The organism is Brevundimonas sp. FV1ye4L, from assembly GCF_058681255.1.
The window spans coordinates 1,463,198-1,517,582 of the sequence record NZ_CM178734.1; the positions used below are offsets into that span (position 1 = coordinate 1,463,198).

A 54,385-nucleotide genomic window follows, 5' to 3' on the forward strand; every position below is an offset into this window, starting at 1 on the left:
TCCAGCGCCCGGATCGGACGTCAGATCAAGGCCGACCTAGGCCTGATTCCTGCGCCGGGCTTTCCCGGCACCTGGCCAAGCCGCCTGCCCGCCGTCTTGGGCATCACCATCGACCAGGTCTACCGCTCGCCCGACCTGGCCCTGGTCAGCCGCCGCGTGGGCCGACAGACCGGCTCGGACCACTATCCGGTCGTGACCGAATTCACTCGAGCGAAGCCATAAGCGATTTCAGTCGGGCCTCGTGGCCGTCGATCGGGAAGTCGTCGGCGACCCAGGCGTCTTCGAACGCCTTCAGGATGCGCCCCGTCTCCGGTCCCGGCGTCCGGCCCAGCCGGGCCAGGTCCCGCCCGCCGACCGGCATTGAGGGCGGCGTCCAGACGGTCGCAAGGCGTCGTAGAGGGGCTCCGTCGCGACCGCTCCGCGCCTCCGCGCGCGTCAACCGATCTTCAAAGCCGGCGCGCCCCACCCGATAGATGGCCGCCCGCGCCGCCGCGTCAGTCATGCCGGGCGTCACCACCGGGCCGTCGGCGACGGCAGCCGCCATCCGATCCCGCACCGCGTTCGACAGCCGCAGTTCCTGCGCGATCCGCACGACGACGGCCGCATCTTCCGGCAGCAGGGCCGACAGACGCATCACCGGATCATCGGTCAGCCCGCACATAGCCTCGAACAGATCCAGCGGCTGAACGTCCGGCAAGACGACGGCGAGCACCCCGGTCTCCGCCATGGCGCGCACCGAAGGGCGGGGATCGACCGCCGCCAGCAGCTTCAGCAGTTCCTTGGACACCCGCTCGGCCGACAACCGGCCCATCCCGTCCTTCAGCGCGGCGCAGGCGGCCAGGCCGGTCGCATCGGGTTCGCCCCGCCCGTACCAGGCCTGAAAGCGGAAGAAGCGCAGGATGCGCAGATAGTCCTCGCGGATCCGCGTCTCGGCGTCGCCGACGAAGACGATCCGCCCCTCGGCCGCGTCCGCCAGGCCGCCGCCGGTCGGATCGAACACGCGCCCGGCCGCGTCGGCGTAGAGGGCGTTCAGGCGGAAGTCCCGGCGCGCCGCATCCTCGGCCCAGTCCTCGGTGAAGGCGACCACGGCGCGGCGCCCGTCGGTCTCCACATCCCGCCGCAGGGTGGTGATCTCATAGGGTTTGCGCTCGGACACCCCGGTGATCGTGCCGTGCTCGATCCCGGTCGGCACGGCCTTCAGCCCCGCCGCCTTCAGCGCCGCCATCGTCTCCTCCGGCCGCAGCCGGGTGGCGATGTCGATATCGTCCACGAACCGGCCCAGCAGACTGTTGCGGACGCAGCCGCCGACGAACCGGGCGCAGTCGGTGCCGCCCGCCGCTTCCAGAGCCGCCATAACGGCGCGGGTGGCCGGCGCCTCCAGCCACGGCTGACCGAGCATGGACACGCTCACGCCGCATCCTCTTCGGCTGCGATCTGGGGCGCGGGTTCGTCGCCGTAGAGCCGGGCGTGAAGCCCCTTCAGAATGCCCGCCGTGACGCCCCAGATATAGCGCTCGCCCCAGGGCATGGCCCAGAACCAGCGCCGCAGCCCCTCGTCCATGTCGTAGAAGTCCTGCCGGTGGTTGGCGGCGTCCATCAGGAAGTCCCACGGCGTCTCGAACACCTCGGCCACTTCGGCCGGCGCCGGGGTTGTGATGGGCGCCTCGTGCAGCCAGCCGATCACCGGCGTGACCAGAAAGCCGGTTCCCGTCTCATAGGCGTCGGACAGGCCCAGCACCTCGACCTTCGCCGGGTTCAGCGACACCTCCTCGTCCGCCTCGCGCAGCGCCGCCTGGACGGCGTTCTCTCCAGGGTCCAGCCGACCGCCTGGAAAGGCGATCTGACCCGTATGCCGCACCAGTGTGTCCGCCCGCCGCGTCAGCAGCACCGTCGCCCCCTCGGGCCGCGCCACCACCGGGATCAGCACCGCCGCCGGCCGCAACTCCCGCACCGGCCGCGTCGCCTTGGGATTCAGGTCGAAGTCGGACCGCGCCGCCAGCCCTTCCGGCCGCCAGGCCTCGACCGGGTCCAGCCGCTGAACCAGCCGGCTCCTCAAGGTCGCCAGCGTCACGCGACCGCCCCCAAGGAAAACGTTCGCCCGCCGGACCGCACGACCAGCCGCCCGTCGACCTCCTCGGCCGTCTCGACCAGTTCATAGAAGACCGAACGCGTGATCCGCGCCCACAGGTCGCGCCGCACATGGACGCGCGGCGCTGGCTCGCCCGTCTCCGGATCGGTCTCGACCACGATGGGATCGGCCTCGCCCGCCCGCACCTCGTCGCCGACGTCGGTGGTAAAGACCAGGTCGTCGCCGTCCCGCCGCACCGCCACGGCCCGGAACGGCAGGTCCTCGACCGCGATCTTCAACTTCTCGACCGGCGTCACCAGATGATAGCCGTCCGGATCCTTGCGCAGCACGGTCGAGAACAGCCGCACCAGTTCCTGGCGGCCGATGGGCGAACCCTCGTGCATCCAGACGCCGTCGCGCCGGACAACGATGTCGATCTCGCCGCAGTGCTCGGGATTCCACAGATGCACGGGCGGCAGGCCGCGGCCCGGCGCCTGTTTGGCCGCCTCGGCGACCGCGTTCAGTCCTGACTTGGGATCATCGGCGTTTGTCATGTCCGACATGACTTAGGCCCCGCACCCTGCATGGGAAAGGTCAGCCGATGCGAACGGGTCCAGAAACAGCCTCGACCCTGGTCGGCAGCCACAGGACGCGACGACGGTCCACCGGCCCCGGCAGGATGGCCTCGGGCGCGCCGACGAAGCCGAACCGTTCGAAATAGGCGCGGTCGCCGACCAGCAGCACACCGCCGACCGCCATCGACTGCGCCTGATCGAGACAGGCCTGCACCAGTTCTGCCCCCAGGCCGTCGCTGCGACTGGCCGCGTCCACGGCGATAGGACCAAGGAACAGACCGCTCGTCTCGCCGATCAGAACCGGCCACAGCCGCACCGACCCCACGATCCGTTCCCCCCGACGGGCGACGAAGCCCGCCGCAGGACGCGATCCTTCGCGCAGCCGCTCCGCCGTCTTGGCGAAACGGCCGGGACCGAAGGCGGCCATGATCAGGGCCTCGACGCCTGCGGCGTCGGTCGAGGTCTCGGCCTCGATCCGGCTGGGCGCCGCCGTCATGCCCAGATTCAGGGCCAGATTCAGAACAGGGGCGTGCGACATGGGCGCTCCGACGGCGAGGCGCGCGCACTAGGACCAAAGCCGCGCCAAATCAAGGCGCGGTCTTGTGACAGTCAGCCCAGTTTGGAAAAGTCCGGCGCCCGTTTCTGAGTGAAGGCCATGAAGGCCTCCATGGCCTCGGGGCTCTTCATCTGCGAACCAAAGGCCTCGCCCTCGCGCTGCATCAATGCCCACAGCCCCTCGGCGTCGCGCATCAGCCGCTTGGTCTTGCGGATGGAGTTGGGCGCCCGCGCCGCCACCTTGGCCGCCAGATCCGCCGCCGTAGCCTCGACCTGATCGGCGGGGACCGCGCGGTTGGCCAGGCCCCAGGCCAGGGCGGTCTTGCCGTCCAGCGGCTCGCCCAGGGCGAACATCTCGAACGCCCGCTGGTGACCAATTACCGCCGGCAGCAACAGGCTGGAGGCCGCCTCGGGGGCCAGGGCCAGGTTGACGAAGGGCACGGACAGCAGGGCGTCCTCGGCCACCACCACTAGGTCGCAGTGCAGCAGCATGGTCAGGCCGATGCCGACCGCCCGCCCTTTCACCGCCGCCACCAGCGGCTTGTCCAGGTCGGCCAGCGCCTTCAGGAAGCGGAACACCGACATGTCGAACGGCTGTTCCGTCTGGGCCCCGATGGCGATGAAGTCGCCGATGTCGTTGCCGGCCGAGAAGCTGTCGCCCTCGGCGCGAAGCAGCAGCACCCGCACCGTATCGTCGGTCCGCGCCTGTTCGACGGCCTCGGACAGGGCCGAGTACATGGCCTGGGTGATGGCGTTCTTCTTGTCGGCCCGGTCCAGCGTCAGGGTCAGGACGCCGTCGGCCAGTTCTTTGCGGATATGTTCGCTCACGTCGTTTCCTCGTCCCGTTTGACGGCTGTCCACCAGTCGACGCCGTTCTCGTCTCGCGTCCGCTGCGCGCGGCCGCGTCGTTCCAGATAGTTCAGGTGCGCTTGGGCCTCGCCCGTGGCCATGCCCAATACGCCATCTCCGACCGCCCGGCCGAACACGGCCGAGAAACCGTCGATCACTCTAGACGGTTGACGCAACGTCCGCTCAAGCCGTTTCAGCGCCGTCTCATGACCGCGCTTCAGGGCGTCGAGCCGCGCATGAACCCCGTAGAAGGGCTCGCCATGCGCCGGCAGGACAAACGCCCCCTCAGGCAGCAGGTCCCGCAGCTTGGCCAGGGAGTCCATCCAGTCGCCCAGCGGATCGGCTTCAGGCTCGGTGGGCCAGACCGAGACGTTCGACGAAATCCGGGGCAACACCTGATCACCAGCGATGAAGACATCATCCGACCGCCGCCAAAGGCAGACATGTTCGGGGCTGTGGCCCGAGCCGACCACCACGGTCCAGTCGTCGCCGTCAATCTGGACTACGTCTTCGTCGGACAGCCGCAGATAGCTGCGCGGCATCGGCGCCACCCCCTTGGCGAAGCCGCCGTAGTCCGCGCGCCAACGATCAATCTGCGCCTCGCTCCAGCCCGCAGCGCGAAAATAGCGTTCCCCGTCCTCCGGCGCGTCGCCGGTCCCCTCGGCCATCAGCATCCGGGCGGTGACATATTCCAGACGCGACATCAGAAGCGGCGCGCCGCTGCGGTCGCACAGCCAACCCGCCAGACCGATGTGGTCGGGGTGCATATGGGTGCAGATCAGACGCCTGATCGGCCGGCCTTCCAGCGCGCCGTCCAGCGCCGCCTCCCAGGCCGCAACACTGTCCGGCGTGCGCAGACCGGTGTCGATCACCGTCCATCCGTCGCCGTCACGAACGGCGTAGACGTTCACATGGTTCAGTTGGAACGGCAGGGCGAACCGAAACCACAAGACGCCCGGCGCGATCATGATCGCCTCGCCCGCCTCGGGTCCGTCCGGCAGGGGATAGGTCAGGCCGCGCGCATCGCTTCCCAGCTTCGCCGTTGTTGCATCGTCCGCCAAGTGCGTCTCCAATCGAAACGCTCAAACACTAGTCCGTTCTTCCCTCTGACGTCCACCGCCGCCTTGACCCCGCCCGATTAGATCGCCACGAAGCCTCCAGCCGTTCCGATAATTCGAGGTGTCCCCATGAAAGCCCGCTTCGCCGCCGCCTTCGCGGCGCTGCTGTTTAGCGCAATCTCAATCGTCCCCGCCGCCGCTCAGACCACGCGCGAAACGGACGACAACGGCCGCCCTGTGGCGACAGAAGGCTCCTCCCGCGCGGGCGCGGGCCGTTCACGCCGTGGCCGTCAACCAGCGGCGCCATCGCCAGAACAGGTGATGGCGGCGGCGCAGGAGCAGGCGACGCTCGGCAACACCAACTGCCAGGTCACCGAAGCCAAGCTGCTGGGCACGACAGCAGAACAGACCTCTGTCTACGAAATGGCTTGCGCGGCTGGCCCCGGCTACATCATCGAGTCCAAGACCCCTCCAGTGGTGACCGATTGCGTCATATTGGCGGACTCGGCTGTGAAGATGCGCGCCGCCGATCCCCAGGCAGACGTTGGTCCGCAATGCACGATCGAGGCGAACACCGACACGCAGAAATTCCTGCGTGAATACGCTCAACAAGCCGGTGTCGCCTGCACGGTCGACGAAGTTAAGGTTCTGGGTCGCGCATCTGACGGGGGCATTGCCTACGAAGTCGGTTGCTCCGACGCAGCGGGCTTCTGGATCAAGAAGCTCAATAACGCATGGACCAAGACCCCCTGTATTCAGGTCCTGGCGGAGAACGGGACCTGCGCCTTCACCACCTCGGCTGAGAACGCCGGCCTGGTGAAATCCTATTTTGCGGGTTCGGAGGCCGCCTCCTGCGATGTGACCGAAGCCCGTCTGATGGGCCGCAACGCCAACGGCGTCTTCTATGAAGCCAAGTGCGCGGCCGGCGACGGCCTCATCGCCCGCCTGAACACTGAAAACGTCGTCCAGCAGGTCTATCCCTGCGCCACCGCCCAGCAGATCGGCGGCGGGTGCAAGCTGACCACCGCGCCCGCCGCCGCTCCGGCGCCGGCCGGCGGTCGTCCGTAAGCGACCACCGCAGACCAGACGAAGGGCCGTCGGAGCGATCCGGCGGCCCTTTTGTTTTGCGCGGCCTCTTTTCCGAAACCGTGACGCGCCCTACCGTCGCCCTCATGCGCATCGCCACCTGGAACGTGAACTCGGTCAACGCCCGCCTGCCCACCGTGCTGGCCTGGCTGGAGCAAGCCGCCCCTGACGTCGCCTGCTTCCAGGAAATCAAATGCGTGGACGAAAAATTCCCGCGCGAGGCCTTCGAGAGCCTGGGCTATAACGTCGAGACCCACGGCCAGAAGAGCTACAACGGCGTGGCCATGCTGTCGAAATACCCGCTGTCGGACATCCGGCGCGGCCTGCCCGGCGACGAGACCGATGAACAGGCGCGCTACCTGGAAGCCGTAGTCGAGGCGCCCCGCCCGATCCGGGTGGCGTCCATCTATCTGCCCAACGGCAATCCGATCGGGACCGAGAAGTTCGACTACAAGCTGGCCTGGTTCGAACGGCTGAACCGCCACGCGCGCGGCCTGCTGGCCTTCGAGGAGCCGCTGGCCCTGTGCGGCGACTATAACGTCATCCCCGAGGCTGAGGACGCCAAGAACCCCGCCGCCTGGACCGACGACGCCCTGTTCCAGCCCCAGAGCCGACAGGCGTTCCGCGCGTTGAAGAATCTGGGCCTGGCCGACGCGCATGAGGTCGGGGGCGAACCGGCCGGGACCTATAGCTTCTGGGACTATCAGGCCGGCGCCTGGCAGAGGAACCACGGCATCCGCATCGACTTCGCCCTGCTGTCGCCCCAGGCGGCGGATCGGTTGCGCGGGATCGAGACCCATCGCGACGCGCGCGACATGGACAAGCCCAGCGACCATGTGCCGGTGGTGGTCGATATCGACCTGTCGGCCGGGACGGAGGTCTGAGCCATGGCCGAGGTCGTGCGGGTGATCCTGCTGATCGCCTTGGCGGCGGCCCTGCTGACGACCCTGGCCCTGGCCCTGTCCTGGTGGATGGAGCCGCCGCGCCGCATCCGCCGCGCCTTGCTGAAGGCCCTGGGCGCGCCGCCCGAGGTCGAGGCCGGTTCGCCCCGCGAGGGCCGGGCCTGCGCCCTAAACTTCGACATCGAACAGGTTGTCGTGCTTTGGGCCAACGGCGCCCACGGCCTGGCCTACGCCTTCGAGGAGGTCGAGGGCGGGGAAATCATCGTCGACGGCCATGTGGTCGCCCGCATCCGCCGCGGCGAGGCGCGCAAGTCGCTGGACGTGCTGGCGCCCGACGCCGAACAGGTGGTGCTGCGGCTGATGTTCGCAGACGCCCGCCATCCGGAGTTCGAACTGGCCCTGTGGGACGCCACATTCACAGGCGGGACCGGCTCGCCCGGCGAGGCCCTGCGGCTGGGTCGGCGCTGGCTGTCGCACCTGGAAGCCCTGTTGAAGAGCTGACCGCCCCCCTTCCGATTGGGCGGCGAGAGGTCTAGAACCCCCGCTCATTCCTATCGACACGCCTTTTTACGGGAGGCCGCCTTGGCCCGCCTATTCGACGCCTATGTCGTCGCCGACTGGACCGCCGCCGAAACCAAGAAACTCGGCGACACCTCGCTGTGGATCGGGGTGGCGAAGCGCGACGTGCGGTTCCGCCTCTATACCGAGACGCACAATGTCGCCACGCGGGCCGAGGGCGAGGCCCTGCTGGCCTCGATCCTGGCGGATCACAGGAAGCGCGGCGACCGGGTTCTGGTCGGTCTGGACTTCAACTTCGGCTATCCGGTCGGCACGGCCGCGCGGCTGAAGCTGGACGGAACCCCTTGGAATTCCATGTGGAAGTTCATCGCGTCTAACGTCGTGGACAAGGCCGATAATACGAACAACCGCTACCAGGTGGCGGCCAAGATGAACCGGCTGATGACCGACGAGGCCTGGCCGCTGTGGGGCGCCCCGGCGAAACAGGCGCAGCGCTGGCTGACCACGACCAAGCCGCCCGCAGGCGCGGGCGCCGACATTCCCGAGTTCCGGGCGACCGAGAATGCGGCGCGCAAGGGCCGGCTTCAGCCCAAGAGCGTGTGGCAGATGCACGGGGCGGGCGCCGTGGGCGGCCAGACCCTGGTGGGCATCCCGGCCGTGCGCAGGCTGTTGGAAAGCCTGGGATCTTCCGGCGCCGTCTGGCCGTTCGGCACCGGCTGGCGCGAACTGACGCCCGACGACGTCGAGCCCCTGTCGGCCCTGGTGGTCGAGGTCTGGCCCTCGATGTTCGACGCCAAGCCCAATGAAGGCGAGTTCAAGGATCAGGCCCAGGTCCGCTCCACCGCCGAGGCCCTGGCCCACATGGACGAGACCGGCGACCTGGCCAAGGCCTTCGGCCCGCCCAAGGACGCCACGCCCGAGCTGATCGCCCAGGTGGAGCAAGAAGAAGGCTGGATTCTGGGGGTCTGAACCTGGAGAAAACCTCGACAAATTCTGGAGAATTTGTCGAGGTTCTCGATATCAGGACAGGCGGTCGCGGAACTCGGAATAGTCGAATTCGCGGACCAGTTTCAGCGCATCGGTGTCGCTGTTCCACAGGGCGATGGCCGGCAGCGGCACCCCGTTGAAGGTGTTGGTCTTCACCATCGAATAGTGGGCCTGGTCCAGGAAGGCGATGCGGGTTCCGGCGGTCGGCGGCGTGGCGAAGCCATAGTCACCGATGATGTCGCCGGCCAGGCAGGAGGGGCCGCCCAAGCGATAGGTCACGCCGCCCTCGCCTTCGTTCAGCATGGCGGGGCGATAGGGCGCCTCGATCACATCCGGCATGTGGCAGGTCGCCGATATGTCGGTGATAGCGATGGCCAGGCCGTTGTGGAAGGTGTCCAGCACCTCGCCCACCAATATGCCGGCGTCCAGCGCAATGGCCTCGCCCGGCTCGATATAGACCTGAAGCCCGTAGCGCTGCCCCAGATCCTTCAGGAAGCCGACCAGGGCGTCGATCCGATAGTCGGCACGGGTGACGTGGTGCCCGCCGCCCAGGTTGATCCACTTCAGGTCCGGCAACAGGGGCGCCAGCTTGGGCTCCACCGCGGCCCAGATCCGCTCCAGCGGCTCGAACCCCTGTTCGCACAGGGCGTGGATGTGCAGGCCGTCGACGCCGTTCAAGTGTTCCGGCGTCAGTTGCGACACCGGGAAGCCCAGGCGCGAGCCCAGTTGGCAGGGGTCGTATTTGGCGACCTCGCCCTCCGAATGCTCGGGGTTCAGCCGCAGGCCGATATCGAACGTCTCACCCTCGGCGCGGGCGGCGGCGATCAGGTCGGCGAACCGGGCGACCTGGTCCGGGGCGTTGAAGATGACCGTATCCGACAGCCGCAGGATTTCGGGCAGGTCGGCGGGCTTGTAGGCGGGGGAATAGGTGGTCAGGTGGCCCTGATAGAACTCGCGCGCCAGCCGCGCCTCCCACAGGCCCGAGGCGCAGACGCCGTCGAGGTATTCCCCGACGACCTCGGCCAGCGACCACATCGAGAAGGCCTTCAGGGCCAGCAGCACCCGCGCATTGCCCCGCGCCCCGACGTCCTGAAGGACCGACAGGTTGCGACGCACCGCGACCTCGTCCACCACGAAGGCGGGCGACGGGACGCGGTTCAGATCGAACCGGGCGAAGGCGCCCGGTCCGCCGGCCTGGGTCTGCATGACCATGGGCGTATCCTCAGAAGTCCAGCGGAGCGGACAGTTCCTCGACCGTCCACGGCAGGCCGTGCTGGTTCAGCATGTCCATGAAGGGATCGGGATCCAGCTGCTCCATGTTGAACACCCCCTCGCCCTTCCACTGGCCGGTCAGCATCAGGGCCGCGCCGATCATGGCGGGGACGCCGGTAGTATAGCTGACGGCCTGGTTGCCGGTCTCGGCATAGGCGTCCTGGTGGTCGCAGATGTTCTTGACGTAGACCGTCTTGGCCGCGCCGTCCTTCTGACCGGTGGCGATGGTGCCGATATTGGTCTTGCCCTTGGTGATCGGGCCCAGCGACGAGGGTTCCGGCAGCAGGGCCTTCAGGAACTCGATCGGGATGATCTCGCGGCCCTGGAACATCATCGGCTCGATCGAGGTCATGCCGATGTTCTCCAGCACTTCCAGATGCTTCAGATAGGAGTCGCCGAAGGTCATCCAGAAGCGGATGCGCTTGATTTCCGGATAGAATTTGGCCAGCGATTCCAGTTCCTCATGATACATGAGGTACATGTTCTTCTGACCCACGCCCTCGAAATCGAAGGCCTGCTTGTGCGACAGGGCCGGACCCTCGACCCACTGGCCGTCGGCCCAGTGGCGCGACGGGGCGGTGACTTCGCGCAGATTGATCTCGGGATTGAAGTTGGTCGCGAACGGCAGGCCGGTGTCGCCGCCGTTGCAGTCCAGGATGTCGAGCGTCTCGATCGAATCCAGCAGGTGCTTCTTCGTATAGGTGGTGAAGACCGAGGTCACGCCGGGGTCGAAGCCCGAGCCCAGCAGGGCCATCAGCCCGGCGTCCTTGAAGCGGTCCTGATAGGCCCACTGCCACTTGTATTCGAACTTGGCCTCGTCGCGCGGCTCGTAGTTGGCGGTGTCGAGATAGTTGACCCCGGCGGCCAGACAGGCGTCCATGATGGCCAGGTCCTGGTACGGCAGGGCCAGGTTGACGACCAGGGCGGGCTTGACCGCCTGGATCAGGGCCGTGGTCGCCGCCACGTCGTCGGCGTCGATCGCCGCCGTGTCGATGGTCACGCCGAAGCGCGACTTGACGGATTCGGCGATGGCGTCGCACTTGGACTTGGTGCGGCTCGCCAGAGTGATGTGCGAGAAGATGTCCGCATTCATCGCCATCTTGTGGACCGCGACCGAACTGACGCCGCCGGCGCCAATGACCAGCACCCTGCTCATGTGTGCTTCTCCTGAAGACTGAAAGGCCTCGGCGACATCGCCGCCCGTATAAAGGGCGGGGCTCTTAGCACGATGATGACAGGACCGCTAATGCGGGGGTCGTTTGGGGAGAATTCGGGGGATTGTTGGCCGGTGACCGGCCGCCCTCCCCTTTCCCCCGTCATCCCAGGGCTCGTCCCTGGGATCCATACGCCCGGTGCCGCAGAGCGCCGCCTCCAGACACCGGGAGTATGGATCCTCACCACAAGGGCGAGGATGACGGGCGTGGGAGGGCGGGGACGACGCCCCTTTTCTTGCAGCCCCAGCCCTTGTATCGCTCAGGTTGCATGAAGGGGTCTCGGATGTGGTCTAAAACAGCGTGCGCCTGTACAATCGCCGCGACCGCCTTGGCGTCCGTCGCCCTCGCCCAGACGTCTGAGACGCAGCAGGAAGAGCCCGCGACGTCCCTTGAGGATATCGAGGTCGTGGGAACGCCGGAGGCGAAGACCGCCGCCGCCTATGTCCGCGCGATAGGGACCGGCCCTGTCGGTCGGCTGAGCCCGGTTTGGCGTCGCAGCCTGTGCGTGCGGATTATCGAGATGGACGTCGAGCACGCGCGCTTTCTGAAGTCGCGCATAGAGACGGTGGCCGCCGCCGTCGGCCTGTCGACCGAGACCTCGCCCATCTGCCGACCCGACATCTCCATCTACGCCTCGACTGATCCGGTCGCCCTGGCGACGACCCTGATCGAGGCGGCGCCGCGACGGTTTCAGCCAGCCCCGAACAATACGACCCTGGGGGATGCGGCGCTGGAGGCCTTCCGCACCTCTTCGGCGCCCATCCGATGGTGGCAGGTCAGCCTGCCGGTGATGGCTGACACGGGTCAGCCCGCCATGATCGAGGGGACCGGCGAGTCGCGGGACCCGATGGCGCGATCCGTCGTCGTTCGGAACGCATCGCGCCTGACCGGCAATGTCCGCGACGACCTGGCCGGGGTGACGATCATCCTGGACACGCGCCGGCTGGCGACCACGCCCTTCGGCGCCGTCAGCGACTATGTCGCCTTCGTCGCCCTGGCCCCCGTCGATCCGCGCACCCCGACCGCCGCCTTCGACACGGTGTTGAACCTGTTCGAGCGACCAGGCGTCACGGGGCTGACGATGACGGATCAGGACTATCTGTACGCCCTCTACGCCAGTTCCCCGGCGCCGGCTTCGGCCTCCCTCCAGGCGGCGGAGATCGCGAGCCGGATGGCGGCGGAGCGGCGGCGGCGGCGGCGGCGGCGGCGGCGGCGGCGGGGGCAGTGAGGAGAGGCTGGATCGACACCTTCAATGGCAGGCTGCACTTTTAGGTTTCGATATCTCGCCATGTGCAGCCGGTCATGGACCGCCCCTCAAACGAGGACCCCTTTATAGCCTTCGTTGATTTTTAAGCTCCGCTCCCCTATATATCCTCGCGTAGGACGACAGATCGGTTGAGGTGCCCGAAAGGTCACCAACAGCGTTCCCCCGCCCCACAAGGGGCCCACGCGTGATGCGAGATAGCCGCAAGGTGAAGTGGGTATCGAGTGAAGGACGGCTTCGGCCGTCCTTTTTCGTATCCGGTCAACGCCCGTGAAACTTGGTCGGCTTACCGTCCAAAACGGTGTCGCACAGCAGGTTGAACTTGACCTTTTGATAGGCCGTAACGGGGAGAGGGATGGCTCGCGCGGCGTCAGGCGAATAAGCACTTTCCACATACAGGCGAAGGCGCTTCTTCTGCTCCATCTTTCGGACATTGAAGAACACCCTATAGTCGCGGCCTGAGTTCGTCGTGATGATCGCAAAGTTGGACTCGCGCGTCTGATAGACCTTCGAGCCCGGCAGGCCCGAAAGTAGATTCCTGAGCTGCATCGACAGCTCATACCGTTCCTGATCGAAGCACCGCTCCACCCCACGATCGTCGAAGACCGGCACGTAAACCGGATGCCGTTCAGGGTCGTATTTGTCAGAGAAGCAATGCGTGCTGAACGTGACGAAGCACCAGACGCCCTGACGCTTGACCGTGTCGAACGCAAAGCTGAATTCGTGCAGATGAGTCAGATCAATGTCCGCCCCGTTGATCGACAGCGGTGGGAACCGACCAGCTACTGGAGGCGCTGCGGAATGCTCTGGCGACCTGGCCATGCAAGTCGGACAACTGCGACCTAAAGGCATTAGCTGTCGAGATCGCGGCCCCAACGCCATTTCAAAGGCGCGCGTCTGTCGCTTTTGGCCCAGGTCACCCAGATGAGGGCGGCGGAGATCGCGACCACATAGATCATAACCAACCAGGGACTTATCGCTGCGCGGTCTCCCGCCGCTAGACCAGCGGTCAAGGCGACAAGATAGGTCGCAAGCGCGACCACGCCCTGCCATGAGGAAGGGGTAAGCCCGTAGCCATAGCGCTTATTCGAGAACCAGGGCTTACCGTCAGACATAACCGTCCCTCCGCCGAACAAGACTACGCCAACGGTGATGCGACACAAGAGGGACAGGCGGGTGCGTCTGCGACCTCGCCCATCCAAGGCCCGACGCCCCCTACCCGATCAACGCCCGCGCCGCCGCCCGCGCCTCATCGGTGATCTCCGCCCCCGACAGCATCCGCGCGATCTCTTCCTGACGGCGCGCGTCGTCCAGGGCCACCACCGTAGTGGTGGTCGTGCCCTCGTGGTCGGCCTTCATCACCTTCCAGTGGGCGTGGCCGCGGGCGGCGACCTGGGGGCTGTGGGTGACGACCAGGACCTGGGCGCCGGTGGACAGGCGTTTCAGGCGCGAGCCCACGGCCTCGGCCACGGCGCCGCCGACGCCCTGGTCCACCTCGTCGAAGATCATGACCGGCTGGCGCATGTCCTCGCGGCTGGCCAGGGCGGCCTTCATGGCCAGGGCGAACCTGGCCAGTTCGCCGCCCGAGGCGATGGCGTCCAGCGGGCCGAAGTCGGTTCCGGCGTTGGTGGCGATCTGGAAGCGCACGGTCTCGACCCCGTCGGGGCCGCGCCGGCCCTCGATCGGCTCAAGCGCCACACGGAACCGGGCGCGCTCCAGCTTCAGCGGGCCCAGTTCGCCCATAACGGCGGTGGTCAGGCGGTCGGCCGCCGCCTCGCGCGCCGAGGTCAGGAAGGTGGCGGCGAGGTCATAGGATTCGGCGGCCTCGGCGGCTTCGCGGCCGGCGTTGGCCAGGGCCTCCTCCCCGTCCTCGATCAGGCGCAACTGCTCGCGCAGGCGGATGCGTAAGGACGGCAGGGCGTCGACCGTGGTGTTCAGTTTCCGCGCGGCGGCGCGCAGGGCGAACAGCCGTTCCTCGGCCTTGTCCAGGCGGCCGGGCTCATAGTCGAAGGCGTCGGCGGCGGCGTCCACGGCGGCGACGGCCTCGGCCGCCTCGACCATGGTGCGGTCGATGGCCTCGACGGCGGCGGACAGTTTGACGATGACCGGGTGGTCGCCCTCGGCCCCCGCCTGGCCGGCGCGCTGGCGGGCGTGTTCGACGGCGCGCAGGGCCGCGCCCAGCTTCTGGCTCAGCTTGTCGCCGCCCAGCTGGGTGCGGGCGTCGGCTAAGTCGGCGATGGCTTTTTCGGCGGCGCCCAGCAGGGCCCGCTCGCCGGCCAGTTCCGTCTCCTCGTCGGCGCGAGGGTCCAGGGCGTCCAGTTCGGACAGGTTCAGGCTGATCTCGTCCAGACGCGCGGCGGCGTCGGCGGCCTGGGCCTTCAGCTCGGCCAGTTTGGCCTCGGCGGCCTTCAGCTTGGTCGCGGCGGTGGCGACGGCCTGCAATTGAGGCTGAAGACCGCCATAGGCGTCCAGCAGGCCCCGGTGGGTGCGCCAGTCCAGCAGGCCGACGGTCTCATGCTGGCCGTGAACCTCGACCAGGGCGGCGCCGATCTCGCGCAGGGCCGTGACCCCGGCGGGCTGGTCGTTGACATAGGCCCGGCTACGGCCGTCGGCGTTCAGCACACGGCGCAGGATCAGGTCCTCGCCCGGCTGAACCTCGAACCCCTTGTCCGCGATCAGGGCCAGCAGGTCCGGGTCGTCGGGGGCGCTGAAGATGGCGGTGGCCACGGCCTGTTTGGCCCCGTGGCGCACCAGGCCGGCGTCGCCGCGCCCGCCCAGGGCCAGGCCCAGGGCGTCGAGGATGATCGACTTGCCCGCCCCCGTCTCGCCCGTCAGCACGGTCAGGCCGGTCTCGACGTCGAGATCCAGCACGTCGACCAGGACGACGTCGCGGATGGAAAGGGCGGTCAGCATGGGCGCACGCGATTCGGCATGGGGCGCAGTCTAGCGCGCGGCGGCGTGAAAGGAATCAGAGACCGGAGGCCCGGCGAAGCGCGGCGTTGATGCCCGACTGCCAGCCCGGCCCCTGGGCGCGCCAGTGTTCCAGCAGATCGGCGTCCAGCCGCAAGGTGACCTGCTGTTTAGGCGCCTCGGCCTTGGGGCGGCCGGGGGCGCGTTTGAACTGGTTGAGGATATAGTCGGGCAGGACCTCGCGTGCGGGGCGAAGTTTGGCGGCCCGCTCTGCAGTCAGCTCCGGCGTATCGTCGTCGTCGAGAAAGGGCTCAGTCGCCGCTTCCGACACCCCTTTGTTCTCGGACATATCTCCGCTCCCGGTCATTGGCCTTGCGCAGGCTGACGGCCCGCACCCTCGCGTCTCGAACCGTAAAGGCCAGAACGTGCAGCCGCCCGTCCAGTTCGCCATAGGCGATCCATCTCGGTTCAGCGTAATCGAAGCGGTCATCCACCTCGATCCAGGCTTCTTCCATCTGGATTTCGTCGGCTCGCAACAGCGAGACGCCGTGCTTGGCGATATTGGCCTCATCCTTCGCCGGGTCGAAGACGATCATTTATGTAACTACATAAATCTGACCGTCAAGAGGACGTTCAGCCCGGGATGATCCGCTGCAGCCAGGATTCGCGCTTGGCCTCGGGGGCTTTTTCCGGAGCCTGGCCGTTTTCGGTCAGCAGGGCGTAGGCCTCGGCGTACCAGGGGCTGCCGGGGAAGTTGTAGCCCAGGACGGCGCCGTTGCGGGTCGCCTCTTCCTTCAGGCCCAGCTGAAGATTGACCTCGACCAGGCGGTACAGGGCCTCGGGCGTGTGGGAGGTGCGCTGGAACTCGGGGTTGGCGATGACGGCCTTGTAGCGGTTCAGAGCCGCCAGCGGCTGGTTGGCGCGCTGGTAATAGCGGCCAATGTTCATTTCCTTGCCGGCCAGCTGGTCGTTGACCATGTCGATCTTGACGGCGGCGTCGGTGGCGTAGGGCGTGCCCGGGTAGCGACGGGCCACATCCTTAAGCCCGGCAAGGGCGGCGTTGGCGTAGCCCTGGTCGCGGCCGACGTCGGTGATCTGTTCGAAGTTGCACACCGCCTTCATGTAGAAGGCGTAGGCCGCCGACGGATTGCCCGGGAACAGGGAGATGAACCGGTCCGAGGCGGCGATGGCCTCGGCGTAGTTGTTGTTCTGGTAGTAGGCGTAGACCTGCATCAGGATCGAGCGACGGGCCCAGTCCGAATAGGGATGCTGGCGTTCCACCTCCTGGAAATAGTCGATGGCGTCAGCCCAGCGCTTCTGTTCCAGACGCTGATAACCGGTGTTGTACAGCGCCTCGACCGGCCGCTCCTCATAGGCGAGCTTGGGGCGCTGATTGCCGGCGCAGCCCGAAATTGTCAGAGCGGCGGCCGCCGCGGCCATCAGCACCAGGCCGGAACGAAACTTAGAAGCGGACAAGGACGACCCCATGACGAGCGGAGCCCTGCCTCAAGACAGGCCTCCGGAAACGAACGCGGCGATCTCTAGCACCCACGACCGGGACACGCCATGCCGACGAAAACTCTCCGCACACGACTTGCCCTGCCCGGCTCCGCTGGTAAAGAGCGCGCCAACCGACCGCCGTTCATGGGGGTCGGATGACGGCGAAAGGATGACCAGCTGATGAAGCTGCTCTCAGGCAACTCCAACCGGGCCCTTTCCCAGGCCATCGCGGACCACCTGGACGGTCCGCTGACCAAGGCCCAGGTCAAGCGTTTCGCCGACAACGAGGTCTTCGCCGTCATCGAGGAGAACGTCCGCGGCGAGGACGTCTTCATCCTTCAGTCGACCAGCTATCCCGCCAACGACAATCTGATGGAGCTGCTGATCATCACGGACGCGCTGGTGCGCGCCTCCGCCCGGCGGATCACGGCCGTGATGCCCTATTTCGGCTATGCCCGTCAGGACCGGAAGACCGGCGGCCGTACGCCGATCTCGGCCAAGCTGGTCGCCAATCTGATCACCCGCGCCGGCGCCGACCGGGTGCTGACCATGGATCTGCACGCCGGCCAGATTCAGGGCTTCTTCGACATCCCGACCGACAATCTGGTGGCCACTCCGGTCCTGGCCCAGGACATTCGTGAACATTATTCGCGCGGCGACGACCTGATGATCGTCTCGCCCGACGTCGGCGGCGTAGTGCGGGCCCGCTCGCTGGCCAGCCGCCTGAACGCCGACCTGGCCATCGTCGACAAACGCCGCCCCAAGGCGGGCGAGAGCGAGGTCATGAACATCATCGGCGACGTCGAGGGCCGTCGGTGCATCCTGTTCGACGACATCGTCGATTCCGGCGGCACCCTCGTGAACGCGGCCAAGGCCCTGATGGATCAGGGTGCGACCGAGGTCTCGGCCTATATCAGCCACGGCGTCCTGTCGGGCCCGGCTGTGCAGCGGATCACCGACGGACCGCTGAAGGAGCTGGTGATCACGGACTCGATCGAACAGCCGCACGAAGTCGCGAACTGCAAGAAAATCCGCACGGTTTCCGTGGCTCCGCTTATCGGTGAAGCTATCCGACGGATCGCCAACGAGGAATCCGTGTCGAAGTTGTTCGATTAATCTTCGGCAAACCCGTTTCGGCACGTTATAAGCGCCTTCCAGTAAGCGCCCCTGTCGGGGTGCACAGTTCTGTGGACGCGCCCTATGCCCAAGGCCTTCATGACCCGCGGCCTGTCGATCGCCGCCCTTGCAGCCGCCGTTTTGCTGGCGAGCTGCAGCACCAAGGAACCGGAGGTCGCGCCTCCGCCGCCGCCGCCTCCGCCGCCGCCCGTCACCTTGAACGAAGGCGTGGCCCAGGCGGCCTCGATCTATGTCGCCTTCCTGAGAGAAGCCGGCACTATTCAGCCCGGCGGCTTCCCGGACGCAGAGTCCATCCAGTCCGCCATCCGCAAGGGGGCGTCCTATGAGCCGGCCCAGCTGTCGCGCGGCCTGATCGCCTATGGTTCGATCATTGCGCTTCAATCACCGGAGTTTGTCGCGGGGGTGCGCCAATTCGCCGTTGATCCCGTCCAGCGTCAGCAGATGGTCGCCCAACTGATCGCCGATCCGGCCTATGCGGCCACCCTGCCCGGCGCCGATGCGGCTGCGGGCCTGATCGCGGCCACCATCGGCAAGGACGCGGTTGCGATGCGCGCCATCGCCGAAGCGGTGGAGGCCGACGCCTATACGGTTCAGGAACGGCGCGATCCGCGTCGCCGCTGGGCCGTCACCCCGATTACGAACCGCGAAATCCGGCTTGAGAGCGCCAAGACCCTGTCGGCGGTAACCATGCTTCCGTCGGCCGAGGAATCCAGCCGCCTGTTCACGGCGGCCAACAGCGGCCAGGGTCTCTCCGTCGAACCATCCCGCAAGGCCCCGCCCTATACGCCGGCCGTCACGCGCTCGCTGGCCATCGCCGCCCTGGCCGCCCTCGGCGCCGCCGGAGACGAGGCGCGCGCCAACACCGACGCCCTGGCGGTCGAGAGCAACAGCGAATTCTGCCTGAATATGTCGAAACTGATGCTGTTCCAGTGCTTGGCCGCCTCGCGCCCCAGCTATGAGGACATGTTCTGCCTGGGCCGCCACGTCGCCCGCGACCTGGCCACCTGCACCACCCAGGCGGTGGTCGCCCCGCAGGTTTCGGTCGGCGAACTGCTGGACGCCGGCGCGGAGCCTCCCGCTCACGCCACCCAGACGCCGGTTCAGGTCAGCCAGACGCCGAGCCAGACCCCGGCGCCGTCGCGCTGATCCTCACCGAAAAGGACAAGGCTCGCCCCGAGCAATCGGGGCGGGCCTTTCTCTTTGGGAGCACGCGAGACCTATTCGTAGCCGTGCGCGGCCTCGTTGATCACCTGGGACGGCATGGACGAGAAGTCCACGGCGATCGGATTGGCGACCTTGGCCTGATAGGTCCGCAGCACATGCGTCATGCGACGGCGCACCTCGCGTTCAGCCTCGGTGCCGGCGTCAAGCGCCAACGGCGCCAGGCAGAAGTCGATGATGGCTTCGGTTCGGGTCAGCGGTTCCATGGAGGTTCCTTTCCTTAAGCTGGGGGGCCTTAAGCCGCGTGGGTGAACTGGGCCGTCTCGGTCGAGTCTTTCAGCGCCGTCGTCGAGGAGGTGCCGTTGGAGATGACCGTGGCGACCTGGTCGAAATAGCCGGTGCCGACTTCGCGCTGGTGACGCGTCGCGGTGTAGCCGATGGCCTCATTGGCGAACTCGCGCTGCTGCAGCTCCGAATAGGCCGCCATGCCGCGATCGCGATAACCGTCCGCCAGCTCGAACATCGAGTTGTTCAGGGCGTGGAAGCCGGCCAGGGTCACGAACTGGAACTTGTAGCCCATGGCCCCCAGCTCGCGCTGGAACTTGGCGATGGTGGCGTCGTCCAGCTTGGCCTTCCAGTTGAAGGAGGGCGAGCAGTTGTAGGCCATCAGCTTGCCGGGGTGCTTCTTCTGCACGGCCTCGGCGAACTTCTTCGCGTCGTCCAGGTCCGGGTGCGACGTCTCCCACCACAGCAGGTCGGCGATGTTGGCGTAGGACAGGCCCCGCGCGATGCAATGGTCCAGACCCGTGCCTTCCTTCAGGCGGAAGAAGCCCTCCGGCGTGCGGTTGTCGCGGTCGATGAAGGGCTGGTCGCGCTCGTCGATGTCCGAGGTGATCAGTTGGGCGCTTTCGGCGTCGGTGCGGGCGACCGTGATGGTCGGCGTGCCCATGACGTCGGCGGCCAAACGCGCAGCCACCAGATTGCGCTCATGCGCCTGGGTCGGGATCAGAACCTTGCCGCCCAGGTGGCCGCACTTCTTCTCGGACGCCAGTTGGTCTTCGAAGTGGACGCCGGCGGCGCCCGCCTCGATGAAGGCCTTCATGATCTCGAAGCTGTTCAGCGGGCCGCCGAAACCGGCCTCGGCGTCGGCGACGATGGGCACAAACCAATCACGCTTGGCGCCGCCCTCGGCGTGCTCGATCTGGTCGGCGCGCTGCAGGGTGCGGTTGATGCGGCGGCACAGTTCCGGCGCGGCGTTGGCCGGGTATAGCGATTGGTCCGGATACATGGCGCCGGCCGTGTTGGCGTCGGCCGCGACCTGCCAGCCCGACAGATAGATGGCCTTCAGCCCCGCCCGGACCATCTGCATGGCCTGGTTGCCGGTGACAGCGCCCAGGGCATTGATGAAGGGCTCGTCGTGCAGCAGCTGCCACAGGCGGTTGGCGCCGCGCTCGGCGAGCGTATGGGTGACCGGCACCGAGCCGCGCAGGCGCAGGACGTCTTCCGGGGTGTAGGGGCGCTCGATGCCGTCGAAACGGCCGGCGGGCGAAGGAACCAGATCGGCGAAGGTGGTCATGGTCGAACTCGGTCTCTGAATGGCGCGGCCGCAGCCGCCGTCTCGGAGACAAGAACACGCCGAAGTCACGAATGACACAGCAGCACCTGACCTATTGATGTCACTTTGTCACATCATGACTTTGCATCGTCGGTCATGTTATGACATTCTGCAGCCATGGAAATCGCCGCAGATCGCAAGCTTTTCCTCGGCGCCCGGCTGAAGCGGCTGCGGCGCGACCTGGGTTTGACCCAGACGTCGATGGCCGCCGATCTGGGAGTTTCGCCCAGCTATCTCAATCACATAGAGCGCAACCAGCGCCCCGTTTCGGCCCAGCTGCTGCTGCGTCTGGCCGAAACCTATGACGTCGATCTGCGCAGCCTGAACCAGGGCGGCGCGGCCGATGAGGCGCGGCTGACCGAGATCCTGGCCGACCCGCTGTTCAAGGGTCTGTCCGCCCCGCGCCACGAACTGGTGCAACTGCTGGAGGAGGCGCCGGGCGTCGCCGACGCCATGCTGCGCCTGTACCAGGCCTTCGACGACGGCCGCACCCGGGCGCGCGCCGCCGCCGAGAACGGCGAAGGCCTGGTCGAGACCAGCCCGGCCGAATGGGTGCGCGAATACATCCAGTCGCGCGGCAACCACTTCCCTGAACTGGATCAGATGGGCGAGGCCCTGGCCGACGCCCTGGCGGCCGAGGCGCCCGCCCACGCCGACGGGTTCGAACCCGCCGCCCGCCAGCGGCTGGCGGCCAAACACGACTTGGGCGTCCGCACCCTGCCCGCCGAGGTCATGGTGGAATGGACCCGCCGCTATGACCTGCACCGCCGCCGCCTCTTGCTGTCCGAGACCCTGGGGCCGTCGTCGCGCGCCTTCGCCATCGCCTATCAGCTGGCCCTGGTCGAACACGGCCCGGCCCTGCACGACATGGTCCAGGCCTCAAGCGCGCCGGACGCCGCCACCCGATCCCTGCTGAAGGTGGCCCTGACCAACACCCTCGCGGCGGCGACCCTGATGCCCTACGCGGCCTTCCAGCGCACGGCGGAGGAGACCGGCTATGACCTGGCCCGGCTCCAGGCCCGGTTCGGGGTCAGCTACGAACAGGCGGCGCATCGGCTGACCACCCTGTCGCGGCCGACTGCGCGGGGGGTGCCCTTCTTCCTGATGCGGGTCGATCAGGCCGGCAATATCTCGAAACGCTATGCGGCCGGCGCCTTTCCCTTCTCGCGCTTCGGCGGCGCCTGTCCGCGCTGGCGGCTGCACTCCGCCTTCCGAACGCCAGGCCGGATCATCACCCAGATCATCGAGACCCCGGATGGCGGCCGCTGGTTCACCTTCGCCCGCACGGTGGAACGCCAGGGCCAGGACGGTTATGGCGACGCCCATGATCTGGCAGTCGGCCTGGGCTGCGAACTGCGCCACGCCCCCCGCCTGGCCTATGCCCACGGCCTGGATCTCGAGCAGCCCGACGTCACCCCCATCGGCCCCGCCTGCCGCCTGTGCCACCGCCACCCCTGCGCCGAGCGCGCTGCAGCGCCCGTGGACCGGCAACTGGCCGTGGACGACTGGTCCAAGTCGGTCAGTCCCTACCCGTTCGCAGCGATGTGAGTTCACAACCACTCATAGTTGTGGCATGATTCGGTTATGGCCGATTACGTCCTGACCCTTCCCCTGACTGACGAAGCGCTTGAGCGGCTCAAGGCCGCTGCGCGAGCGGCGGGCATGGAACCGGAGGCGTATGCCGTCGCAATCTTGGACAAGGCGCTCGCGAGCGGGCCTGCTTACGCCTCGAATGAATCCGAAGTTCGGGAGACGGAAGCGACCTTCATCATGGACGACGCCAATCCGACTTGGCCTCCGACCACGCCTTACGACACCGCCGAGGCCAAACGTCGGCTGGCCGAGTACGACCGCACCGGCAAGTTCATAGAATTCGAAGACTGGGCGGCGGGGTTCGAGACGGACCTCGAGACGATGCTGAAGGCCAAGGCTTGAAGCTTCGGCTGTCCCCCGACGCGATTCAGGATCGCCGTCGGGTCATCGTCTTTCTAAAGAACATCGACCCAAACGCCGCCCGGCGCGCGAGCCAGACCATCATCAAGGCTTTAAGGCAATTGGCGCAGACGCCCCTTATCGGGATCGACCTGGACGGGTTACGCCACCTCTATATCCCCTTCGGCGGCAGCGATTATGTCGTCCAATACCGCGTCGATGCGGACGTCGTCATGGTCGCCCGCATCTTCCACGCTCGCGAAGAGCGCTGAGGCCTCAGTGGCTCAGCAGCAGCCAGGACTGGCTGCGGTTCAGCAGGGCCTGGGTGACGCCGCCCAGAACCCATTCCCGCATCCGCGAATGGCCCCAGGCGCCGCAGACGATCAGATTGGCCCCCATCTGTTCGACCAGGGCCAGGATACGGTCGCCCGCCGGACGTTCATCCCGCACCTTGGCCTCGCTCTCGGCGACGACGCCGTGACGGCGCAGCCAGGCGGCGACATCGGCGACGCGGGCGGCTGCAGCGGCGGCGTCGGCCGAGGCGCAAATCTCCACCACCTTGACCTCGCGCGCCTGTTTCAGCAGCGGCAGGGCGGCGGCGACGGCGCGTTGGGCCTCGCGCCCTTCCTTCCACGCCACCAGGACGACGCCGTCGACCGGCGCGGCCGAGGCCCGGGGCGGCGCGACCAGGACCGGTCGGCCGATATTCATGATCAGGTCGCCGGCGTCCGGCGCGCGATAGGGCAGACGCCCGGCGTCACGCCCCACCAGGATCAGGTCGGCCGCGCGCGCGTGGTGCGAGACGCAGGAGGCGGGATAGCCGGTCTCAGACCGCCATTCGTGGTCGATGCCCGTATCCTTCATCGCCTCGAGGAACCGGGCCTTGGCGGCGGACAGTTCGCCGTCCGCCTGGTCCCGCCGCAGGGTCAGGATTTCGCCGGCCATGCCGCCGGCGACATAGGCGTCCACCAGGGGCGGCTCGGGCTCGCTGACGGATATGCCGATCAGGGTCGCGTCATGAATGGCGGCGAGATCGCGCGCAAAACCGATCCGCGCGACATTGTCGGCCTCGTCGTCCACATAGACCATCAGGCTCGCATAGGTCATGGCGATGCTCCTTGTTGCCACAGCCTGGATGCGCCTTTCGGGCCCGTCGCGCCTTGATCCGCGTCAAACCGTCAGGTCAGGATCACCCGGCCGTTTTCGAGGCGGAAGGCGACGCCAGTGCGCTGGAACAGGCGGGCGATGACAGCGGACGGGTCGGCGACGCCCTGGTCCAGCAGGGTCGATATGTCGTTTGCCAGGGTGGGGTCGCGCGACAGGCGGGTCAGTTCGCCCAGCCATTCGTCGCGGCTGAGGATTCCATCCTCATTGTCCCGCCGCTGGAACCCGGCCACGACGTCGAAGAAGTCGCCGCCGTCCGCCTGCTTCTGGGCGGCTTCGATGACCATGCCCCAGACGGCGCCGCAGGCGTAATAGGCCCGGTGCTCGCCCCTCTGGGCGGCCGAGGAAACCGGCTTGCCGGCGGCCAGCCGGGTGCAGTCATCCACCTCGCGCTGCAATTCGGCATGCGCATCATAGGCGGGATCCATGGCCTGAAGCGCGCGCACGGCCATCAGGTCAGCGCCGCCCTCGGTGATCCAGGCTTCGCGCGCGTACTGATATTTCAGCCCCTGCGAGCCCAGCCAGAAATGCGCCGCCTCATGGCCGATGAACCATCGGGCGCGGGCCAGGACGCGGGCGTCCGGGTCCACGACCCCCTCCCCTTCGAAACTCATCGAGATCAGGCCGGGCAGGACGCTGCCGCCCATGCTGGTGATCGAGTCCGTCGGGCCGGTCCAGCTGACCATCAGGGTCGGCGTGTCGCCCTTGGCCTGGCCCAGCCGGGAGGCGTAATAGGCCATGACGCGAGGCGTGAAACCGCCCAGTTCGTCGCCCAGCCAGCGCGGCAGACCCGGGTCGATCACGGTGGCGACCCCGTCGCCCAGACGGGTCGAGGCCTCGCCGAACAGGACATAGGTGTCGACGTCCAGGGCCGTGACCTCGGCCTCGCGCTCCCCCTTGAACAGGACGGGACCGGCCCGGTCGCGCCAGGTGATCCGGGCCGGACCGCCCGGCACATCGACGCCGTTCAGATCGCGCGGCAGGTCGCGAGCGGCGGCGGCGCTGGTCAGCGCAAAGAGGTCGAACTGGCCGGAATAGAGGGCCACCGTTCCGTCCGAGAACATCAGGGCCGGATCATACTGGGCCTCCAGATCCCCTTCCTGCGGCGTCATGGCGATGCGGACGCTGCGGGGGACCGGCCCGCCGTCCAAAGTGCGCAGCACGTCATAATCGCCGATCCGCTCCAGCACCACGCCGGGGGTCTCGACCCGCCACCAGGCCGGCCGCCAGGGCTGGCGCGTCTCGCGCAGCAGGGCCGAGCGGAAGAAGGCCCAGGCGGGGGCGTCGCGGTCCAACACATAGTCCGCCGTCCAGCGATCGCCGTCGCGCACCACCGAAACGGCCACCGGTCCCTGCTCGGCTGCGACCTGCGACGAGGCGACGGGGGCCGGAGCGACGACGGGCGTGGCGCAGGCGGCCAGACCGGACAGGCCGGCGAGGGCGCAGGATATGAGGGCCGACTTCAGACGCATGACGATCTCCGATAGGGGCGGAACCGCGATAGCGACGGCCGGCGTCGGCGTCACCTTAAGCCTTGTTCATCCGCGGGCCGCGTCCAGAGCGCGTCCGGCCGCCGCCAGTTCCCCGGCCATGACCGCCTTCAGCCGCTCGGGGGCCAGGATCACCGCCTGCTCGCCCCAGGTGAACAGGTGCCAGGCCAGTTCGCGCATGCCCGACGCCCGGAACCGCACGATCACGCCGCCGTCCGCCTGATCCTCGAACGACTGGGTCGGGTGCCAGCGCCAACTCTTGGCCTCGGCCGCGCCCTCGGGGGCGATGCGCAGCACCACCTCCTCGATCTCGTCCTGATAGATGCCGAACGACTGGCTGGCAAAGACGCCCAGGTCGAAGTCGGCGGGCGGGATCGCCACCCCGTCCTGCGGGGCGACGCTGCTCATCCGGTCCAGGCGGAAGGTCTGGATGCGGCCCGTCTCCCGGTCGGCGGCGACCAGATAGTTGGCGCGACCGAACATGACGCCGCAGGGGGCGACGCTGCGGCGACGCGGTTCGGCGCCCGGTCGGGAATAGGTGAAGCCCAGCGGCTGTTGCGCCAGCACCGCCCCGCGAATGGCGGTCAGCAGACCTTCGTCCGCCGAGGGGCGCGGCCCCGCCTGGACGGCGATGGTCTCGGCCCGCACCAGGGCCTCCAGATCCGGGGCCATCCGGTTCAGGGTGGTGGACCGCATCGCCGCCTTCAGCTTGCGCTCCAGTCCCTCCAGCGCCGCCGCCCGCGCCGGTTCGCCCGCCGCGCGCAGGGCCGTGGCCGCCTTGGACAGTTCCAGCATCTCGGTCGAGGTCGGCGCCTGTTCGAAGGCCGACAGGCCGCCGCGAATGCGCCAGCGTTTCGACGGCGGGTCCGACACCTCCTCCACCGTCGGGAACAGCATGAAGACGGCGTCGCGCATTCGCTCGGCGGTGCGGCGGCTGACGCGCATGTCGCGCGCCATCTCGTCCAGGGTCAGGCCTTCGGCGCTGGCGGCCAGCCGCCGCGCCAGGTCGATCACCATGGCCGCCTTGTCGTGTCTCACCGTCGCTCCTGAATGATACGTCCGTTTCTGACGCATCAGTGCGCCATAACACCATCATCGACAAGAGGCCGACCGCTTCAGGAGATCATCAAATGGCTCGTTTCCAACCCACCCACGCCGTCAACGCCAACCGTTATCTGATCGTGCCGTGCGAAGCCGACGGCTCGTCGGACCTGGCCGTCATCTGGGATCGGCTGGAGGAGCAGGTGGTGGACGTCATCTCCGCCGCCGCCATCGCCCGCTATTCGGACGAGGACGCGCTGTGGGACGAGGCCCGGTCGGACCCGGCGGAAACGCCCTGGCTGATGGCGGCCTGAACTCAGGCTGTTTTCGGTTTGGTCCAGCGATCGATCAGACGCTGGGCCGGGCGTTCGACCCGATTGTGCGCCACGACCGCGATCACGACGATGAAGCCGAACAGACCCAGCGCGAACAGGTCGTTCAGCCAGACCGAACCGAAATCGACGCGCCGCCCGCCGGGCAGCCAGTCCAGCTTGCGCGCGATGATCAGCATCACGGTCAGGATGAACATGTGGACCATGTAAATGGAGAAGGACCAGCGCCCCAGGGTCACCAGGGCCGGGTGGTCCAGCAGCCGCGACACCCGCCCTTCCTCGCCTGCGAACACCCAGACCAGGACCACGAAGACCAGGGTCACGGCCACCGTCACCGGCCCCTGGGCCCAGGCCACGAAGACGCAAGTTCCGACGACGGCCGCGATCTCCAGCCCCGTGGCCGCCAGGCCCTTCAGGCGCGGGATGTTCATCCATAGACCCTGCAACAGGCAGCCCAGGAAGAATCCATACACCGCGCGCGGCACGGCGAAGTCATAGGTGGTGTTCATCCAGCGCCGGGCGTAGCTGACCACCAGAACGCCGCCGACGATGGCCAGGACCAGGCCGATCCAGCGGAACCGCTTGGGCGCGACCAGCACCAGGCCGGCGAAGATAAGATAACAGGCCCATTCGGCGCTCAGCGTCCACGACGGCCCATTCCAGGTCAGATGCGGATGGACGTGCCAGGCCTGAATCAGCGCCAGATTGGTGAAGATGGCCCACACCGACCGATCCCCGGTAAACGGCGCCGCACTATCGAAATGGAAGGCCAGCCGCGCCAGCTCCAACCCGACATAGGCCGCCAGCATCAGCACGTGCATCGGCCAGATCCGCCCGAACCGCCGCACCATGAACCGCCCTGCGTCCGCCCCCGTCTTCAACCGCTCGGCATAGGCGTGGGCGATGACGAAGCCCGACAGGACGAAGAAATAATCGACGAACAGATAGGCGTGCTGGATGAAGTCCCACGTCCGCCAATGGCTGGCCACCGGCATATGGAACATGACCACCAGAACGGCGCACACCCCGCGCAGGGAATCGAGCGCCTCGAAACGGCGATGGGCGACGGGGGCGGGTTTGGACAGGACGTTCACGGCCGCGTGATAGCGCCGGTCAAGCGCGGGCGATAGGGGTTTCAGCGGTCGGCGAGACGATGGGCGGCCTTTCGGCTTGACGCCCAACTCACCCCTCTCCCACCCGTCATCCTAGGCCTTGTGCCTAGGATCCATACGCCCGGTGTAAATGCCGCGCCCCTTGCGGAGACGCCTGTGTTTATGGATCCTAGGCACAAGGCCTAGGATGACGAACGTGGGGCGTCACAGCCCCTTCACGATCCCCTCGACCATCTTCTTGGCGTCGGCGAACAGCATCATGGTGTTGTCGCGGAAGAACAGCTCATTCTCGACGCCCGCATAACCCGAGCCCATACCGCGCTTGATGAACAGCACCGTCCCGGCCTTTTCGACGTCCAGGATCGGCATGCCGTAGATGGCGCTGGTGGGGTCGGTCTTGGCGGCGGGGTTGGTGACGTCGTTGGCGCCGATGACGAAGGCGACGTCGGCGGTGGCGAACTCGGCGTTGATGTCCTCCAGCTCGAACACCTCGTCATAGGGGACGTTGGCCTCGGCCAGCAGGACGTTCATGTGGCCGGGCATGCGGCCGGCGACGGGGTGGATGGCGTATTTCACCTCGACCCCCTCCTCCTTCAGCTTGTCGGCCATTTCGCGCAGCGCATGCTGGGCCTGGGCCACGGCCATGCCGTAGCCGGGCACGATGATGACCTTGGAGGCGTTCTTCATGATGAAGGCGGCGTCCTCGGCCGAGCCCTGTTTGACCGGCCGGGTCTCCTTGGCGCCGGCCGGACCGGCCGCGGCGTCCGCGCCGCCGAAGCCGCCCAGGATGACGCTGATGAAGCTGCGGTTCATGCCCTTGCACATGATGTAGCTCAGGATGGCGCCCGACGACCCGACCAGGGCGCCGGTGATGATCAGGGCGATGTTCTCCAGCGTGAAGCCAAGCGCCGCCGCCGCCCAGCCGGAGTAGGAGTTCAGCATCGACACCACCACGGGCATGTCGGCGCCGCCGATGGGGATGATCAGGGTCGCGCCCAGCACCAGGGCGATCAGGAAGACGCCCCAGAAGGCCCAGGTCGCCGCGCCGCCGGTGCCGATCAGAATGCCGATCAGGAAGACCAGGCCCAGGGCCAGGCCGACATTGATCAGGTGCCGCGCCGGCAGGATGATCGGCGACCCGCTCATGTTGCCGTTCAGCTTGGCGAAGGCGATGACCGAGCCGGTGAAGGTGATGGCCCCGATGGCGACGCCGAGCGACAGCTCAATGATCGACAGGGTCTTGATGCCCGTCCTGTCCTCGGACAGGATTCCGAAGGCCTCGGGCGCATAGACGGCGCCGATGGCGACTAGGCAGGCGGCCATGCCGACCAGGCTGTGGAAGGCGGCGACCAGTTGCGGCATGTCGGTCATGGCCACGCGCCGCGCGATCAGGGCTCCGGCCCCGCCGCCGACGATGACCCCGCCCGCGATCAGGGCCAGGGTGACCTTGTCCAGCGCCCCGGTGGTTCCCAGGGTCAGCAGGGTCACGCCGATGGCCAGGGCCATGCCGATCATGCCGAAGGTGTTGCCCTGACGGCTGGTCTCGGGGCTGGACAGGCCGCGCAGCGACAGGATGAACAGGACGCCCGAAACCAGATAGGCCAGTGCGGCCAAGGATGCGTTCATCACGCCCCTCCCCTCAAGACGTGCGCGCCAGCCGCCACAGGGCGGCGGCGATGAACAAGGGGCCGATGAAGAACAGGGCCCATTCGAAGACGCCCAACGGCCGGTCCTGGGTCACGACCCGGACCAGAATGGCCGAAAAGACAAATGCGATGCCGCAGTCGTGCAGCCGCTGGCGCTTGATCGGAACCTTGGTCCCAAACCAACCGTACAGCCACAGGCCGAACCCCAGGCCGGTGGCGATCCAGGAGCCGGTTATGGCGATCTGCGCGGGATCGATCATGCGGCGCTCTTGGGAGCCGGCCGCTCTTTCTTCTTGTACATGGCCAGCATCCGCCGGGTGACCATGAAGCCGCCGAAGATGTTGACGCTGGCCAGGGTCACGGCCAGCACGCCCGCGCCCTTGGCGATCCAGGCGCTGGGTCCGGTGACGTCGCCCGACACGGCCGCCGCCGCGATCAGGCCGCCGACGATGATGACGCTGGACACCGCATTGGTCACGGCCATCAGCGGCGTGTGCAGGGCTGGGGTCACGCTCCAGACGACATAATAGCCGACGAAGATGGCCAGCACGAAAATGGCCAGGCGGAAGACGGTGGGATCGACGTGTTCCATTTTCAGCCTTCCACACGAGGGAGATTATCAGACGTCTGCTTGGGCTCTAGCCCTGCGGCCTTTGCCGCATAAACCGCGAGCCCGATAGCGACCGCGACGGCGAGCGGCGCCCATGTCGATCCGACCCAGATCAGCACTGCCGTCGCCGCGACGGCTAGACACAGACCCGCGACCAGAAACGGGAGCATCTTGGGCAAATGAGGCTTCGACAGCCGATTGAAAACGTCCTGGCCCGCAAGCACCAGCATCAACCCCAGCCCCAAGACAAGGCCGATTCCCAATCGCGCGCCTTCGTCCCCGGCAAACATCCATACGGACGCTTCAGGCTGCTCGCTTCTGAAGTCTGACCACCGCTCCCAGAAGCTTTGTGCGAATATGGCGACGGCCAAAATCCAAACGCCCGCGCCAATCCATCGAGAGAGTTTCATCCCCTTACCCCCTCATGCACCACGGCCCCGCCGTGCGTCACAACGGCCGCCTTCAGGATCTCATCCTCCAGATCCACGGCCAAAGCCCCGTCCTTGATCATCAGCCCCACGAAGGCCGTCAGATTGCGGGCGTAAAGGGCGCTGGCGTCGGCGGCGATGCGGCCGGGCAGGTTGGACCAGCCGACGATGGTCACGCCGTTCGCCGTGGTCACCACCTCGTTCAGCTTCGAGCCCTCGACGTTGCCGCCGGCCTCGACCGCCAGATCGACGATGACCGAGCCCGGCTTCATCGAGGCCACATGGGCCGCCGTCAGCAGCACCGGCGCGGCGCGGCCGGGGATCAGGGCGGTGGTTATGACGATGTCCTGCTTGACCACATGGCTGGCGGTCAGCTCGGCCTGTTTGGCCTGGTACTCGGGCGACATGGGCTTGGCGTAGCCGCCGGCGGTCTGGGCGTTCTTGAACTCCTCGTCCTCGACGGCCAGGAATTTGGCGCCCAGGCTTTCGACCTGTTCCTTGGTGGCGGGGCGGACGTCGGTGGCGGTGACGACGGCGCCCAGCCGCCGCGCCGTGGCGATGGCCTGAAGCCCGGCGACGCCGACGCCCATGACGAAACACTTGGCGGCGGCGACCGTGCCGGCCGCCGTCATCATCATCGGGAACCCCTTGCCATAGGCGTAGGCCGCCTCGATCACCGCCCGATAGCCGGCCAGATTGGCCTGGGACGACAGCACGTCCATGACCTGGGCGCGGGTGATGCGGGGCACGAACTCCATGGCGAAGGCGGTGGCGTTGGCGCCGCGCAGGGCCTCGACCGTCGCCTTGTCGCGCCAGGCGTCCAGCATGGAGATGACGATGGCGCCGGGCTTGAGCGCGCTGGTCTCCTGGGCCGTGGGGCCGCGCACCTTCAGCACGATGTCGGCGCCGTCCAGCACCGCACGGGTGTCGGGCTTCACCGCCGCGCCGGCCGCGACATAGTCCGCGTCGGGAATGGACGAACCCAGGCCGGTCCCGGCCTCGACCGACACGGTCGCGCCCAGGGCGATCAGCTTCTTGACCGTCTCGGGCGTGACGGCGCAGCGCGTCTCGCCTTCGCGACGTTCACGGGTGACGGCGATAGCGACAGCCAAGCGAATCCCCTTGTTCTTATTATGGGACGCGAGACTAGGCCGGTTCCGAGGACGCCGTCAAAGCGCGTCGTTATTTCGCCGCTTCAGTGACCGGCGTCGGCCTTGGGCTTCAGGGCGACAAAGCCCACGACGCCCAGCGCCACCGTGCCGACCAGGGCCGCCATCAGGTTGCCGCCCGGATGGAACCACAGGGTCAGGAACAGCAGCAGACAGGCCACGGCCAGCGAGCCCCACTTGGCCAGGTCCATGAACAGTTTGAAGGTCGCCGCCTGTTCATTGATCTGCATTCCGCCCCGGACATAGGCGGACGCATCGGCGTCGGCTTCGGCGGTGGCGGGGTTTTGGGCCTTGGCCATGAGAGCTCCCTCAGTCTTGTCGTTGGCGCGACTATAGCGCGGCTTCAGCCGGACGCCAGCCTCACCCCAGGGCTTCGAACTGATCCACCAGCCGTTCCAGCCGCTTGCAGCCCACGCTCCAGAAGGCCGGGTCGCGCGGGTTCAGGCCGAAGGGCTTCAGCGCCTCGACGTAGGTCTTGGCCCCGCCCCCGGCCAGCAGGTCGCGGTACAGGGGGGTGAAGCCGATCGGATCGGCCCGCCGCGCCTCCATCAACGCCGCCACCAGCAGGTCGCCGAAGGCATAGGCGTAGACGTAGAAGGGCGAGTGGACGAAGTGGCTGACATAGGCCCACCAGTGCTCGTAGCCGGGGTTCAGCGTCACCGCCGGTCCCAGCGAGGCCCCCATCTCGGTAAGCCACAGCTCGTTGATCCGCTGCTGCGACACTTCGCCCTTCTGCCGCTCGTCATGGAAACGGGTCTCGAACCGGTGGAAGGCGATCTGGCGCACCACGGTGTTCAGCCCGTCCTCGATCCGCCCGGCCAGCAGGCCGCGCTGCTCGCGCTTCGGCGCCGTCGCCAGCAGACGGTCGAAGGTCAGCCCCTCGGCGAAGATGGAGGCGGTCTCGGCCAGGGTCAGGGGGGTGTCGGCCAGAAGCGTGCCCTGGTCCGCCGCCAGGGTCTGGTGCACCCCGTGGCCCAGTTCGTGGGCCAGGGTCAGGACGTCGCGCCGCTCGCCCATCCAGTTCAGGAAGACATAGGGGTGGCGGTCGGCGGTGACCGGATGGGCATAGGCGCCCGACTGCTTGCCCGGCCGGGCGCGGCCGTCGATCCACGGCTTGTCGAAGAAGCCGGCGGCGCGTTCGGCGAAGTCGCCGCCCAGGTCCGAGAAACTGTCCAACACGATCTCGCGCCCCTGGGTCCAGGTGAAGGCGCGCGGGGCGGTGGTCTCGATGGGGGCGTTGCGGTCCCAGTGGTCCAGCCGCGCCTTGCCCATGGCCTTGGCCTTCAGCGCATAATAGCGGTGCGACAGCTGCGGATAGGCGGCGGCGACGGCTTCAGCCATGGCGTCCACCGCCTCGCCGTCGACCTCATTGCCCAGGTGGCGGCCGTCGGCGGGCCGTTTGAAACCGCGCCAGCGATCCTCCATCGCCTTGTCGGCGGCGACCGTGTTCAGCACCAGGGCCAGGGTCGGGGCGCGGGCGGCCAAGGCCTCCGACAGGCCCTCGGCGGCGGCCTTGCGGCGCGCGGGCTTGGCGTCCGACAGCCGGTTCAGGGCCTCGGCCAGGGTCAGGCTTTCGCTCCCGGCCTTGGCGCGCAGGGCCGCCAGCTGTTCGTCGAACAGACGCGGCCATTGGGCCGTGATCGGGCCGCGTTCGGCGATGAAGGTCTCAAGCTCGCTCGACAGCTCGTGCGGCTTCATCGCCCGCACCCGCCGCAGCCAGGGCCGCCAGCGCGATGCGCCGGCATGGGCGGTCAGGGCGGCCTCCAGGGCGGCGTCGTCGATCTGGTTGATCTCCAGCGTCAGCCAGACGGTCGGGGTGGCGATGGCGGTGATCTTCTCGCGCACATCCGCCTCGAACCCTTGAGCCCCCGCGTCGTCGCGCGCTGTCGAGGCGGCCAGGAAGGCGTAGGCGCCCAGGGCGCCCAGCACGTCCGACGCCTGTTCATACAGGCTGATCGCCCGATCCAGCGCGGCGCCCAAGGACGCCGGATCGCCCCCCTGCCCGGCCAGCCGGCCTTGCAGGCCGTTCATCTCGTCCACCAGGGCGCGGGCCCTGGCCAGGTCGGCGGCGATCCGGACGTCGTCGCGAGACCCATAGAGGTCGGTCAGGTCCCACAGCGGGGCTTCGATGTCAGGCGTCTTGAAGGGGGCGTTCATGCCGCCTTTGTGGGGGCGCGGCGAGGCCGATGCAACGGCCGGAAGCCGCCAGACGGCGCGCGCGGATCGTCGCAAGCAGAGGACCTCAACCCGGAGATCCCGCATGACCTACCGTATCGAAGCCCTGCCCCTGGCGCCCTTCACGCCCTATTTCGCCATGTCCGATAAAGACTTAGCCGCCGTCGGCGCACGCCGCTGGGTCGCCGACGCCCCCGGCCGCGCCCCCTGCCGGGTCAGTCTCCGCGACGCCGACGCCGGAGAGGCGCTGGTGCTGGTCAATCACGCCCATCTGACCGACCCGACCTCGCCCTATCGCGCCTCCGGCCCGATTTTCGTGCGCGAGTCGGCGGTGGAACAGGCGCCGATCACCGGCCCGGCGCCGGAGACCCTGACCAAGCGGCCGCTGTCGCTGCGCCTCTATGACCGTCGCAACATGATGCTGGAGGGGCTGGTGATCGACGGCGCCGATCTGGACGCGCGGCTGGCCGAGGCGTTCGACCATCCGGCCCTGGACCATGTCCACATCCATTTCGCCCCGCGCGGCTGTTATCTGGCGCGGGCCTGCCGGGTCGAGGCGGCGCTTCCCTGAACGCCCCCGCTGCGGTTAGATGGCGCGCCCAGGTCGGTCGCCCACTCGGGCCCCGAGCCGGGCGAAGGGGCGCGTCATGACCACCGAAGCGGCGAATATTCTCGGCACGGGCTGGGGCGGAACCACGCCGGACGGCGACCGTCGCCGGATCGCCATCGTGCGGCTGGCCGTCGGTCTGTTGCAGGGGATCGTCCTGTACCTGCTGCTACGCGCCACCGAGGGCGACAGCGCCAGCTGGTCCCAACGCCACCCTGACCTGTTCGCCCCGGCCCTGCTGACCGCCTTGTTCCTGCCCGCCGTCCTGCTGTCCGGCGTCGGCAAGCTGCGGCTGTGGGTCTATGTGATCTGGAGCCTGATCGCAGGCGCGGCGCTGGCCCTGCTGGCCTGGCACGACATCGCCCGCCAGGCCGACGGCGCCCGCGAGGCGACCTTCCCCCTGTTCGTCTTCGCCGCGGCGGCCCTGTTCATCGCCCATCATCTGGTCGTGCCGGCGGACCGTGAGCGTCGGCTGGTTGCGCCCTTCGCCGCCTATTTCGACGCCGCCTGGATGGCAGGGGTGCAGGGGGTGCTGTCCGTCGGCTTCGCCGGCGCCTTCTGGCTGCTGCTTCTGCTGGGAGCGGCCCTGTTCAACATCATCGGGCTCAGCTTCCTCAGCGACCTGCTGCAAGAGAGCTGGTTCTCCCTGCCCCTGACCGGCCTGGCCTTCGCCACAGCCGTGCATCTGACCGATGTGCGCGACGGCCTGATCCGGGGCGTACGGACCGTGGCCCTGATGCTGTTGTCCTGGCTTCTGCTGGTGATCACCGTGTTGGTCGGCGGCTTCCTCGCGGCCCTGCCTTTCACCGGTCTGGGCGGCCTGTGGCAGACGGGCAGCGCGACGGCCCTGGTCCTGTCGGCGGCGGCGGCCCTGATCGTGCTGATCAACACCGCCTATCAGGACGGCCGTCCCGACCATCGTCCCCCGGTGGTCCTGCGCTACGGCGTCCGGGTCGCCTCGGCCCTGATCGCGCCCCTGATCGGCCTGGCCTTCTGGGGACTGGCGCTGCGCATCGGCCAGCACGGGCTGACGCCGGACCGGATCATCGCCACGGCCTGTGCTGTGATCGGCGCGGTCCATGGCCTGGGCTATCTGTTCGCCGCCTTGCGCCCCGGCCCCTGGATGAAGCCGCTGGAGCCGACCAACATCCTCGCCGCCGTCCTGTCGGTCGCGGTCATCCTGGCCCTGTTCAGCCCCCTGGCCGACCCGGCGCGCCTGTCTGTCGCGGACCAGGTCGCCCGGCTGGAGCGCGGGGCGGTTAAGCCTCAGGATTTCGACTATGAATTCCTGCGGTTCGACAGCGGCAAGGCGGGGCTCGCGGCGCTGGATCGGCTGATGCGGTCGCCGGATGCGAAGACGGCCGAACTGGCGCGCTTGGCAAAGGCCAGTAAGACAAGGTCGCGCTATTCCGTTCAGGACAAGAAAGAACGGGTGGCGGAAATTCGGATCGAGCCGGTCGCAGGCCAGACGACGCCGCCCAGTTTCACCGCCCAGTTGGATCGTCAGGACGCCCTGATGTACGCCTGCGCCAGCGATAGACCCTGCCGTCTGCGCAGTCTCGATCTGGACGGCGACGGCCGCATGGAGGTCCTGCTGGCGACCTCCAGCGCAATCCTGACCTTCTCTCAGGACGCCCAGGGGCAATGGTCGCCAAGCGCGAGCTACGTCGTCACATGCGCGCCCCCATCGCCCGATGAACTGGCGCAGGCTTTCGCAGAAACCTTCGCCGTCGCCCCCGCCCGCCTGCCGGATCTGGTCGTGGGCGGTCAGAGACTGCAGGCCCAGCCCAAGATCAGCTGCCCGCCGCCGACGCCCCGTTAACCCCCCGCTCACCACGCCCTCTCACCCGATTTTCACCTCGTCCCCCTAGAAATCGTCCCGAAACGGGCCAGTCCGATCCACGGGCGGCTCCTCGGTGATGACAAGGGACGCCCCATGGCCAAGACCGTTCTGGTCGTCGACGACGATCCGACCCAGCGCCGCCTGTTGCAGGCTGTGCTCGAACGCGACGGTCACGCCGTGGTCCATGCGGCCGGCGGCGGCGAGGCCATCGACCGGATGACGCGCGGCGGCGGGGCCGACGTGATCCTGCTGGACATGGTCATGCCCGAGATGTCGGGTCTGGAGTGCCTGGCCGAGTTGCGCAGCGCGGGCTTGACCACCCCGGTCATCGTCCTGACGGCCAACGGCGGCATCGACACCGTGGTCAAGGCCATGCAGGCCGGCGCCCAGGACTTCTTCGTCAAGCCGGTCGGGCCGGAACGCCTGCTGGTCGGGGTGCGCAACGCCCTGAAGCTGGACCAACTGACCGCCGAGGTCGGCCGGCTGACCAAACGGGCCCAGGGCCGCGCCAGCTTCGACGACATCATCGGCGACAGCGCCCCCATGCGGATGGTCAAGGCCTTCGGCGCCCGCGCCGCCAAGTCCTCCATTCCCGTCCTGATCACCGGCGAGAGCGGCGTCGGCAAGGAGGTCATCGCCCGCGCCCTGCACGGCGCCAGCGACCGGGCCGGCAAGCCCTTCGTCGCCGTCAACTGCGGCGCCCTGCCCGCCAATCTGGCGGAATCCATCCTGTTCGGTCACGAGAAGGGCGCCTTCACCGGCGCCGTCGACAAGACCCTGGGCAAGTTCCGCGAGGCCGACGGCGGCACCCTGTTCCTGGACGAGATCGGCGAACTGCCGCTGGACCTCCAGGTCAAGCTGCTGCGCGCCCTGCAGGAGAGCGAGATCGACCCGGTCGGCGGAAAACGCCCGGTCAAGATCGACGTCCGTATCGTCTCGGCCACCAATCGCGACCCCGCGCAACAGGTCAAGGACGGCGCCTTCCGCGAGGACCTGTTCTACCGCCTCAACGTCTTCCCGATCGAGGCCCCGTCCCTGCGCGACCGCCGGGAAGACATCCCCGCCTTGGTCGATCATTTCATCGCCCGGTTCAACGCCGAGGAAGGCAAGCGGATCATGGGCTGCGCGCCCGAGACCCTGGCCATGCTCCAGGCCTTCGACTGGCCCGGCAATGTGCGCCAGCTCGAAAACGCCGTGTTCCGCGCCATCGTCCTGGCCGACTCGCCCTTCCTGCAGCCCTATGATTTCCCGTCCATCTCGGGCGTCGTGGCGCCGATGCCGGCCACGGCCGCCGCAGCCCCGGCCAACGCCGCCCCGTCCTACACGGACCTGCCGCCCCTGCCGGAACAGCCGATCCGCATCCTGGACGACCGCGGCCACCTGCGGACCCTGGAAGACATCGAACGCGACCTGATCCAGCACGCCATCGAGGTCTACGCCGGCCACATGAGCGAAATCGCCCGCCGCCTCGGCATCGGCCGCTCCACCCTGTACCGCAAGGTCCGCGAACAGGGGCTGGAAGGTCAGCTGAAAGAGGCGGGCTAAGATCCAGCCGGCGGAGGACCGTAGCGGTTCACCGTCTTCTTACCGTCCAGCACAAGCAGGATGACGAGACCGATCAGGCTGGCCATGTAGAGGACGTTGTTGAGAACCAGCAGCATGAACAGGCCTATGTCCGGCGCATCCTCCTGCATGACGCTGGTCATCACAGCGGGAAACGCCGTCAGGCCGATCGTCAGGAACACCACAGGCGGCAGACCCCAATAGCCCGCCCGGCCGGTGTCATGCAGACGGCGCGTCACGGCGGCGGCCAAGAGGATCACAACCGCTGCCACGCCGATCCTCAGAACCAGGAAAAACGGGCCCATATCCGGCATGAAGGTCGGATCGTGGATTTCGACCGAGTAGTGCCCCGGGCCGCTGACAACGGTCGCTGCCTCGGGGTTTGTCGCTGCGGCCGCAGACGCCTGTTCAAACACGGCGGTCATCGTCGGGATCATACCCAACCAAAGCCCGACGAAGGACAGTCCGACAACGGTAAGGGCATACGGCCAGAACTGCGATCGCCTGTCCCGTCCTTTGAAATCCGCCAAGCGGCGAAAGCCGGCTAGGATAGCGTACATCAGTCTTCCCCCGTCGTGTTGCCGTCATCCTGAGGTCGATTCGAGCCAGACGTCTTGCTGCGTCCCCAACGCTTCGGCTCCTCGCCCTTCGCCTTGGCGGTGATCTCCTTCAGCTTGCGGCCTTGCATGGCCGACAGGGCCTGACCGGGCGCGCCCTTTTCGGGGTCGGCGAAGGCGCGGCCGTGGGTCTTGACCCGCTCGCCGACCGAATCGAGGAACTCACCCTCCCATTCGGACAGAGAAACGCCCGCCTTCTCTGCCGAGCGGCGGGCGCGTTTCAATGCGTTGAGTGCGGCGCGCTTGGCCGCTTCGCGCTGGATCTCAAACGGGCTCGGCGGAGCTTTCTTGGGTGCGCCATCGCCCTTCGGGCTGCTTGAGCGCGTGTTGAACCCGCTACCGCCCTTCAGCCCGCCTGAGCGCGAAAGGCCGCCGCCTGGCTTGAAGGGGGTGCGCTTCAAGCCGGGTCAGCCTCAAATCTCGCCCAGGGCCGACATATAGAGGTCCAGGATGGCGTCCTCTTCCTGGCGTTTGGCCTTGTCCTGCTTGCGGATGCGGATGACCTTGCGCAGGATCTTGACGTCATAGCCCTCGCCCTTGGCCTCGGCGAAGACCTCCTTCATGTCGGTCATGACGGCCTGCTTGTCTTCCTCGAGGCGCTCCAGGCGCTCGATGATGGTGCGCAGCCGGCCCTGGGCCGTCGCGGTGAGAACGTCGGGACCACCGTCGAACGAGGCGTCGTCAGCCATGGGGGAATACTCCAGAAATCAGGCGCGGACGCTAACCATGCCGCAAGGCGCGACTCAACCGCGAACACGAAAAAGGCCGCGGACAAAGCCCGCAGCCTGTGGATCGTCAGCAAAACCCTGCGTGCGCACGCCGCCGAAGCGGCGCGCAACGAACGCAGCTTAGCCTTGCTTCGCCTTGAAGCGCGGGTCGGTCTTGTTGATGACGAAGACGACGCCCTTGCGACGCACGACCTTGCAGTCGCGGTGACGGGTCTTCAGGGACTTGAGCGAGCTGCGGACCTTCATGGTCGGACGTCCTGAGAGAAGCCAATAAGAAAGCCGCTGATCCGGGCGGATCGCGGCGGAGGCGGTCGTATAGAGAGCGGTCCGGAGAAGGTCAACCCGCTACAGGCCGAAACCCTACAAAAGCCAATCCCCGCCTGACCAACAAGGGCGCTCCCCCGCCCCGTGCTCACGTAGCCCGAAGGGCGGCAGCACCCAAAACCATGTGCTCAAGCAGCGCGAAGCGCGGTAGCACCCAAAACCATGTGCTCAAGTAGCGCGAAGCGCGATAGCACCAAAAATATGGAGGCCTGACCTCCGAGTCGAACGGAGGGTTTCCGGGGTTGCACGCCCGTTGCGTCGCCACTCCGCCATCAGGCCGTCAGAGCACCCTGCGCCAATACGCCGCAGCGCGTTAGCGCGTCGATGAAATTGAGGGTTAACGACGTCAACGGGGGAGTTTGCGGCGCCGCTTTCGCCCCACAGGCGCTTTATGACCCGCAAGTCGCATTCGCGCGTATGTCATTTCCCCTAATGGCTCAGGGACTGTAGTCTGAATCTCATGCGCTTTTCCTATCGCCTGCTCCTGATCGTCTCGGTCGCCGCCTGTGCGCCGATGTTGCCGGAACCGCCCGTCAGCCTGCCGACGCCGCAGCCCGCCCCCGCCCCGCCGGTGGTCGTCCCGACTCCGACGCCCCAGGCGCCGCCGCTGAGCGCCTATGACCAGCAAGGATTCGAGGGCTGGAAACAGACCTTCCTGGCGCGCAAGGGCGGCGCCCGCCGCGCTGAATACGAACGCGAACTGGCGGGACTGACCCCCGACCCCTCGGTCGTGCGGCTGGACCGCAACCAGCCCGAATTCTCCAAGCCAGCCGGCGCCTATATCCAGAACGCCGTCACCGCCTCGCGAATCGCCCAGGCCAAACAGCGGATCGACCGCGTGCCGTGGCCGGTGGTTCAGAAATTCGGCGTGCCGTCCGAGATCCTGGTCGGCGTCTGGGCCCAGGAAAGCGCCTTCGGCCAGGTCCAGGGCGACTATGACGTTATCCGCTCGCTGGCGACCCTGGCCTATGACGGCCGCCGCCGCGACTGGGCCGAGGCCCAGTTGAAGGACGCGCTGGACATCGTCGTCGACGGCCGCCGCGAACGCGCGGGCCTGAAGGGCAGCTGGGCCGGCGCCATGGGCCAGACCCAGTTCATGCCCGACAACTATCTGCGCCTGGGCGTCGATCAGGACGGCGACGGCAAGGTCGATATCTGGGCCGACGACGCCGACGCCCTGGCGTCGGCCGCCAATCTGCTGGCCCAGGCTGGCTGGAAACGCGGCCAGGGCTGGGGCTACGAAGTCATCCTGCCCGCCAACTTCAACTATGCCGAGGCCGAAGGGCCCAAGCACAACTGGACCTATTGGGCGGCCAAGGGCGTGCGCCTGGCCCAGGGCGGCACGCCAACCGGCGCCGAGGCGGTCGAGGACGCGACCATCCTCCTGCCCCAGGGCGCGAACGGCCCGGCCTTCCTGGCCCTGCCGAACCATTATGTGATCCGCCGCTACAACAACTCGGTCTCCTACGCCCTGGCCATCGGCCTGACGGCGGACGGGATCATGGGCAAGCCGGGCCTGACCAAGGCCTGGCCGAACGACGCCTCCATGTCGCGCGAACAGCGGATCGGCGCCCAGGCGGCCCTGACGCGTCTGGGCTATGATACCCAGGGCATTGACGGGGTGATCGGCTCCAACACCCGCGCCGCCCTGCGCCGCTGGCAACAGGCCAACGGCCGCATCGCCGACGGCTATCTGACCGCCGCCCTGGCCGACGAACTGATCCGCAAGACGAACTGAGGCTTCGGCTCACCTCCCCGCGCGCGAAGGCGCGCGGGGAGGACAGGCGATCGCGTCAGCGAGCGCCAGGAGGGGGCGACTCGGTGTCAGAAGTCGGCACGGTCATCACCCCTGTCGGAGTCGCCCCCTCCTGGTCGCTGCGCGACCGGTCCTCCCCGTCGGCCTTCGCCAACAGGGAGGTGAAGTTCGCTCAGGCCGCCTTATCCCAGTTCAGCACCACCTTGCCCGACTGCCCCGACTTCATCGCCTCGAAGCCTTCGCGGTAGTCGGCATAGTCCAGCCGGTGGGTGATCAGCGGCTGCAGGTCCAGACCGGCCTTCAGCAGGCCCAGCATCTTGCGCCAGGTGGTGAACATCTCGCGGCCATAGACGCCCTTGATCGTCAGGGCCTTCAGGATAATCGCGCCCCAATCGGTCTCCATCGGCTTGCCGGGGATGCCCAGCATGGCCATGCCGCCGCCCATGATCAGGGTGTCGACGCACTGTTTGAAGGCGATGGGCGAACCCGACATCTCCAGCGCCACGTCGAAACCGACCTTCAGGCCCAGCTCCTTCATGACGTCGTGGATGTCTTCCTTGGTCGTGTTCACGGTGCGCACGCCCGGCGCCACCTTCTGCGCCAGCTCCAGCCGGAAGTCGTTGATGTCGGTCAGGACCACGGTGCGCGCGCCGGCGTGGCGGGCCACGGCGGCGGCCATCATGCCGATGGGGCCGGCGCCGGTGACCAGGACGTCCTCGCCCAGCAGGTCGAACTGCTGCGCCGTGTGCACCGCATTGCCGAACGGATCCAGGATCGAGCCGATCTCATAGGGCACGTCGTCCGGCAGTTCGATGACGTTGAAGGCCGGGGCCACCACAAACTCGGCGAAGGCGCCCTGGCGGTTGACGCCGATGCCACGCGTCTTGGGGTCCAGGTGGAAATGGCCGGCGCGGGCGGCTTCGGAGTTCAGGTCGATGACATGCCCCTCGGCCGAGACGCGCTGGCCGATCTTCAGCGGGCGATCCACATCCTTGCCGACGGCGACGATCTCGCCGGCGAACTCGTGGCCGGTGATCATCGGGGTCGGGACGTTCTTCTGGGACCACTCGTCCCAGTTCCAGATGTGGATGTCGGTGCCGCAGACAGCGGTGCGGTGCACCCGGATCAGCACATCTTCCGGCCCCGCCTCGGGGATCGGCGCGTCGATCAGTTCCAGACCGATGCCCGGTGCGGTCTTGGCCAGGGCTTTCATCGTGTCGGTCATAGTCTCAACTCCCTGAAATCATGGCCTCGGCTTTGTTCCGAAGCCCGCGGCTGAGGCCCCACGCCTCCTCACCGCTTGTTCTTCGTCGATGGCGCGCGAAGAGGGCTAAATGACGCCCAATTCCCGGCCGGCCTGCGTAAACGCCGCCACCGTCCGGTCGATCTGCTCGAACGAATGCGCCGCCGACATCTGGGTGCGGATACGGGCCTGACCGCGGGGCACGACCGGGAAGCTAAACCCGATCACATAGACGCCCAGCTCCAGCGCGCGGGCTGCGAAGTCCTGGGCCAGTTTGGCGTCGCCCAGCATGACCGGGATAATCGGGTGTTCCCCGTCCAGCAGGGTGAAGCCGGCGTCGGCCATGGCGTTGCGATAGCGGTGGGCGTTGGCCGACAGACGGGTGCGAAGCGCGTCGCCCTCGGCCCCCTGGGCGATGCGGATCGCTTCCAGCGAAGACCCGCACACCGCCGGCGCCAGGGCGTTGGAGAACAGATAGGGCCGCGCCCGCTGCTTCAGCAGTTCGACCACCGACTTCTTCGCGCAGATAAAGCCGCCCATGGCGCCGCCCAGGGCCTTGCCGAAGGTGCCAGTGACGAAATCCACCTCGACCCCGTGGTGGGCGAAGGAGCCCTTGCCTTGCGGACCCAGGAAGCCTGTGGCGTGGCAGTCATCGACCATGATCAGGGCGTCGTACCTGTCGGCCAGCACCCGGATCTCGTCCAGTTTGGCGATATAGCCGTCCATCGAGAAGGCGCCGTCGGTGGCGATGATGATGTCGCGGGCGCCGGCGGCCCGAGCCTCCTTCAGACGGCTTTCCAACTCATCCATGTCCGAGTTGGCGAACCGGTAGCGTTTGGCCTTGCACAGCCGCACCCCGTCGATGATCGAGGCGTGGTTCAGGCTGTCCGACAGGATGGCGTCGTTCTCGCCCAGCAGGGGTTCGAACAGGCCGCCGTTGGCGTCGAAGGCGGCGGCGAACAGGATGGCGTCCTCGAAACCCAGATAGCCGGCTATGGCGGCTTCCAGTTCCTTGTGGATCTCCAGGGTGCCGCAGATGAAGCGAACCGAGGCCGTGCCCGCGCCCCACTTCTGCTGCGCCGCGATCCCCGCTTGGGTCACCCGCTCATCGCCGGCCAGGCCCAGATAGTTGTTGGCGCAAAAGTTCAGCACGTCGCGGCCGGCGACCTGGATCACAGGCCCCTGGCGCGAGGCGATGATGCGTTCGGGCTTGGTCAGGCCCTGGGCGTCGATCTCGGTCAGTTCGCTGGCGACGCGGTCGTAGAAGCTCTCGGTCATGGGCCGCGACCTACGCCGATTTCGAGCGGGTTTCCACCCGTCTTAGGTCGCCATCTGAGGATCGGCCTCGGCCCGGATCGGACTGACACGAACCTTGCCGCTGCAGGGCTGAAAGGCGAAGTCCAGGCTGACTGTCGCCGTATCGTTCGGCGCCGTGACGCGCAGGGTCGCCGCGCTCGGACAGGCCTTCTGCGTCGTCTCGTCCGGCACGACGCTCCACGCCACCTCGAAATAGGCCTTGGACCGGGGCGCCAGTTCGACCGGCGTCGGCGCCTGACCCTGGCGGAAATAGCTGCCGGGGCTCTGGTCGGCCCGGATCGAGGTCAGGGGCCGTCCCTGCCCGTCCAGCAGGGTCACGCCCGGATAGCCGGTCAGGCTGCACGCTTGGGCGCCGATGTTCTGGAAGCTGAAGTTGCGCACCCGGTTGCCCGCGCCGGCGTCGCCGCCCTCGGCCGCCAGCTTCAGCTGCGGCCCCTTGCACGGCGTGGACGCAGGCAGGACGCCGCCCGGCGCCGGCGTGATTGTCTCTTCCGGCAAGGTTTGCGGAACTGGTGCGACGGCGGTCGCCATCGGCCGCGCGCATTGCTCCAGCACCGCCACCCCGACCTCTTCGTTGGGGCCGAGCCGGCTCAGGGTCGCCTTCTCCTGGCCGTCGCGGGGCGCGGTCCACCATTCGACGCCCGAGCCGACATAGCGGGCGCCGCTCGCGGCCTGGACCGAGCGCAGATCATAGGTCTGCCCCTTGTAGGCCAGCTGCGCCGTCGCCGTGTCGGGATACCGCGCCTCGACCATCGCCCCGCTCTCGCAGGCGTAGCCGACAGCTGGAGCGGTGGACGCAGGCGCCGGCTGGGGCTCGACCGGAGCGGTCGGCTGCTCCGGCTCGGCCTGCTGACAGGCGGAGACCCCCGTCAGGGCGGCGATGGCGACGAAAGCGGTCAGGCGGCGCATCATGGTCAGGTCTTTCCCGTTCGCAAAACTTAACGGCGAAGCTGGCGAAAAGCTCCAGCGATCAGTGCTCGCCCTTCGGCGTCTCCATCAGTTCGATCAGCACCCCGCCCATGTCGCGCGGATGCAGGAAGACGACCGGCGTCCCGTGCGCCCCGATGCGCGGCTCGCCCGTGCCCAGGATCGTCACCCCCTTGGCCCGCATCTCGGCGATGGCGGCGTGGATGTCGGCGACCTCGAAACAGACGTGGTGCTGGCCGCCCTTGGGGTTCTTGGCCAGGAAGCCGACGATGGGGCTGGTCTCGTCATAGGGTTCGATCAGCTCGATCTGGGCCGTCGGGGTGTCGATGAAACAGACCTTCACCCCCTGCGCCGGCAGGTCGAACGGCTCGCCGATCTTTGTCGCGCCCAGCACGTCCCGATACAGTTTGATCGAGTCCGCGATGGACGGGGTCGCGACCCCGACATGGTTCAGGGCGCCGATCATGCGGTCTCCTTAGGCGCGGGCTGGGCGTAACCCAGCCGCTGGTTCAGCTTCTCGATCAGGTCCACCGCCGTGTCGGCGATGGCCGAACCGGGCAGATAGACGGCGGCCGCCCCCATATCGAGCAGGGGCTGGACGTCCGACGGCGGGATAACCCCCCCGACCACGATCATGATGTCCGGCCGCCCCAGCCGCGCCAGCTCGGCCTTCAGCTCCGGCACCAGGGTCAAATGCCCCGCCGCCAGGGACGAAGCCCCCACCGCATGGACCCCCTTGTCGACCGCGTCCTTCGCCGCCTCGGCCGGGGTCTGGAACAGGGCGCCGGCGGTGACGTCGAAGCCCAGGTCGCCGTATCCGGTGGCGACCACCTTCTGACCCCGGTCGTGCCCGTCCTGCCCAAGCTTGGCGATCAAGATGCGCGGCGGCCCGCCGTCATTCTCGACGAAGGTGGCCACCATCTCGCGGGCGCGGGCGAAGCGGGCGTCAGACCCCGCCTCCTTCGCATAGACGCCCGACACGGTCTGGACCGTCGCCACATGGCGCCCGAAGGCGGCCTCCAGCGCGTCGGAGATTTCACCCACCGTCGCCTTGGCCCGCGCCGCCTGCACCGCCAGCTCCAGCAGATTGGCGGTCCCCCGCGCACCGTTCGTCAGCGCTTCCAGCGCCGCATCGGTCGCCGCCTGATCCCGCTCGGCCCGCAGCCGTTTCAGCTTGTCGATCTGGGCGGCCAGCACCGCCGCATTATCGACCTTCAGCATCGGAATATCGTCGACGACGGGGTTCAGATATTTGTTCACCCCCACCACCGTCTGCTGGCCGGTGTCGATCCGGGCCTGGGTCTTGGCGGCGGACTCCTCGATCCTCAGCTTGGGAATCCCGGCCTCGATGGCCTTGGCCATGCCGCCCAGGGCCTCGACCTCGGCCATATGGGCCCGCGCCCGCTCCGCCAGTTCGTGGGTCAGTCGCTCGACATAGAAGCTGCCGCCCCAGGGATCGATGACCCGCGTCAGCCCCGTCTCCGACTGCAACAGGATCTGGGTGTTGCGCGCGATCCGGGCCGAGAAGTCGGTCGGCAGGGCCAGGGCCTCGTCCAGGGCATTGGTGTGCAGGCTCTGCGTCTGCCCGCCCGCCGCCGCCATGGCCTCGACCATGGTGCGCGGCACATTGTTGAACACGTCCTGCGCCGCCAGGCTCCAACCGGAGGTCTGGCAGTGGGCGCGCAAGGACAGCGATTTCGGATCGACCCCGCCCTCCTTGCGCACCGCCTCGGCCCACAGCAGGCGGCCCGCCCGCATCTTGGCCACCTCCATGAAATAGTTCATGCCGATGGCCCAGAAGAAGCTCAGCCGCGGCGCGAACCGGTCGATCGGCATCCCCGCCGCGACGCCCGCCCGCAGATATTCGATCCCGTCCGCCAGCGTATAGGCCAGCTCGATATCGGCCGAGGCCCCCGCCTCCTGCATGTGATAGCCGCTGATCGAGATCGAGTTGAACTTCGGCGTCTCCTGCGCCGTCCAGGCGAAGATGTCGGCGATGATCCGCATCGAGGGCTCGGGCGGATAGATGTAGGTGTTGCGAACCATGAACTCCTTCAGAATATCGTTCTGAATAGTCCCGGTCAGGGCCGCATGCGGCACGCCCTGTTCTTCCGCCGCGACGACATAGAGGGCCAGGATCGGCAGCACCGCCCCGTTCATCGTCATCGACACCGACATCTGGTCCAGCGGGATCCCGTCGAACAGGGTCCGCATGTCATAGATGCTGTCGATGGCCACGCCGGCCATGCCGACATCGCCCTTCACCCGCGGGTGATCGCTGTCATAGCCCCGGTGCGTCGCCAGATCGAAGGCGATGCTCAGCCCCTTCTGCCCCGCCGCCAGATTGCGACGATAGAAGGCGTTCGACTCCTCGGCGGTCGAGAAGCCGGCGTACTGGCGGATGGTCCAGGGATTGCCCGCATACATGGTCGGATAGGGCCCGCGCACAAAGGGCGCGAAGCCCGGCAGCCCGTCCTGGTGATCCAGCCCCTCCAGCGCCTCGGGGCCGTATGCGGTCTCGACCGTCAGCCCCTCGGGCGTCAGCCACGGATCACGCGTCGGCCCCTGCCCGGTCGGCGCCAGGTCCAGGGCGATCTTGCTGAAATCGGGGAAACTCATTGCGCCGCCTCCTCGAAGGCCGCGGCGAAGCGGATCGGGCTCAGGGGTTCGCACACCCGCTCCACCGCCGCAGCCGCCTCATCGCCCGCTTCGACCGGCGCTGGCCGCACGTCCGCATCCACATATTTCGTCACCCCGATGATCTGGGCCACGCCCTTCGCCAATGCCGCCTCCCTCAGAGCCCGGGCGCGGGCGATGCGGGGCTGGATCACCGAACCCTTCAGGGCATCGACCAGACCGCCCTCGGCCTCGATCATCTGAAACTCGGCCCAGCCGGCCTCGGCCAGATCCCGCGTGCGCGCGTCCAAGTACCAGCTCCCCGCCGCCGGATCGTCGACCCGGCCCAGATTGGCCTCCTCCATAAGCACCAGCTGTGTGTTCCTCGCCTGCCGCCGAGCGAAGGCGTCGGACCGGCCCGAGGCGCGGGTGAAGCCGTCCAGCACCACCACATCCGCCCCACCCACGGCGCCCGCAAACCCCGCCGCCGTCAGCCGCAGCAGATTGGGCCAAGGGTCGCGCGCCGACAGCATCCGCCGCGACGACCGCGCCTCGATCACGGCAGGCGTCTCAACGCCAAACCCTCGCGTCACCCCAGCCCAGATCAGCCGCATGGCCCTGAGTTTGGCCAGGCTGTCGAAATATTCCGCATCGACCGACAGGCCGACCACCGTGCCGCGCAAGGCCGCCTCGAACGACATCCCCGCGTCCGCCGCCGCCTTCGCATGGGCCACGACGCTGGCGGCCGCAAAGGCCAGCTCCTGCGCCGCCGATCCGCCCGCCTCGTGCGCCACGCGCCCGCTGGCCATGAAGAAGCTCGCGTCGGGATAGGCCCCCGCATGCCGCGCCGCCGTATTGGCCGCCAGGCTCAGATGCTCTTCCACCGAACGCGGCGCCCCGCCGGCCTCGGCGAAGGCCGAGACCGGGTCCATGTGGAACCTCAGCTTGGCGCGCGGCGAGCCCTTGGCCACGACGGCCAGGGCGTTGGCCGCATCCGGCCCGTCGATCCCCGCATCCAGCGCGACCGGCGCCAGCTCCAGCGCCACGCCTTCCAGCGCCCGCCCCAACGGCGCAGAATCTTCCAGCACCCGCCCCTTCAGCACCACCGAGGCGGCGCCGTTCTCCAGATCGGTCAGCACGGCGTCATTCACCGCCTCAGCGTCGTCCCCCTCCACCAGGGTCCGCAGGTCCCAGGCCCGGCCTTCAGAGTCCGACGGACGCGGCGCAAAGATCGCCTGCACCCCGCTCGCCCCCGCATACAGCGGCCGCGTCACCAGCTGGTCCGCGTCGAGCGACATCAGCGACTCGATCGGCCGCTCCTTCAACGCCTTCTGCGCAGCCTCGCGCCATTCGAGGGGGGTGGGTGTGGGAAAGCTCATGCGAGCCCCTCCCCGCCCGTGCGGCGTAAAGAGCCCCTCCACCGCTTCGCGGTCCCCCTCCCCGCTTCGCAGGGAGGAGACGCATCGCCCCCCTGTCTCCTCCCCACGCAGTGGGGAGGTGGATCGACGCGCAGCGGCGAGACGGAGGGGCTCTGCCGCATCACCCGAACTCCACCAGCACGTCATCCGCCGCCACCGGATCCCCGTCCTTGGCCCCCACGGCCTTCACCACCCCGTCGCGCTCGGCCTTCAGGATGTTCTGCATCTTCATGGCCTCGATGATCGCCACCGTCTCGCCGGTCTTGACCTCCTGCCCCACTACGACGGGGATCGACACCACCAGCCCCGGCATCGGCGACAGCACCAGCTTCGACGTATCCGCCACCGCCTTCTCCGGCAGGCGCGCATACAGTTCGGCGACGTGCGGCCTCAACACCCGCACCCGCGCCCGCACCGCCCGGTGGCGGATATCGAAGCCGTCGGCCACGCGCTTGACCTCGGCGGTGAAGGCCTCGCCGTCCAGCTCGGCCTTGAACTGGGCCAGGCCGGGCCGCCAGTCGATGTCCGACAGGCGGATGTCGCCCCCGCCCGTCAGGGTCAGGATCATCTCCTCGTCCTCGTCATAGGACAGGCCCACCCCGTGCGGGGTCTTGTCGATCATCACGATCCAGTCGGTGCGGTCCGACGGGTCGCCGTCCTGTTCGGCGATGACCTCGTGCATGGCCAGGGCCGAGGCGATCAGGATCCGCTCCTGCTCCACCGTCGGGCGCAGGCCGTGGAAGCCGTCCGGGAATTCGTCCTTGATATAGCTGGTCGACAGGTTCCCCGACTTGAACCGCTCCTGGTCCATCACCGCCGCCAGGAAGGGCACATTATGCCCCAGGCCCGACAGGTGGGTGTCCTCCAGCGCCCGAGCCATGCCCGTCACCGCGTCCTTGCGCGTCTCGCCCCAGGCGCACAGTTTGGCGATCATCGGGTCGTAGAACATGCTGATCTCGTCGCCCTCGCGGACGCCGGAATCGTTCCTGACAGTATAATCCCCCTGATCGCCCTCTTCCGGCTGTTCATAGCGGACGAGGCGCCCGATGGAGGGCAGGAAGCCGCGATACGGGTCCTCGGCATAGATGCGGCTCTCGATGGCCCAGCCGTTGATCGACAGGTCCTTCTGCTCGAAGGCCAGGGCCTCGCCCCAGGCCGAACGGATCATCTGTTCGACCAGATCGACCCCGGTGATCAGCTCCGTCACCGGATGCTCGACCTGCAGCCGGGTGTTCATCTCCAGGAAGAAGAAGCTCTTGTCCTGACCGGCCACGAACTCGACCGTGCCGGCGCTGTCATAGTTGACCGCCTGGGCCAGGGCGACGGCCTGCGCCCCCATGGCGGCGCGGGTGGCCTCGTCCAGCAGGGGCGACGGCGCCTCCTCGATGACCTTCTGATTGCGGCGCTGGATCGAACATTCGCGCTCGAACAGGTGGACCACATGGCCGTGCTTGTCGCCCAGCACCTGGATCTCGATGTGGCGCGGGTCGATGATGAACTTCTCCAGGAAGACCCGGTCGTCGCCGAAGGCGTTCAGCGCCTCGGCCTTCACCGCCGCAAACCCCTCGGCCATGTCGGCGTCCGAATGGGCCACGCGGATGCCCTTGCCGCCGCCGCCGGCGCTGGCCTTGATCATGATCGGATAGCCGATCTCGTTGGCGATCTTGACCGCCTCCTCCGGCGTCTCGATCAGCCCCATATGCCCCGGCACGGTCGAGACCCCCGCCTCGGCCGCCAGCTTCTTGGAGCTGATCTTGTCGCCCATGGCCTCGATGGCCTCGGGGTTCGGCCCGATGAAGGCGATCCCCTCGTCCCTCAGCCGCCGCGCGAACCCGGCGTTCTCGCTCAGGAAGCCAAAGCCCGGATGCACGGCCTGCGCCCCCGTCTGGCGCACCGCCTCGACGATCTTGTCCGCCAGCAGATACGACTGCGCCGCCGGCGCCGGCCCGATCAGCACCGCCTCGTCGGCCATCTCGACCGCCAACGACCCGGCGTCGGCCTCCGAATAGACCTGCACGGTTTTGATGCCCATGCGGCGGCAGGTCTTGATGATCCGAACCGCGATCTCGCCCCGGTTGGCGATGAGGATTTTGGAGAACATTCAGGCGGTCCTTGAGGGCAGCGAGGGCGTCGGACGGAAACGGGAGGCGACAAGACCGGCATTACGCCAGTAAGTTTGGCGGGCTGTAGTTTGGCGGCGGGTCGGGTCAGCGAAATGGCGTCTTTTATTTGTGCGACGTGCGGGAAGGTCCACGACGGTCTTGCCGCTCTCACTTTCCATGCGCCCGCGCCTTATGACTGGGCGACACCCGAGGAACGCGCGGGAGACTGGGTTCTTCAGAGTGACTTCTGTCGGTTTAAAGACGTGGATTTCTACGTTCGCTGCGTTCTTGCTCTGCCCATAATCGGCAGCGATCAAACTTTGGAGTTTGGCGCCTGGTCCACGCTCAGCAAAACCAATGTCGACCGCTATTGGGACACGTTCGAGGATGCCGACCAGTCGAAGCTTGGAGTCATGTTCGGCTATTTCGCGAACGCAATACCGGGCTACCCCCAGACGACTGCGCTGATGTGCGATGTCGTTCCGCAAGACGATGGGCATCGTCCACTCATTAAACTGCACGAGGCCGACCATCCGCTGGTTCATCACCAACGAAACGGCATCAGCTTCGATGAAGCGATGGCCTACTATCACGCACATATGGCTCAGCACTGAAACGGCTCCGGGTTTCATCACCTAAAGCGGAATATTATCGTGCTTCTTCCAGGGGTTCTCCTGGACCTTGTTCTTCAGCGTCCGCAGCGCCTTCACCAGCCGCCGCCGCGTCCCGTGCGGCATGATAACGTCGTCGATATAGCCCAGCCCCGCCGCCACGAAGGGATTGGCGAACCGGTCCTTGTACTCCGCCTCGCGCGCCGCCAGGGCCGCCGGGTCGCCAGCCTCCTTGCGGAAGATGATCTCGACCGCCCCCTTGGCGCCCATGACCGCGATCTCGGCGGTGGGCCAGGCGTAGTTGACGTCGCCGCGCAGGTGTTTCGAACTCATCACATCATAGGCGCCGCCATAGGCCTTGCGCGTGATCAGGGTCAGTTTCGGCACGGTCGCCTCGGCATAGGCGAACAGCAGTTTGGCCCCGTGTTTGATCAGGGCGCCATACTCCTGCTTGGTCCCCGGCATGAAGCCCGGCACGTCCACCAGGGTCACCAGGGCAATGTCGAAGGCGTCGCAGAAGCGCACGAACCGCGCGGCCTTGCGGCTTGAATCGATGTCCAGCACGCCCGCCAGCACCTGGGGCTGGTTGGCGACGATCCCGACCGTCTGGCCGTCCAGCCGCCCGAAGCCGCAGATGATGTTCTTGGCGAAGTCGGCCCCGATCTCGAAGAAGTCGGCCTCGTCGACCACCTTCAGGATCAGCTCCTTCATGTCATAGGGCTGGTTCGGATTGGCCGGGATCAGGGTGTCCAGCGACGGCTCGTCCCGCTCGGGCTCGTCATAGCTCTCGCGCACCGGCGGCTTTTCGCGGTTCGACAGGGGCAGGAAGCCGATCAGGCGGCGCACCTCCGACAGGGCCTCCAGGTCGTTCTCGAACGCCCCGTCCGCCACGCCCGACTTGCCCGCATGCACCCGCGCCCCGCCCAGGTCTTCGTGGCTGACGACCTCGTTGGTGACGGTCTTCACCACGTCGGGGCCGGTCACGTACATATAGCTCGTGTCCTTCACCATGAAGATGAAGTCGGTGATGGCGGGCGAATAGACGTCGCCCCCCGCGCACGGCCCCATGATCACGCTGATCTGGGGAATGACGCCGCTGGCGAGCGTGTTCTGCAGGAAGATATCGGCGTAACCGGCCAGGCTCTCCACCCCCTCCTGGATCCGCGCCCCGCCGGCGTCGAACAGGCCGATGATCGGCGCGCCGGTCGTCAGGGCCATCTTCTGCAGCTTGACGATCTTGGCCGCATGGGCGCCCGACAGGCTCCCGCCGAACACCGTGAAATCCTTGGAGAAGACATAGACCAGCCGCCCGCCGATGGTCCCCCGCCCCGTCACCACCCCGTCGCCGGGGATGCGTTGCGTCTCCATCCCGAAGTCGTGGCTGCGGTGTTCCACGAACATGTCGGTCTCCTCGAAGGAGCCCTCGTCCAGCAGAACGTCGATGCGTTCGCGCGCCGTCAGCTTGCCCTTGGCGTGCTGGGCGGCGATACGCTTTTCTCCACCGCCCAGTTTGGCGGCGGCGCGACGACGCTCCAGTTCTTCAAGGATGGCTTGAGTCATGATCGGTTTAGGCCTCGTGTTCCCTGCGAAAGGCGTGGCGCCTTCATCGCAAATTGGCAAACGCAACTTTGCAAAAGGTGCGGAACTGCGCGGACTTGCAAAGGCGGCGACGATGAACAGCAAACTTGCGAATGGCTGAGAAGCTTTTTCTGGGCGCCAAGCTGCGCAAGCTGCGCGAGGCGCGCGGCTGGACGCTGGAGGCCTGCGCCGAGCGGCTGGGCCTGTCGCCCTCCTATCTGTCGCAGATCGAGACCAATCAGCGCCCGGCCACCGCCCGCGTCCTGATCGCCCTGACCCGCGCCTTCCACATCGACGCCAGCCTGTTCGATCTGGAGGGCGACGCCCGCCTGATCGCCGACCTGCGCGAGGCCACCACCGACATCGCCGGCCCGGTCAGCGGCGGGGCCGAGCCCCCGACGGCGGCCGAGCTGAAACAGGCCGTCGCCAACACCCCGCGTCTGGCCCATCAGTTCCTGGCCCTGCACCAGGCCTTCCGCCAGCTGGACGAGCGGGTGAAGGCGCTGGACGACACCCTGGGCCGCGACGAACTGGGCGCCCGCGTCGCCCTGCTGCCCTATGAGGAGGTCCGCGACTTCTTCCACTACCGCGACAACTACGTCGACAGTCTGGACACGGCGGCCGAGGCCCTGGCGGCCGAGATCCCTCAGGACGGCCCGATCGAACGGGCGCTGGAGACCCTGCTGGCCGACCGGCACAGGGTCCGCACCGTCTATGTCGCGGGGCAAGAGGCCCTGCGCCGCTACGATCCCGCCAGCCGGATCCTGAGCCTGGACGCCTGGCAGCCCGGCGCCACCCGGTCCTTCCAGCTGGCCCACCAACTGGCCCTGCTGTCTTTCCGCGACCTGATCGAGACCGAGCTGGACCAGGCCGCCTTCCGCACCCAAGCCGCGCGCGACGTGGCTCGCGTCGGCCTGGCCAACTACGCCGCCGGCGCCCTTCTGCTGCCCTACCGCGCCTTCCTCGAGGCGGCGCGGGCGGAGAAACACGACATCGACCGCTTGCGCACCCGGTTCCAGGTCAGTTTCGAACAGGTCTGCCACCGGCTCTCGACCCTGCAGCGGCCCGGCTGGCGCGGCGTCCCCTTCTATTTCGCCCGCGTCGACATGGCCGGCAACATCACCAAACGCCACAGCGCCACCCGCTTCCAGTTCGCCCGCTTCGGCGGCGCCTGCCCCCTGTGGAACGTCCACGAAGCCTTCGCCACGCCCGACCGGATCGGGGTGCAGCTGGCCGAGATGCCCGACGGCTCGCGCTACATCTCCATTGCACGCTCCGTGTCCAAGCCCAGCGGCTCCTACCTGGCCAACGACCGTCGCTACGCCCTGTCCCTGGGCTGCGAGGTCGAACACGCCGGATCCCTGG

Annotated in this window: 58 protein-coding genes and 1 tRNA gene (2 of these 59 cut by a window edge); 19 read left to right on the forward strand and 40 right to left on the reverse strand. The window is 67.6% G+C overall.

Going from position 1 to position 54,385, the window contains the following annotated elements; translation table 11 throughout:
• Window positions 1-222, forward strand: partial view of an endonuclease/exonuclease/phosphatase family protein gene (locus ACW17X_RS07100; protein ID WP_492100260.1) — the 3' end only. 732 nt of this gene lie to the left of the window's left edge; only the last 222 of its 954 coding nucleotides appear in the window; its start codon lies beyond the left edge, outside the window; its stop codon occupies window positions 220-222.
• Here the strand turns inward: ACW17X_RS07100 and ACW17X_RS07105 are convergent.
• From ACW17X_RS07105 to ACW17X_RS07130, 6 genes are all read right to left on the reverse strand, one after another.
• Window positions 203-1,411, reverse strand: a complete 1,209-nt coding sequence (locus ACW17X_RS07105; RefSeq protein ID WP_492100261.1) for a CCA tRNA nucleotidyltransferase — start codon at window positions 1,409-1,411, stop codon at window positions 203-205. The two genes, ACW17X_RS07100 and ACW17X_RS07105, sit on opposite strands and share 20 nt — an antisense overlap.
• The gene (locus tag ACW17X_RS07110; protein ID WP_492100262.1) at window positions 1,408-2,070 is read right to left on the reverse strand and encodes a CoA pyrophosphatase; all 663 of its coding nucleotides are present in this window, start codon (window positions 2,068-2,070) and stop codon (window positions 1,408-1,410) included. The genes ACW17X_RS07105 and ACW17X_RS07110 overlap by 4 nt, the downstream gene beginning before the upstream one ends.
• Complete coding sequence (locus ACW17X_RS07115) at window positions 2,067-2,621, reverse strand: DUF1285 domain-containing protein (RefSeq protein WP_492100445.1); 555 nt, start codon at window positions 2,619-2,621, stop codon at window positions 2,067-2,069. Before ACW17X_RS07115 ends, ACW17X_RS07110 begins: the two co-directional genes overlap by 4 nt.
• 40 nt (window positions 2,622-2,661) lie before the next feature.
• Complete coding sequence (locus tag ACW17X_RS07120) at window positions 2,662-3,180, reverse strand: GNAT family N-acetyltransferase (RefSeq protein ID WP_492100263.1); 519 nt, start codon at window positions 3,178-3,180, stop codon at window positions 2,662-2,664.
• Between the two features lie 71 nt (window positions 3,181-3,251).
• The gene (locus ACW17X_RS07125) at window positions 3,252-4,025 is read right to left on the reverse strand and encodes an enoyl-CoA hydratase (RefSeq protein WP_492100264.1); all 774 of its coding nucleotides are present in this window, start codon (window positions 4,023-4,025) and stop codon (window positions 3,252-3,254) included.
• Window positions 4,022-5,107, reverse strand: coding sequence for an MBL fold metallo-hydrolase (locus ACW17X_RS07130; RefSeq protein WP_492100265.1), 1,086 nt, complete (start codon window positions 5,105-5,107; stop codon window positions 4,022-4,024). Before ACW17X_RS07130 ends, ACW17X_RS07125 begins: the two co-directional genes overlap by 4 nt.
• A 126-nt stretch (window positions 5,108-5,233) precedes the next feature.
• Between ACW17X_RS07130 and ACW17X_RS07135 the strand changes: the two genes are divergently transcribed.
• From ACW17X_RS07135 to ACW17X_RS07150, 4 genes are all read left to right on the forward strand, one after another.
• Window positions 5,234-6,172, forward strand: coding sequence for a hypothetical protein (locus tag ACW17X_RS07135; protein WP_492100266.1), 939 nt, complete (start codon window positions 5,234-5,236; stop codon window positions 6,170-6,172).
• 104 nt (window positions 6,173-6,276) lie between these two features.
• Window positions 6,277-7,074, forward strand: coding sequence for an exodeoxyribonuclease III (gene xth, locus ACW17X_RS07140; protein WP_492100267.1), 798 nt, complete (start codon window positions 6,277-6,279; stop codon window positions 7,072-7,074).
• Between the two features lie 3 nt (window positions 7,075-7,077).
• A complete protein-coding gene (locus tag ACW17X_RS07145) occupies window positions 7,078-7,593 on the forward strand; it encodes a hypothetical protein (protein WP_492100268.1) in 516 nt (171 codons plus the stop codon).
• An 81-nt stretch (window positions 7,594-7,674) separates the two neighbouring features.
• Entirely contained in the window at window positions 7,675-8,580 is a 906-nt protein-coding gene (locus tag ACW17X_RS07150) for a cobalamin biosynthesis protein CbiG (RefSeq protein WP_492100269.1), read from the forward strand.
• Window positions 8,581-8,631: 51 nt separating this feature from the next.
• Here ACW17X_RS07150 and ACW17X_RS07155 read toward each other — a convergent pair whose 3' ends face one another.
• A complete protein-coding gene (locus tag ACW17X_RS07155) occupies window positions 8,632-9,810 on the reverse strand; it encodes a carboxynorspermidine decarboxylase (protein WP_492100270.1) in 1,179 nt (392 codons plus the stop codon).
• A gap of 10 nt (window positions 9,811-9,820) precedes the next feature.
• On the reverse strand, window positions 9,821-11,026 hold the full coding sequence (locus ACW17X_RS07160; RefSeq protein WP_492100271.1) for a saccharopine dehydrogenase family protein: 1,206 nt from the start codon (window positions 11,024-11,026) through the stop codon (window positions 9,821-9,823).
• 386 nt (window positions 11,027-11,412) lie between these two features.
• Here ACW17X_RS07160 and ACW17X_RS07165 point away from each other — a divergent pair, with 386 nt between their 5' ends.
• Window positions 11,413-12,312 (forward strand): hypothetical protein, encoded by a 900-nt coding sequence (locus ACW17X_RS07165; protein ID WP_492100272.1) that lies wholly within the window; start codon window positions 11,413-11,415, stop codon window positions 12,310-12,312.
• Window positions 12,313-12,609: 297 nt separating this feature from the next.
• On the opposite strand, the gene ACW17X_RS07170 is transcribed toward ACW17X_RS07165, so the two are convergent.
• From ACW17X_RS07170 to ACW17X_RS07195, 6 genes are all read right to left on the reverse strand, one after another.
• Window positions 12,610-13,170, reverse strand: coding sequence for a YjaZ family protein (locus ACW17X_RS07170; RefSeq protein WP_492100273.1), 561 nt, complete (start codon window positions 13,168-13,170; stop codon window positions 12,610-12,612).
• A 29-nt stretch (window positions 13,171-13,199) separates the two neighbouring features.
• Complete coding sequence (locus ACW17X_RS07175) at window positions 13,200-13,463, reverse strand: hypothetical protein (protein WP_492100274.1); 264 nt, start codon at window positions 13,461-13,463, stop codon at window positions 13,200-13,202.
• A 100-nt stretch (window positions 13,464-13,563) separates the two neighbouring features.
• Window positions 13,564-15,261 (reverse strand): DNA repair protein RecN, encoded by a 1,698-nt coding sequence (gene recN, locus ACW17X_RS07180; RefSeq protein ID WP_492100275.1) that lies wholly within the window; start codon window positions 15,259-15,261, stop codon window positions 13,564-13,566.
• A 55-nt stretch (window positions 15,262-15,316) separates the two neighbouring features.
• Complete coding sequence (locus ACW17X_RS07185) at window positions 15,317-15,607, reverse strand: BrnA antitoxin family protein (RefSeq protein ID WP_492026118.1); 291 nt, start codon at window positions 15,605-15,607, stop codon at window positions 15,317-15,319.
• Entirely contained in the window at window positions 15,570-15,854 is a 285-nt protein-coding gene (locus tag ACW17X_RS07190) for a BrnT family toxin (RefSeq protein WP_492100276.1), read from the reverse strand. Before ACW17X_RS07190 ends, ACW17X_RS07185 begins: the two co-directional genes overlap by 38 nt.
• A 37-nt stretch (window positions 15,855-15,891) precedes the next feature.
• Window positions 15,892-16,746 carry an outer membrane protein assembly factor BamD gene (locus ACW17X_RS07195; RefSeq protein ID WP_492100277.1) on the reverse strand — a complete coding sequence of 285 codons (855 nt, stop codon included), beginning with the start codon at window positions 16,744-16,746 and terminating at the stop codon, window positions 15,892-15,894.
• A gap of 192 nt (window positions 16,747-16,938) precedes the next feature.
• On the opposite strand from ACW17X_RS07195, the gene ACW17X_RS07200 reads away from it, so the two are divergent.
• Together ACW17X_RS07200 and ACW17X_RS07205 are read left to right on the forward strand one after the other, a co-directional pair.
• Window positions 16,939-17,874 (forward strand): ribose-phosphate pyrophosphokinase, encoded by a 936-nt coding sequence (locus ACW17X_RS07200; protein WP_492100278.1) that lies wholly within the window; start codon window positions 16,939-16,941, stop codon window positions 17,872-17,874.
• Window positions 17,875-17,958: 84 nt separating this feature from the next.
• Window positions 17,959-19,041, forward strand: a complete 1,083-nt coding sequence (locus ACW17X_RS07205; protein ID WP_492100279.1) for a hypothetical protein — start codon at window positions 17,959-17,961, stop codon at window positions 19,039-19,041.
• A 71-nt stretch (window positions 19,042-19,112) separates the two neighbouring features.
• On the opposite strand, the gene ACW17X_RS07210 is transcribed toward ACW17X_RS07205, so the two are convergent.
• Window positions 19,113-19,322 carry a hypothetical protein gene (locus tag ACW17X_RS07210; protein WP_488811350.1) on the reverse strand — a complete coding sequence of 70 codons (210 nt, stop codon included), beginning with the start codon at window positions 19,320-19,322 and terminating at the stop codon, window positions 19,113-19,115.
• 29 nt (window positions 19,323-19,351) lie between these two features.
• Window positions 19,352-20,632 (reverse strand): isocitrate lyase, encoded by a 1,281-nt coding sequence (gene aceA / locus ACW17X_RS07215; RefSeq protein WP_492100280.1) that lies wholly within the window; start codon window positions 20,630-20,632, stop codon window positions 19,352-19,354.
• 156 nt (window positions 20,633-20,788) lie between these two features.
• Between aceA and ACW17X_RS07220 the strand changes: the two genes are divergently transcribed.
• From ACW17X_RS07220 to ACW17X_RS07230, 3 genes are read left to right on the forward strand one after another with little or no spacing between them, the layout of a single operon-like run.
• Window positions 20,789-22,219: a helix-turn-helix domain-containing protein gene (locus ACW17X_RS07220; protein ID WP_492100281.1), complete on the forward strand. Its 1,431-nt coding sequence runs from the start codon at window positions 20,789-20,791 to the stop codon at window positions 22,217-22,219.
• A 36-nt stretch (window positions 22,220-22,255) separates the two neighbouring features.
• The gene (locus ACW17X_RS07225; RefSeq protein ID WP_492100282.1) at window positions 22,256-22,606 is read left to right on the forward strand and encodes a hypothetical protein; all 351 of its coding nucleotides are present in this window, start codon (window positions 22,256-22,258) and stop codon (window positions 22,604-22,606) included.
• Window positions 22,603-22,875: a type II toxin-antitoxin system RelE/ParE family toxin gene (locus ACW17X_RS07230; protein WP_492100283.1), complete on the forward strand. Its 273-nt coding sequence runs from the start codon at window positions 22,603-22,605 to the stop codon at window positions 22,873-22,875. The genes ACW17X_RS07225 and ACW17X_RS07230 overlap by 4 nt, the downstream gene beginning before the upstream one ends.
• A gap of 4 nt (window positions 22,876-22,879) precedes the next feature.
• Here the strand turns inward: ACW17X_RS07230 and ACW17X_RS07235 are convergent, their stop codons facing one another.
• From ACW17X_RS07235 to ACW17X_RS07245, 3 genes are all read right to left on the reverse strand, one after another.
• Window positions 22,880-23,710 carry a universal stress protein gene (locus ACW17X_RS07235; protein WP_492100284.1) on the reverse strand — a complete coding sequence of 277 codons (831 nt, stop codon included), beginning with the start codon at window positions 23,708-23,710 and terminating at the stop codon, window positions 22,880-22,882.
• 71 nt (window positions 23,711-23,781) lie between these two features.
• On the reverse strand, window positions 23,782-25,239 hold the full coding sequence (locus tag ACW17X_RS07240; protein WP_492100285.1) for a hypothetical protein: 1,458 nt from the start codon (window positions 25,237-25,239) through the stop codon (window positions 23,782-23,784).
• 66 nt (window positions 25,240-25,305) lie between these two features.
• Window positions 25,306-26,295 (reverse strand): helix-turn-helix transcriptional regulator, encoded by a 990-nt coding sequence (locus ACW17X_RS07245; RefSeq protein WP_492100286.1) that lies wholly within the window; start codon window positions 26,293-26,295, stop codon window positions 25,306-25,308.
• A 92-nt stretch (window positions 26,296-26,387) separates the two neighbouring features.
• On the opposite strand from ACW17X_RS07245, the gene ACW17X_RS07250 reads away from it, so the two are divergent.
• Window positions 26,388-26,612: a hypothetical protein gene (locus ACW17X_RS07250; protein WP_267515756.1), complete on the forward strand. Its 225-nt coding sequence runs from the start codon at window positions 26,388-26,390 to the stop codon at window positions 26,610-26,612.
• A gap of 2 nt (window positions 26,613-26,614) precedes the next feature.
• On the opposite strand, the gene ACW17X_RS07255 is transcribed toward ACW17X_RS07250, so the two are convergent.
• The 8 genes from ACW17X_RS07255 to ACW17X_RS07290 all read right to left on the reverse strand — a co-directional run bounded on the left by ACW17X_RS07255 (window position 26,615) and on the right by ACW17X_RS07290 (window position 33,752).
• Window positions 26,615-27,724, reverse strand: a complete 1,110-nt coding sequence (locus tag ACW17X_RS07255) for an acyltransferase family protein (protein WP_492100287.1) — start codon at window positions 27,722-27,724, stop codon at window positions 26,615-26,617.
• 222 nt (window positions 27,725-27,946) lie between these two features.
• A complete protein-coding gene (locus ACW17X_RS07260; RefSeq protein WP_492100288.1) occupies window positions 27,947-29,368 on the reverse strand; it encodes an NAD(P)(+) transhydrogenase (Re/Si-specific) subunit beta in 1,422 nt (473 codons plus the stop codon).
• Between the two features lie 13 nt (window positions 29,369-29,381).
• Window positions 29,382-29,648: a hypothetical protein gene (locus ACW17X_RS07265; protein ID WP_271164228.1), complete on the reverse strand. Its 267-nt coding sequence runs from the start codon at window positions 29,646-29,648 to the stop codon at window positions 29,382-29,384.
• Window positions 29,645-29,980, reverse strand: coding sequence for an NAD(P) transhydrogenase subunit alpha part 2 (locus ACW17X_RS07270; protein ID WP_183195948.1), 336 nt, complete (start codon window positions 29,978-29,980; stop codon window positions 29,645-29,647). Before ACW17X_RS07270 ends, ACW17X_RS07265 begins: the two co-directional genes overlap by 4 nt.
• 2 nt (window positions 29,981-29,982) lie before the next feature.
• Window positions 29,983-30,408 (reverse strand): hypothetical protein, encoded by a 426-nt coding sequence (locus ACW17X_RS07275; RefSeq protein ID WP_492100289.1) that lies wholly within the window; start codon window positions 30,406-30,408, stop codon window positions 29,983-29,985.
• Window positions 30,405-31,538, reverse strand: a complete 1,134-nt coding sequence (locus ACW17X_RS07280) for a Re/Si-specific NAD(P)(+) transhydrogenase subunit alpha (RefSeq protein WP_492100290.1) — start codon at window positions 31,536-31,538, stop codon at window positions 30,405-30,407. The genes ACW17X_RS07275 and ACW17X_RS07280 overlap by 4 nt, the downstream gene beginning before the upstream one ends.
• Before the next feature lie 83 nt (window positions 31,539-31,621).
• Window positions 31,622-31,894, reverse strand: a complete 273-nt coding sequence (locus tag ACW17X_RS07285) for an aa3-type cytochrome c oxidase subunit IV (RefSeq protein WP_492100291.1) — start codon at window positions 31,892-31,894, stop codon at window positions 31,622-31,624.
• A gap of 61 nt (window positions 31,895-31,955) precedes the next feature.
• Window positions 31,956-33,752: a M3 family oligoendopeptidase gene (locus ACW17X_RS07290; RefSeq protein WP_492100292.1), complete on the reverse strand. Its 1,797-nt coding sequence runs from the start codon at window positions 33,750-33,752 to the stop codon at window positions 31,956-31,958.
• A 103-nt stretch (window positions 33,753-33,855) separates the two neighbouring features.
• Here ACW17X_RS07290 and ACW17X_RS07295 point away from each other — a divergent pair, with 103 nt between their 5' ends.
• The 3 genes from ACW17X_RS07295 (at window position 33,856) to ACW17X_RS07305 (ending at window position 37,765) form a co-directional block, all read left to right on the forward strand.
• Window positions 33,856-34,341, forward strand: coding sequence for a DUF1203 domain-containing protein (locus ACW17X_RS07295; RefSeq protein WP_492100293.1), 486 nt, complete (start codon window positions 33,856-33,858; stop codon window positions 34,339-34,341).
• A gap of 76 nt (window positions 34,342-34,417) precedes the next feature.
• Window positions 34,418-36,199: an FG-GAP repeat domain-containing protein gene (locus ACW17X_RS07300; protein WP_492100294.1), complete on the forward strand. Its 1,782-nt coding sequence runs from the start codon at window positions 34,418-34,420 to the stop codon at window positions 36,197-36,199.
• A 114-nt stretch (window positions 36,200-36,313) separates the two neighbouring features.
• The gene (locus tag ACW17X_RS07305) at window positions 36,314-37,765 is read left to right on the forward strand and encodes a sigma-54-dependent transcriptional regulator (RefSeq protein WP_492100295.1); all 1,452 of its coding nucleotides are present in this window, start codon (window positions 36,314-36,316) and stop codon (window positions 37,763-37,765) included.
• On the opposite strand, the gene ACW17X_RS07310 is transcribed toward ACW17X_RS07305, so the two are convergent.
• From ACW17X_RS07310 to ACW17X_RS07330, 5 genes are all read right to left on the reverse strand, one after another.
• Window positions 37,762-38,343: a DUF805 domain-containing protein gene (locus ACW17X_RS07310; RefSeq protein WP_492100296.1), complete on the reverse strand. Its 582-nt coding sequence runs from the start codon at window positions 38,341-38,343 to the stop codon at window positions 37,762-37,764. The genes ACW17X_RS07305 and ACW17X_RS07310 overlap by 4 nt on opposite strands.
• Window positions 38,343-38,663 (reverse strand): hypothetical protein, encoded by a 321-nt coding sequence (locus ACW17X_RS07315; protein WP_492100446.1) that lies wholly within the window; start codon window positions 38,661-38,663, stop codon window positions 38,343-38,345. Before ACW17X_RS07315 ends, ACW17X_RS07310 begins: the two co-directional genes overlap by 1 nt.
• 150 nt (window positions 38,664-38,813) lie before the next feature.
• The gene (gene gapR / locus ACW17X_RS07320; RefSeq protein ID WP_271164237.1) at window positions 38,814-39,089 is read right to left on the reverse strand and encodes a nucleoid-associated protein GapR; all 276 of its coding nucleotides are present in this window, start codon (window positions 39,087-39,089) and stop codon (window positions 38,814-38,816) included.
• 159 nt (window positions 39,090-39,248) lie between these two features.
• Window positions 39,249-39,374 (reverse strand): type B 50S ribosomal protein L36, encoded by a 126-nt coding sequence (ykgO, locus tag ACW17X_RS07325; RefSeq protein ID WP_008263184.1) that lies wholly within the window; start codon window positions 39,372-39,374, stop codon window positions 39,249-39,251.
• A 280-nt stretch (window positions 39,375-39,654) separates the two neighbouring features.
• Window positions 39,655-39,731, reverse strand: a tRNA-Ala gene (locus ACW17X_RS07330).
• 181 nt (window positions 39,732-39,912) lie between these two features.
• Between ACW17X_RS07330 and ACW17X_RS07335 the strand changes: the two genes are divergently transcribed.
• Window positions 39,913-41,190, forward strand: coding sequence for a lytic murein transglycosylase (locus tag ACW17X_RS07335; RefSeq protein ID WP_492100297.1), 1,278 nt, complete (start codon window positions 39,913-39,915; stop codon window positions 41,188-41,190).
• Window positions 41,191-41,380: 190 nt separating this feature from the next.
• Here the strand turns inward: ACW17X_RS07335 and tdh are convergent, their stop codons facing one another.
• The 7 genes from tdh to ACW17X_RS07370 form a co-directional block, all read right to left on the reverse strand.
• Window positions 41,381-42,433 (reverse strand): L-threonine 3-dehydrogenase, encoded by a 1,053-nt coding sequence (gene tdh / locus ACW17X_RS07340; RefSeq protein WP_287929211.1) that lies wholly within the window; start codon window positions 42,431-42,433, stop codon window positions 41,381-41,383.
• A gap of 105 nt (window positions 42,434-42,538) precedes the next feature.
• Window positions 42,539-43,729 carry a glycine C-acetyltransferase gene (locus ACW17X_RS07345; protein WP_492100298.1) on the reverse strand — a complete coding sequence of 397 codons (1,191 nt, stop codon included), beginning with the start codon at window positions 43,727-43,729 and terminating at the stop codon, window positions 42,539-42,541.
• 42 nt (window positions 43,730-43,771) lie between these two features.
• The gene (locus ACW17X_RS07350) at window positions 43,772-44,680 is read right to left on the reverse strand and encodes a DUF4232 domain-containing protein (RefSeq protein WP_492100299.1); all 909 of its coding nucleotides are present in this window, start codon (window positions 44,678-44,680) and stop codon (window positions 43,772-43,774) included.
• Between the two features lie 58 nt (window positions 44,681-44,738).
• Window positions 44,739-45,161 carry a methylmalonyl-CoA epimerase gene (gene mce, locus ACW17X_RS07355; protein WP_476694320.1) on the reverse strand — a complete coding sequence of 141 codons (423 nt, stop codon included), beginning with the start codon at window positions 45,159-45,161 and terminating at the stop codon, window positions 44,739-44,741.
• A complete protein-coding gene (gene scpA / locus ACW17X_RS07360; protein WP_492100300.1) occupies window positions 45,158-47,314 on the reverse strand; it encodes a methylmalonyl-CoA mutase in 2,157 nt (718 codons plus the stop codon). The genes mce and scpA overlap by 4 nt, the downstream gene beginning before the upstream one ends.
• A complete protein-coding gene (locus ACW17X_RS07365; RefSeq protein ID WP_492100301.1) occupies window positions 47,311-48,690 on the reverse strand; it encodes a methylmalonyl-CoA mutase family protein in 1,380 nt (459 codons plus the stop codon). Before ACW17X_RS07365 ends, scpA begins: the two co-directional genes overlap by 4 nt.
• 160 nt (window positions 48,691-48,850) lie before the next feature.
• Window positions 48,851-50,830, reverse strand: coding sequence for an acetyl-CoA carboxylase biotin carboxylase subunit (locus ACW17X_RS07370; RefSeq protein WP_492100302.1), 1,980 nt, complete (start codon window positions 50,828-50,830; stop codon window positions 48,851-48,853).
• A gap of 114 nt (window positions 50,831-50,944) precedes the next feature.
• On the opposite strand from ACW17X_RS07370, the gene ACW17X_RS07375 reads away from it, so the two are divergent.
• Window positions 50,945-51,445 carry a DUF2199 domain-containing protein gene (locus ACW17X_RS07375; RefSeq protein WP_492100303.1) on the forward strand — a complete coding sequence of 167 codons (501 nt, stop codon included), beginning with the start codon at window positions 50,945-50,947 and terminating at the stop codon, window positions 51,443-51,445.
• 21 nt (window positions 51,446-51,466) lie between these two features.
• Here ACW17X_RS07375 and ACW17X_RS07380 read toward each other — a convergent pair whose 3' ends face one another.
• Window positions 51,467-53,002 carry an acyl-CoA carboxylase subunit beta gene (locus tag ACW17X_RS07380; protein WP_008259414.1) on the reverse strand — a complete coding sequence of 512 codons (1,536 nt, stop codon included), beginning with the start codon at window positions 53,000-53,002 and terminating at the stop codon, window positions 51,467-51,469.
• On the opposite strand from ACW17X_RS07380, the gene ACW17X_RS07385 reads away from it, so the two are divergent.
• On the forward strand, window positions 53,001-53,141 hold the full coding sequence (locus ACW17X_RS07385; protein ID WP_492100304.1) for a hypothetical protein: 141 nt from the start codon (window positions 53,001-53,003) through the stop codon (window positions 53,139-53,141). The genes ACW17X_RS07380 and ACW17X_RS07385 overlap by 2 nt on opposite strands.
• Window positions 53,134-54,385, forward strand: the 5' portion of a protein-coding gene (locus tag ACW17X_RS07390) for a helix-turn-helix domain-containing protein (protein WP_492100305.1). It continues 185 nt past the right edge of the window; 1,252 of the gene's 1,437 nt are visible here — the first part of the coding sequence; the start codon lies at window positions 53,134-53,136; its stop codon lies beyond the right edge, outside the window. The genes ACW17X_RS07385 and ACW17X_RS07390 overlap by 8 nt, the downstream gene beginning before the upstream one ends.

Coding starts and splice junctions, on each gene's coding strand:
- ACW17X_RS07115 (WP_492100445.1), bottom strand. CDS start 2,621: ATGACAAACGCCGATGATCCCAAGTCAGGACTGAACGCGGTCGCCGAG.
- ACW17X_RS07120 (WP_492100263.1), bottom strand. CDS start 3,180: ATGTCGCACGCCCCTGTTCTGAATCTGGCCCTGAATCTGGGCATGACG.
- ACW17X_RS07135 (WP_492100266.1), top strand. CDS start 5,234: ATGAAAGCCCGCTTCGCCGCCGCCTTCGCGGCGCTGCTGTTTAGCGCA.
- xth (WP_492100267.1), top strand. CDS start 6,277: ATGCGCATCGCCACCTGGAACGTGAACTCGGTCAACGCCCGCCTGCCC.
- ACW17X_RS07145 (WP_492100268.1), top strand. CDS start 7,078: ATGGCCGAGGTCGTGCGGGTGATCCTGCTGATCGCCTTGGCGGCGGCC.
- ACW17X_RS07155 (WP_492100270.1), bottom strand. CDS start 9,810: ATGGTCATGCAGACCCAGGCCGGCGGACCGGGCGCCTTCGCCCGGTTC.
- ACW17X_RS07160 (WP_492100271.1), bottom strand. CDS start 11,026: ATGAGCAGGGTGCTGGTCATTGGCGCCGGCGGCGTCAGTTCGGTCGCG.
- ACW17X_RS07170 (WP_492100273.1), bottom strand. CDS start 13,170: ATGGCCAGGTCGCCAGAGCATTCCGCAGCGCCTCCAGTAGCTGGTCGG.
- ACW17X_RS07175 (WP_492100274.1), bottom strand. CDS start 13,463: ATGTCTGACGGTAAGCCCTGGTTCTCGAATAAGCGCTATGGCTACGGG.
- recN (WP_492100275.1), bottom strand. CDS start 15,261: ATGCTGACCGCCCTTTCCATCCGCGACGTCGTCCTGGTCGACGTGCTG.
- ACW17X_RS07185 (WP_492026118.1), bottom strand. CDS start 15,607: ATGTCCGAGAACAAAGGGGTGTCGGAAGCGGCGACTGAGCCCTTTCTC.
- ACW17X_RS07190 (WP_492100276.1), bottom strand. CDS start 15,854: ATGATCGTCTTCGACCCGGCGAAGGATGAGGCCAATATCGCCAAGCAC.
- ACW17X_RS07195 (WP_492100277.1), bottom strand. CDS start 16,746: ATGGGGTCGTCCTTGTCCGCTTCTAAGTTTCGTTCCGGCCTGGTGCTG.
- ACW17X_RS07200 (WP_492100278.1), top strand. CDS start 16,939: ATGAAGCTGCTCTCAGGCAACTCCAACCGGGCCCTTTCCCAGGCCATC.
- ACW17X_RS07205 (WP_492100279.1), top strand. CDS start 17,959: ATGCCCAAGGCCTTCATGACCCGCGGCCTGTCGATCGCCGCCCTTGCA.
- ACW17X_RS07210 (WP_488811350.1), bottom strand. CDS start 19,322: ATGGAACCGCTGACCCGAACCGAAGCCATCATCGACTTCTGCCTGGCG.
- aceA (WP_492100280.1), bottom strand. CDS start 20,632: ATGACCACCTTCGCCGATCTGGTTCCTTCGCCCGCCGGCCGTTTCGAC.
- ACW17X_RS07220 (WP_492100281.1), top strand. CDS start 20,789: ATGGAAATCGCCGCAGATCGCAAGCTTTTCCTCGGCGCCCGGCTGAAG.
- ACW17X_RS07225 (WP_492100282.1), top strand. CDS start 22,256: ATGGCCGATTACGTCCTGACCCTTCCCCTGACTGACGAAGCGCTTGAG.
- ACW17X_RS07235 (WP_492100284.1), bottom strand. CDS start 23,710: ATGACCTATGCGAGCCTGATGGTCTATGTGGACGACGAGGCCGACAAT.
- ACW17X_RS07240 (WP_492100285.1), bottom strand. CDS start 25,239: ATGCGTCTGAAGTCGGCCCTCATATCCTGCGCCCTCGCCGGCCTGTCC.
- ACW17X_RS07250 (WP_267515756.1), top strand. CDS start 26,388: ATGGCTCGTTTCCAACCCACCCACGCCGTCAACGCCAACCGTTATCTG.
- ACW17X_RS07260 (WP_492100288.1), bottom strand. CDS start 29,368: ATGAACGCATCCTTGGCCGCACTGGCCTATCTGGTTTCGGGCGTCCTG.
- ACW17X_RS07265 (WP_271164228.1), bottom strand. CDS start 29,648: ATGATCGATCCCGCGCAGATCGCCATAACCGGCTCCTGGATCGCCACC.
- ACW17X_RS07270 (WP_183195948.1), bottom strand. CDS start 29,980: ATGGAACACGTCGATCCCACCGTCTTCCGCCTGGCCATTTTCGTGCTG.
- ACW17X_RS07275 (WP_492100289.1), bottom strand. CDS start 30,408: ATGAAACTCTCTCGATGGATTGGCGCGGGCGTTTGGATTTTGGCCGTC.
- ACW17X_RS07285 (WP_492100291.1), bottom strand. CDS start 31,894: ATGGCCAAGGCCCAAAACCCCGCCACCGCCGAAGCCGACGCCGATGCG.
- ACW17X_RS07290 (WP_492100292.1), bottom strand. CDS start 33,752: ATGAACGCCCCCTTCAAGACGCCTGACATCGAAGCCCCGCTGTGGGAC.
- ACW17X_RS07295 (WP_492100293.1), top strand. CDS start 33,856: ATGACCTACCGTATCGAAGCCCTGCCCCTGGCGCCCTTCACGCCCTAT.
- ACW17X_RS07300 (WP_492100294.1), top strand. CDS start 34,418: ATGACCACCGAAGCGGCGAATATTCTCGGCACGGGCTGGGGCGGAACC.
- ACW17X_RS07305 (WP_492100295.1), top strand. CDS start 36,314: ATGGCCAAGACCGTTCTGGTCGTCGACGACGATCCGACCCAGCGCCGC.
- ACW17X_RS07310 (WP_492100296.1), bottom strand. CDS start 38,343: ATGTACGCTATCCTAGCCGGCTTTCGCCGCTTGGCGGATTTCAAAGGA.
- gapR (WP_271164237.1), bottom strand. CDS start 39,089: ATGGCTGACGACGCCTCGTTCGACGGTGGTCCCGACGTTCTCACCGCG.
- ykgO (WP_008263184.1), bottom strand. CDS start 39,374: ATGAAGGTCCGCAGCTCGCTCAAGTCCCTGAAGACCCGTCACCGCGAC.
- ACW17X_RS07335 (WP_492100297.1), top strand. CDS start 39,913: ATGCGCTTTTCCTATCGCCTGCTCCTGATCGTCTCGGTCGCCGCCTGT.
- tdh (WP_287929211.1), bottom strand. CDS start 42,433: ATGACCGACACGATGAAAGCCCTGGCCAAGACCGCACCGGGCATCGGT.
- ACW17X_RS07345 (WP_492100298.1), bottom strand. CDS start 43,729: ATGACCGAGAGCTTCTACGACCGCGTCGCCAGCGAACTGACCGAGATC.
- ACW17X_RS07350 (WP_492100299.1), bottom strand. CDS start 44,680: ATGATGCGCCGCCTGACCGCTTTCGTCGCCATCGCCGCCCTGACGGGG.
- mce (WP_476694320.1), bottom strand. CDS start 45,161: ATGATCGGCGCCCTGAACCATGTCGGGGTCGCGACCCCGTCCATCGCG.
- scpA (WP_492100300.1), bottom strand. CDS start 47,314: ATGAGTTTCCCCGATTTCAGCAAGATCGCCCTGGACCTGGCGCCGACC.
- ACW17X_RS07365 (WP_492100301.1), bottom strand. CDS start 48,690: ATGAGCTTTCCCACACCCACCCCCCTCGAATGGCGCGAGGCTGCGCAG.
- ACW17X_RS07370 (WP_492100302.1), bottom strand. CDS start 50,830: ATGTTCTCCAAAATCCTCATCGCCAACCGGGGCGAGATCGCGGTTCGG.
- ACW17X_RS07375 (WP_492100303.1), top strand. CDS start 50,945: ATGGCGTCTTTTATTTGTGCGACGTGCGGGAAGGTCCACGACGGTCTT.
- ACW17X_RS07385 (WP_492100304.1), top strand. CDS start 53,001: ATGATCGGTTTAGGCCTCGTGTTCCCTGCGAAAGGCGTGGCGCCTTCA.
- ACW17X_RS07380 (WP_008259414.1), bottom strand. CDS start 53,002: ATGACTCAAGCCATCCTTGAAGAACTGGAGCGTCGTCGCGCCGCCGCC.